This is a genomic window from Bacillus sp. es.036 (genome assembly GCF_002563635.1).
Taxonomy (GTDB): domain Bacteria; phylum Bacillota; class Bacilli; order Bacillales; family Guptibacillaceae; genus Guptibacillus.
Genome location: NZ_PDIZ01000003.1, coordinates 55,766 through 113,436, shown reverse-complemented (window position 1 = coordinate 113,436; position 57,671 = coordinate 55,766). Strand labels below are relative to the sequence as shown.

At 41.4% G+C, this 57,671-nt stretch carries 55 protein-coding genes, 10 tRNA genes and 3 rRNA genes (1 of these 68 cut by a window edge); 11 read left to right on the top strand and 57 right to left on the bottom strand.

The annotated features are described in order from the left end of the window. Window positions 1–131: the final stretch of a rhomboid family intramembrane serine protease gene (locus ATG70_RS19305; protein ID WP_098446057.1), read on the top strand. The gene continues 631 nt to the left of window position 1, outside the view; 131 of the gene's 762 nt are visible here — the last part of the coding sequence; its start codon lies beyond the left edge, outside the window; it ends in the stop codon at window positions 129–131. Window positions 132–175: 44 nt separating this feature from the next. Here ATG70_RS19305 and ATG70_RS19300 read toward each other — a convergent pair whose 3' ends face one another. The 7 genes from ATG70_RS19300 to ATG70_RS19270 form a co-directional block, all read right to left on the bottom strand. Then, on the bottom strand, window positions 176–946 hold the full coding sequence (locus ATG70_RS19300; protein WP_098446055.1) for an STAS domain-containing protein: 771 nt from the start codon (window positions 944–946) through the stop codon (window positions 176–178). Next, entirely contained in the window at window positions 930–1,589 is a 660-nt protein-coding gene (locus ATG70_RS19295; RefSeq protein WP_257147812.1) for a cobalamin B12-binding domain-containing protein, read from the bottom strand. The genes ATG70_RS19300 and ATG70_RS19295 overlap by 17 nt, the downstream gene beginning before the upstream one ends. Window positions 1,590–1,593: 4 nt before the next feature. After that, entirely contained in the window at window positions 1,594–1,971 is a 378-nt protein-coding gene (locus ATG70_RS19290; RefSeq protein WP_098446054.1) for a hypothetical protein, read from the bottom strand. Next, window positions 1,968–2,273 carry an antibiotic biosynthesis monooxygenase family protein gene (locus tag ATG70_RS19285; RefSeq protein ID WP_098446053.1) on the bottom strand — a complete coding sequence of 102 codons (306 nt, stop codon included), beginning with the start codon at window positions 2,271–2,273 and terminating at the stop codon, window positions 1,968–1,970. Before ATG70_RS19285 ends, ATG70_RS19290 begins: the two co-directional genes overlap by 4 nt. A 22-nt stretch (window positions 2,274–2,295) precedes the next feature. Beyond that, complete coding sequence (locus tag ATG70_RS19280; RefSeq protein WP_179886350.1) at window positions 2,296–3,738, bottom strand: PH domain-containing protein; 1,443 nt, start codon at window positions 3,736–3,738, stop codon at window positions 2,296–2,298. Further along, on the bottom strand, window positions 3,731–4,213 hold the full coding sequence (locus tag ATG70_RS19275) for a PH domain-containing protein (RefSeq protein ID WP_098446051.1): 483 nt from the start codon (window positions 4,211–4,213) through the stop codon (window positions 3,731–3,733). Before ATG70_RS19275 ends, ATG70_RS19280 begins: the two co-directional genes overlap by 8 nt. Before the next feature lie 160 nt (window positions 4,214–4,373). Beyond that, the gene (locus tag ATG70_RS19270) at window positions 4,374–5,270 is read right to left on the bottom strand and encodes a hypothetical protein (RefSeq protein WP_098446050.1); all 897 of its coding nucleotides are present in this window, start codon (window positions 5,268–5,270) and stop codon (window positions 4,374–4,376) included. Window positions 5,271–5,625: 355 nt separating this feature from the next. Between ATG70_RS19270 and ATG70_RS19265 the strand changes: the two genes are divergently transcribed. After that, window positions 5,626–6,264, top strand: coding sequence for an O-methyltransferase (locus ATG70_RS19265; protein ID WP_237438742.1), 639 nt, complete (start codon window positions 5,626–5,628; stop codon window positions 6,262–6,264). A 45-nt stretch (window positions 6,265–6,309) separates the two neighbouring features. On the opposite strand, the gene ATG70_RS19260 is transcribed toward ATG70_RS19265, so the two are convergent. Continuing rightward, entirely contained in the window at window positions 6,310–7,299 is a 990-nt protein-coding gene (locus ATG70_RS19260) for an NADPH:quinone oxidoreductase family protein (RefSeq protein WP_098446049.1), read from the bottom strand. Between the two features lie 128 nt (window positions 7,300–7,427). Between ATG70_RS19260 and ATG70_RS19255 the strand changes: the two genes are divergently transcribed. After that, window positions 7,428–8,012 (top strand): TetR/AcrR family transcriptional regulator, encoded by a 585-nt coding sequence (locus ATG70_RS19255; RefSeq protein WP_098446048.1) that lies wholly within the window; start codon window positions 7,428–7,430, stop codon window positions 8,010–8,012. Between the two features lie 275 nt (window positions 8,013–8,287). Here ATG70_RS19255 and uvsE read toward each other — a convergent pair whose 3' ends face one another. Beyond that, on the bottom strand, window positions 8,288–9,295 hold the full coding sequence (uvsE, locus tag ATG70_RS19250; RefSeq protein ID WP_098446604.1) for a UV DNA damage repair endonuclease UvsE: 1,008 nt from the start codon (window positions 9,293–9,295) through the stop codon (window positions 8,288–8,290). Window positions 9,296–9,401: 106 nt separating this feature from the next. Between uvsE and ATG70_RS19245 the strand changes: the two genes are divergently transcribed. Together ATG70_RS19245 and ATG70_RS19240 are read left to right on the top strand one after the other, a co-directional pair. Next, the gene (locus ATG70_RS19245; RefSeq protein WP_098446047.1) at window positions 9,402–10,259 is read left to right on the top strand and encodes a DegV family protein; all 858 of its coding nucleotides are present in this window, start codon (window positions 9,402–9,404) and stop codon (window positions 10,257–10,259) included. A 153-nt stretch (window positions 10,260–10,412) separates the two neighbouring features. Further along, on the top strand, window positions 10,413–12,356 hold the full coding sequence (locus ATG70_RS19240) for an oxidoreductase (RefSeq protein WP_098446046.1): 1,944 nt from the start codon (window positions 10,413–10,415) through the stop codon (window positions 12,354–12,356). 54 nt (window positions 12,357–12,410) lie between these two features. Here the strand turns inward: ATG70_RS19240 and ATG70_RS19235 are convergent, their stop codons facing one another. From ATG70_RS19235 to mscL, 5 genes are all read right to left on the bottom strand, one after another. Further along, the gene (locus ATG70_RS19235; RefSeq protein WP_098446045.1) at window positions 12,411–13,166 is read right to left on the bottom strand and encodes a nucleotidyltransferase domain-containing protein; all 756 of its coding nucleotides are present in this window, start codon (window positions 13,164–13,166) and stop codon (window positions 12,411–12,413) included. Window positions 13,167–13,255: 89 nt separating this feature from the next. Continuing rightward, a complete protein-coding gene (locus ATG70_RS19230) occupies window positions 13,256–13,585 on the bottom strand; it encodes a tRNA-binding protein (RefSeq protein WP_098446043.1) in 330 nt (109 codons plus the stop codon). A 45-nt stretch (window positions 13,586–13,630) separates the two neighbouring features. Next, entirely contained in the window at window positions 13,631–14,305 is a 675-nt protein-coding gene (locus ATG70_RS19225) for a nucleotidyltransferase domain-containing protein (protein WP_098446042.1), read from the bottom strand. Between the two features lie 74 nt (window positions 14,306–14,379). Next, window positions 14,380–15,084: an alpha/beta hydrolase gene (locus ATG70_RS19220; RefSeq protein ID WP_098446041.1), complete on the bottom strand. Its 705-nt coding sequence runs from the start codon at window positions 15,082–15,084 to the stop codon at window positions 14,380–14,382. Between the two features lie 95 nt (window positions 15,085–15,179). Next, window positions 15,180–15,683, bottom strand: a complete 504-nt coding sequence (mscL, locus tag ATG70_RS19215; RefSeq protein ID WP_098446039.1) for a large conductance mechanosensitive channel protein MscL — start codon at window positions 15,681–15,683, stop codon at window positions 15,180–15,182. 174 nt (window positions 15,684–15,857) lie between these two features. On the opposite strand from mscL, the gene ATG70_RS19210 reads away from it, so the two are divergent. Beyond that, the gene (locus ATG70_RS19210) at window positions 15,858–17,072 is read left to right on the top strand and encodes a DUF819 family protein (protein ID WP_098446038.1); all 1,215 of its coding nucleotides are present in this window, start codon (window positions 15,858–15,860) and stop codon (window positions 17,070–17,072) included. A 56-nt stretch (window positions 17,073–17,128) separates the two neighbouring features. On the opposite strand, the gene ATG70_RS19205 is transcribed toward ATG70_RS19210, so the two are convergent. From ATG70_RS19205 to ATG70_RS22625, 6 genes are all read right to left on the bottom strand, one after another. Continuing rightward, a complete protein-coding gene (locus ATG70_RS19205) occupies window positions 17,129–17,878 on the bottom strand; it encodes an SDR family oxidoreductase (protein WP_179886349.1) in 750 nt (249 codons plus the stop codon). Window positions 17,879–17,988: 110 nt separating this feature from the next. Continuing rightward, on the bottom strand, window positions 17,989–18,453 hold the full coding sequence (locus ATG70_RS19200) for a thioredoxin family protein (RefSeq protein WP_098446036.1): 465 nt from the start codon (window positions 18,451–18,453) through the stop codon (window positions 17,989–17,991). After that, on the bottom strand, window positions 18,450–18,887 hold the full coding sequence (locus tag ATG70_RS19195; RefSeq protein WP_098446035.1) for a disulfide oxidoreductase: 438 nt from the start codon (window positions 18,885–18,887) through the stop codon (window positions 18,450–18,452). Before ATG70_RS19195 ends, ATG70_RS19200 begins: the two co-directional genes overlap by 4 nt. Window positions 18,888–19,021: 134 nt before the next feature. Then, entirely contained in the window at window positions 19,022–20,122 is a 1,101-nt protein-coding gene (locus ATG70_RS19190; RefSeq protein WP_098446034.1) for a M24 family metallopeptidase, read from the bottom strand. A 127-nt stretch (window positions 20,123–20,249) separates the two neighbouring features. Next, complete coding sequence (locus ATG70_RS19185) at window positions 20,250–20,789, bottom strand: hypothetical protein (protein WP_098446033.1); 540 nt, start codon at window positions 20,787–20,789, stop codon at window positions 20,250–20,252. A gap of 298 nt (window positions 20,790–21,087) precedes the next feature. After that, window positions 21,088–21,255 (bottom strand): hypothetical protein, encoded by a 168-nt coding sequence (locus ATG70_RS22625; RefSeq protein WP_179886348.1) that lies wholly within the window; start codon window positions 21,253–21,255, stop codon window positions 21,088–21,090. Window positions 21,256–21,423: 168 nt separating this feature from the next. Here ATG70_RS22625 and ATG70_RS19180 point away from each other — a divergent pair, with 168 nt between their 5' ends. Continuing rightward, window positions 21,424–22,326, top strand: coding sequence for an aldo/keto reductase (locus tag ATG70_RS19180; protein ID WP_098446031.1), 903 nt, complete (start codon window positions 21,424–21,426; stop codon window positions 22,324–22,326). A gap of 111 nt (window positions 22,327–22,437) precedes the next feature. Here ATG70_RS19180 and ATG70_RS19175 read toward each other — a convergent pair whose 3' ends face one another. From ATG70_RS19175 to ATG70_RS19165, 3 genes are all read right to left on the bottom strand, one after another. After that, the gene (locus ATG70_RS19175) at window positions 22,438–22,833 is read right to left on the bottom strand and encodes a DoxX family protein (protein ID WP_098446029.1); all 396 of its coding nucleotides are present in this window, start codon (window positions 22,831–22,833) and stop codon (window positions 22,438–22,440) included. A gap of 58 nt (window positions 22,834–22,891) precedes the next feature. Then, entirely contained in the window at window positions 22,892–23,461 is a 570-nt protein-coding gene (locus tag ATG70_RS19170; protein WP_179886347.1) for a biotin transporter BioY, read from the bottom strand. A 73-nt stretch (window positions 23,462–23,534) separates the two neighbouring features. After that, complete coding sequence (locus tag ATG70_RS19165; RefSeq protein ID WP_373560794.1) at window positions 23,535–24,299, bottom strand: divergent polysaccharide deacetylase family protein; 765 nt, start codon at window positions 24,297–24,299, stop codon at window positions 23,535–23,537. Between the two features lie 124 nt (window positions 24,300–24,423). Here ATG70_RS19165 and ATG70_RS19160 point away from each other — a divergent pair, with 124 nt between their 5' ends. Continuing rightward, complete coding sequence (locus tag ATG70_RS19160; RefSeq protein WP_098446028.1) at window positions 24,424–25,158, top strand: arylamine N-acetyltransferase family protein; 735 nt, start codon at window positions 24,424–24,426, stop codon at window positions 25,156–25,158. A gap of 99 nt (window positions 25,159–25,257) precedes the next feature. After that, window positions 25,258–25,770 (top strand): acyl-CoA thioesterase, encoded by a 513-nt coding sequence (locus tag ATG70_RS19155; RefSeq protein ID WP_098446027.1) that lies wholly within the window; start codon window positions 25,258–25,260, stop codon window positions 25,768–25,770. 200 nt (window positions 25,771–25,970) lie between these two features. Here ATG70_RS19155 and ATG70_RS19150 read toward each other — a convergent pair whose 3' ends face one another. From ATG70_RS19150 to ATG70_RS19100, 11 genes are all read right to left on the bottom strand, one after another. Further along, window positions 25,971–26,300, bottom strand: coding sequence for a DUF1516 family protein (locus tag ATG70_RS19150; protein WP_098446026.1), 330 nt, complete (start codon window positions 26,298–26,300; stop codon window positions 25,971–25,973). A gap of 157 nt (window positions 26,301–26,457) precedes the next feature. Beyond that, window positions 26,458–27,609, bottom strand: coding sequence for a mannitol-1-phosphate 5-dehydrogenase (locus ATG70_RS19145; RefSeq protein WP_098446025.1), 1,152 nt, complete (start codon window positions 27,607–27,609; stop codon window positions 26,458–26,460). Window positions 27,610–27,611: 2 nt separating this feature from the next. Then, the gene (locus tag ATG70_RS19140; RefSeq protein WP_098446024.1) at window positions 27,612–28,049 is read right to left on the bottom strand and encodes a PTS sugar transporter subunit IIA; all 438 of its coding nucleotides are present in this window, start codon (window positions 28,047–28,049) and stop codon (window positions 27,612–27,614) included. A gap of 1 nt (window position 28,050) precedes the next feature. After that, entirely contained in the window at window positions 28,051–30,174 is a 2,124-nt protein-coding gene (locus tag ATG70_RS19135; RefSeq protein WP_179886346.1) for a BglG family transcription antiterminator, read from the bottom strand. A gap of 27 nt (window positions 30,175–30,201) precedes the next feature. Then, on the bottom strand, window positions 30,202–31,968 hold the full coding sequence (locus ATG70_RS19130) for a PTS mannitol-specific transporter subunit IIBC (RefSeq protein ID WP_098446022.1): 1,767 nt from the start codon (window positions 31,966–31,968) through the stop codon (window positions 30,202–30,204). A 281-nt stretch (window positions 31,969–32,249) separates the two neighbouring features. After that, window positions 32,250–34,352 (bottom strand): heavy metal translocating P-type ATPase, encoded by a 2,103-nt coding sequence (locus ATG70_RS19125; protein ID WP_098446021.1) that lies wholly within the window; start codon window positions 34,350–34,352, stop codon window positions 32,250–32,252. Between the two features lie 102 nt (window positions 34,353–34,454). Beyond that, window positions 34,455–35,168 (bottom strand): ZIP family metal transporter, encoded by a 714-nt coding sequence (locus ATG70_RS19120; RefSeq protein ID WP_098446020.1) that lies wholly within the window; start codon window positions 35,166–35,168, stop codon window positions 34,455–34,457. 144 nt (window positions 35,169–35,312) lie between these two features. Then, window positions 35,313–35,519: a copper chaperone CopZ gene (gene copZ, locus ATG70_RS19115; protein WP_098446019.1), complete on the bottom strand. Its 207-nt coding sequence runs from the start codon at window positions 35,517–35,519 to the stop codon at window positions 35,313–35,315. Between the two features lie 20 nt (window positions 35,520–35,539). Further along, on the bottom strand, window positions 35,540–37,945 hold the full coding sequence (locus ATG70_RS19110; protein ID WP_098446018.1) for a heavy metal translocating P-type ATPase: 2,406 nt from the start codon (window positions 37,943–37,945) through the stop codon (window positions 35,540–35,542). A gap of 13 nt (window positions 37,946–37,958) precedes the next feature. Beyond that, complete coding sequence (locus ATG70_RS19105; RefSeq protein WP_098446017.1) at window positions 37,959–38,276, bottom strand: metal-sensing transcriptional repressor; 318 nt, start codon at window positions 38,274–38,276, stop codon at window positions 37,959–37,961. 104 nt (window positions 38,277–38,380) lie between these two features. Next, a complete protein-coding gene (locus tag ATG70_RS19100) occupies window positions 38,381–39,322 on the bottom strand; it encodes an arginine deiminase family protein (protein ID WP_098446600.1) in 942 nt (313 codons plus the stop codon). Window positions 39,323–39,448: 126 nt separating this feature from the next. Between ATG70_RS19100 and ATG70_RS19095 the strand changes: the two genes are divergently transcribed. Then, window positions 39,449–40,759, top strand: a complete 1,311-nt coding sequence (locus ATG70_RS19095) for an amino acid permease (RefSeq protein ID WP_098446016.1) — start codon at window positions 39,449–39,451, stop codon at window positions 40,757–40,759. On the opposite strand, the gene ATG70_RS19090 is transcribed toward ATG70_RS19095, so the two are convergent. From ATG70_RS19090 to sigW, 8 genes are all read right to left on the bottom strand, one after another. Then, window positions 40,756–41,514, bottom strand: coding sequence for a YqcI/YcgG family protein (locus ATG70_RS19090; protein ID WP_257147810.1), 759 nt, complete (start codon window positions 41,512–41,514; stop codon window positions 40,756–40,758). The two genes, ATG70_RS19095 and ATG70_RS19090, sit on opposite strands and share 4 nt — an antisense overlap. A 63-nt stretch (window positions 41,515–41,577) precedes the next feature. Beyond that, window positions 41,578–42,207 (bottom strand): LysE family transporter, encoded by a 630-nt coding sequence (locus ATG70_RS19085; protein ID WP_098446015.1) that lies wholly within the window; start codon window positions 42,205–42,207, stop codon window positions 41,578–41,580. A 147-nt stretch (window positions 42,208–42,354) separates the two neighbouring features. Further along, on the bottom strand, window positions 42,355–44,160 hold the full coding sequence (glmS, locus tag ATG70_RS19080) for a glutamine--fructose-6-phosphate transaminase (isomerizing) (protein WP_098446014.1): 1,806 nt from the start codon (window positions 44,158–44,160) through the stop codon (window positions 42,355–42,357). A gap of 480 nt (window positions 44,161–44,640) precedes the next feature. Beyond that, a complete protein-coding gene (glmM, locus tag ATG70_RS19075; RefSeq protein WP_098446013.1) occupies window positions 44,641–45,984 on the bottom strand; it encodes a phosphoglucosamine mutase in 1,344 nt (447 codons plus the stop codon). A 39-nt stretch (window positions 45,985–46,023) separates the two neighbouring features. Then, window positions 46,024–47,262 (bottom strand): CdaR family protein, encoded by a 1,239-nt coding sequence (locus ATG70_RS19070; RefSeq protein ID WP_098446012.1) that lies wholly within the window; start codon window positions 47,260–47,262, stop codon window positions 46,024–46,026. Further along, window positions 47,262–48,080: a diadenylate cyclase CdaA gene (cdaA, locus tag ATG70_RS19065; RefSeq protein WP_098446598.1), complete on the bottom strand. Its 819-nt coding sequence runs from the start codon at window positions 48,078–48,080 to the stop codon at window positions 47,262–47,264. Before cdaA ends, ATG70_RS19070 begins: the two co-directional genes overlap by 1 nt. 214 nt (window positions 48,081–48,294) lie before the next feature. Beyond that, window positions 48,295–48,927, bottom strand: coding sequence for an anti-sigma factor family protein (locus ATG70_RS19060; RefSeq protein WP_098446011.1), 633 nt, complete (start codon window positions 48,925–48,927; stop codon window positions 48,295–48,297). Between the two features lie 16 nt (window positions 48,928–48,943). Then, a complete protein-coding gene (gene sigW / locus ATG70_RS19055) occupies window positions 48,944–49,507 on the bottom strand; it encodes an RNA polymerase sigma factor SigW (RefSeq protein ID WP_098446010.1) in 564 nt (187 codons plus the stop codon). Window positions 49,508–49,725: 218 nt separating this feature from the next. On the opposite strand from sigW, the gene ATG70_RS19050 reads away from it, so the two are divergent. Next, the gene (locus ATG70_RS19050; protein ID WP_098446009.1) at window positions 49,726–49,935 is read left to right on the top strand and encodes an aspartyl-phosphate phosphatase Spo0E family protein; all 210 of its coding nucleotides are present in this window, start codon (window positions 49,726–49,728) and stop codon (window positions 49,933–49,935) included. Between the two features lie 24 nt (window positions 49,936–49,959). Here the strand turns inward: ATG70_RS19050 and rocF are convergent, their stop codons facing one another. From rocF to ATG70_RS18975, 15 genes are all read right to left on the bottom strand, one after another. Further along, the gene (gene rocF, locus ATG70_RS19045) at window positions 49,960–50,862 is read right to left on the bottom strand and encodes an arginase (protein WP_098446008.1); all 903 of its coding nucleotides are present in this window, start codon (window positions 50,860–50,862) and stop codon (window positions 49,960–49,962) included. A 267-nt stretch (window positions 50,863–51,129) separates the two neighbouring features. Continuing rightward, a tRNA-Ala gene (locus tag ATG70_RS19040) sits at window positions 51,130–51,205 on the bottom strand. 3 nt (window positions 51,206–51,208) lie between these two features. Beyond that, window positions 51,209–51,282 (bottom strand) — tRNA-Gly (locus ATG70_RS19035). Window positions 51,283–51,292: 10 nt separating this feature from the next. Further along, a tRNA-Gly gene (locus tag ATG70_RS19030) sits at window positions 51,293–51,367 on the bottom strand. A 3-nt stretch (window positions 51,368–51,370) separates the two neighbouring features. Then, window positions 51,371–51,446: transfer RNA gene (locus ATG70_RS19025), tRNA-Lys, on the bottom strand. Between the two features lie 4 nt (window positions 51,447–51,450). Further along, window positions 51,451–51,535, bottom strand: a tRNA-Tyr gene (locus ATG70_RS19020). Window positions 51,536–51,551: 16 nt separating this feature from the next. Next, window positions 51,552–51,627 (bottom strand) — tRNA-Thr (locus ATG70_RS19015). 93 nt (window positions 51,628–51,720) lie between these two features. After that, window positions 51,721–51,796 (bottom strand) — tRNA-Val (locus ATG70_RS19010). Between the two features lie 19 nt (window positions 51,797–51,815). Then, window positions 51,816–51,890: transfer RNA gene (locus ATG70_RS19005), tRNA-Glu, on the bottom strand. 6 nt (window positions 51,891–51,896) lie between these two features. Beyond that, a tRNA-Thr gene (locus ATG70_RS19000) sits at window positions 51,897–51,972 on the bottom strand. A 4-nt stretch (window positions 51,973–51,976) separates the two neighbouring features. Further along, window positions 51,977–52,051, bottom strand: a tRNA-Asn gene (locus ATG70_RS18995). 10 nt (window positions 52,052–52,061) lie between these two features. Next, window positions 52,062–52,178 (bottom strand): 5S ribosomal RNA (gene rrf, locus ATG70_RS18990). 169 nt (window positions 52,179–52,347) lie between these two features. Then, window positions 52,348–55,277, bottom strand: a 23S ribosomal RNA gene (locus ATG70_RS18985). 302 nt (window positions 55,278–55,579) lie between these two features. Continuing rightward, window positions 55,580–57,132 (bottom strand): 16S ribosomal RNA (locus ATG70_RS18980). The 16S, 23S and 5S rRNA genes sit together here with 10 tRNA genes alongside, the layout of an rRNA operon. 246 nt (window positions 57,133–57,378) lie before the next feature. Continuing rightward, entirely contained in the window at window positions 57,379–57,603 is a 225-nt protein-coding gene (locus ATG70_RS18975) for a hypothetical protein (RefSeq protein WP_098446007.1), read from the bottom strand. Between the last annotated feature and the right edge of the window lie 68 nt (window positions 57,604–57,671).

Sequence of the window (57,671 nt, the reverse complement as noted above, 5' to 3'; positions counted from 1 at the left end):
GAGAAATTCGCTTTAAGCCAAATCGATGGCAGCGAAGAAAAATCCGAACTGGACCTTCTGGTGGTGGGAAAATTATCTGGGGGATTTTTATCGGTCTTGTTATACTTGGTTTTATAGCAAGATATTTATAATGAAAATGATATTATTAAAGCCCAGTGATCTCATCACTGGGCTTTTACATCAAAGACTCATTTAAATAGTAGCTAACGGCGTTTTTTAAATTTCCTGTTATATCAAAATGTTGGTGTAACGCAAAATCATGATTCGCTAGATGTCGGGCATGATTGGGTTTAATCCCACATAAAATCGGAGAAACCCCCACCACTTCGAGCATACTACAAAACGAAATCAACGCAAGCACACCACTGGCGTGTACCTCACCAATCCCACTAAAATCTAGAATTACACGTTCATAATCGCCATTCTGAAGCGTTTGTAACAGCTGATGCTCATTAACTCGAAACAGGTTTTCCTCAAGCTCGCCAAACAATGGAATAATACCGAGTGCCGTTGAAATGGGGAGGAAAGGGCTAGAAAGCTTTTTCACTTTCACTAAAGCTGCTTCAAGTTCTTCTTTCTTATCCAACAAATCAAAGTTTGTATCCGCAAGTCTTTCCTGCTGTTTTTGAAGCGCCTTTGATAGTTTCTCCAATCGTTCATCTTGCCTTACACACACAAGCTGTCCTCCACCACTTATGGACCACTTTGCATAAACATGAAACAGGGAATAAGGAGACTGGGCAGTACCCATAACTAATTCAACCTCTGTTTCTTTCAAAAGCGGGTTCAGCATTTTTACAGCTTTCGTTCGACTATCGATATCAACTAGCTCTAAAAAAGAAGAACGAGGAGAAAAAGCTTCCGTTGCAAGTTTTGATTGTGAAAGAATGTTTAGTTCCTCATCAACTAAAAAAGCAGGGAGTGGATGATCATTTATATCGAACATTATTCATACTCCCTTTCCGCTCTTCCAGCCATTCACGAACACGATGTAAATCAGGAACCAACGTTGTATGTTCAGAGCAATATTTAGACAAGTTGTACTGTGAGGTAAGCCTCCCTCCAACTAAGACTTCAGGAGGATTTTCCAACGCTTCAAGCTCCGTGACATAACGATTTAATCGCTCAGCATGATACAAGATTGCAACCGAAATACCAACAACTGACGCTCCCCATTTCGCCGTTTTTTCTAAGGCATATTCAAGAGGTAAATTGGCTCCAAAAAGCTTTGTTTGCCAGCCATATTCTTGAAAGAGTAACGATATCATTTTCAAGCCTAAATAATGCTGTTCTTGCTCAATACAAAGAAAAAGGGCTTTCGGGCCACCTTCGTTCTTACTCGTAATTTTCCTAAAATGGGCATATCGTGAAAGAACATAATCACACGTAGTTGTAGCTAAGTGCTCGTCCGCAACTGATATTTCATTTTCTTCCCATAGCTTACCAATGCGCTGCATGGCTTTCGTAAAAGCTTCAAAAGTTAAATGGCTATTTGCCATCAATTCGGACTGCTCTGTTATTCTTTCCCACGCTTGATCTTGATCACCTTCAAGAAAGTCATCTGTTAACCCTTTTATATCTATCGGCACATGCTCACCTCTTTGTATGAGAACTATCAACTGTTAGTTCTTCCAGCTCTGTAAGACCTATTTTCAACGTTCTAAGATAATCTTCCTTCTCCTCGAACGACTCAGATGCACGCAATTCATTTTCCAGACGCTGAAAATTATCAATTAAGTGCTCGGTTTTCATCCCTCTAGCCGTTAGAATGTTGTTCAGCCATAAAGCATAATCAACAAAAAAATCATTCGAATCCAGGTTGCGCGCTGAATTCAAGTGTTTGATGTGATGATAATTATCTTCACGACACTTCACACGCCCCTGCTCTCCGAACTTCTCTAATAGTTCTGGCATATCATGGTAGATACCCTGAACAACCCGGTCAATAATCGCGTCGATTTGACTCATCATTCCGCTACAACCTTAAAGCGAGATACTTTTGGTTTTATTGCCGCAAGTTCCTGATCAGGATATTTCTTTTCAAGGTCATGTATTTCTTTATAAGAAGGGCTTTTAATCCATGTTAAAAAAGATTCTTTCGTTTTCCACTTCATTTGAACGGTGAGTTCTGATGGTTTACTCTCATTTTGGAGAAGTCGAAAAGATTCAAACCCCTCAAACTCATCCACTCGCCGCGAACGTGACTGATAAATGCCAATCACTTCATCTACTTTTTCTTCTGGTACATTAATCACCGAATTAACAATGTACATATATACCCTCCTTACAGAAATGTTATACCTCTTCTTTTCTATTTTTTTTGGCACAGTAAGAATACCAATTTAAAAGATCTTCACCATTTGTATGTTCAATATCTTTCACCCTAAATTGTTTTCCAGCAAAGCTTGATAAAATTGATACTTTGAAGGTCGTTAATTGTTTGGGCTCTTGAAGAAATGTTGCCTCCATCTCCATTGCTTGAATGTTTTTTCTTGCTACGTATACTCTCGTTTTTGAAATTTGTCTAAATTGCAGAAGAGCGACGTCTTTTTTGATGCCCCAACCTGCATCGCGGTAATGCAAATACCCAATGAAAAAGCAAATTGGCAATAACAAAAGTGAGAAAGCTCCGTATGGAACAAAGTAAGTTATTAATCCTACTGGTAATACGGCAGGGAGTAGGGTTCGAATGAAATAACGTCTTTTTGCTCTTAAAGGCAAGGACGAACATTCTTCATGGATGGCCATCTCAGGTAGGATTTCCCCCAATAATGTTTTCACTCTTTTTCGTTTAACGAGTGGAAATAAAACGGTTGAAAACTGTTCCTCTTTTCCTCCACCGCCGCCACTTTCTACGTAAAGTACCGAATAACCAAATGGTTGGCGAAGGAGCCCTTCCACAATTCGAATCGCCTGAATGCGATGAACAGGAATGGTTAACTGACGCTTTTCAAGAATTCCTCTATTAATAATTAACTCATCCTCATGTCGCTTGAGAACAAAACCACCGTATTTTAGCACTGTGCCAACGACTGAGAAAAACCATGATATCAAGAGGAGAAAGGCGACTGCAAGTAATAGAAATGGAAGTGTAGCATCCATCACCCGCTCTGTGATACTTTCATAGAACTGATCAGGAATGAAATCATCTACTTGTGAGGCAATTGCCGCTACGAAGGAAAGAACAACCCCTATACCACCTGAAGTTGAAGCTGTAATCAGTAATTCTTTCCATGAAAGTTTATAAAGCAGCGGAGGTTTCTCCTCCACTTCTTCCATCACTTCATCAGTGACCGCATTTCTTTTCTGATAAAGATTGCTTTTTAACAATTCCGCATCAGTCCGTCTTAACGCTGACATGACCACTTCCGGTTCCCCGCCACCCCCGGCGGTCTCAATTTGCACTTTAACGAGTCCAAATGCACGCTGTATTAACCCTTGAGAAAAATCAATCGATTGAATTCTCTCCCTAGGAATGAATCGCTTTTTACGAAAAATAAATCCCTGATGGATGCGTAGCTCATTGTTTTCAATGTGATATGTATAAAAAAACCATCCGAGCACTCCATTTCCTACGGTGAATAGAAGAAGTGCTCCAATCATTAGAAAGTGCCACCACTCGTAGCCATTTCCTCCTCCAACAAAAACAAAGAAAATCAGCGGGATGGCCGCTTCTTTAGCGTACTTTATAAAAGATAACAACATGGCTACTGGATGCAGGCGTTTTTTCTCAGACATCATCTTCCGCCACCCTTGCAAGAATCGAGATACGATTCCTTAGCTCATCAGCAATTTCGTTTGAAAGAGCTGGTATTTCATGCGTCGTAGCTGCAGTTGAAATCGTTACCGATGACAGACGATAAGCTCGTAACAGCGGTCCCTGTCTCGTATCAACATGTTGAACCCGAACCATCGGAATGAGAGTTCGTTTCACAATAATGACGCCATGTTTCAGTTCAATCTCGTGTTCAGTGACTTCATATCTCCATTTTTTCCAGCGAAGTTTTGGTAGCAACCATGTCTGGAGAATGACAAATAGAAGAGCAAGCACACAACCTACCGCTAAAATCCATAATGGGAGAGGTCGTACGATGACATGAACGACAAACAAACCACTTAGGAGTAAAATGGAAATAAGTGAAACCATTCCCCCTGTAATTTGCCATACTTTCAACCCTTTTGGGTCAATCCGTTTTGAAGGTTCCAGTCGCATCGGCTTCCTCACTTTCTATTGAATAGTTATCATCTCTTAAGTATGAGAATAATTATATCATTCTTAGGTTATGCCTTCTATTCCTCTGTTTCATAATAAGAAAGGTTGGATAATAACAAAAAAACTTGAGCTATTTGCAGCTCAAGTTTTTTTACTCTTATTAAAAGTGATTTGATACGTAAGGACGTTCTGATTCTCTCATACTAACGATTTCTTTTTGTTGATGGTCAAAGATCGATAATATTTTAGTATCTGCATTATAAAAAGTTAAATGCTGCTCTGAACACTGAACTAGCTCACAACTCGGTATTGGGAATTTCTCCTGTCGACCTGTTTTAGAACAAATGTAAACAAGCTGATCACTTTTACCATTTCTTCTGTTAATCCCATGGACGATTATACTCCCGTTCCAGGAATGAATCGTTCGCGGTGAAAAATCAAGTTTAAAAGTATTTTTAATTTGATACGTATCATCAAGTAAAAGAACCTGATCCTGGTAAGAAGCAGAAATCGATAGAGCAGCAACATAAACGCCCTCTTCAGCAACCATCATGTTTACCGGGGAATAGCCTGCTTCTAAGGGAATCACCTTTTTGCCAGAATCACCAAACGTTGTTAACAGGGCCTCATCCCCTTCAACATGGTACGATGATACAATAAGCTGATTTCCTCTTCTTTTTAAATCACAAAAAATACCATTCACGTGCCACTGATGTGTCATTCTTGGGTCTTCCTTCGAAAACTCATAAATCCAACCGTTCCATTCTTCTCCTTCACAAGCAATACAAATGGTTTCAGGATATTCATAAAAGCTTGGTTTACCGTTTACTTGGAACGTTCTTAGTTGAGCAAGGCTATGAACAAAGACGTAAACCTCGACATGATTAGGCGAAAGTTGCTTGGTAAACCAATAATTTTGGTTTGAATCCCTCACAACATTAGAAAAGCCTTCTTCACTTGCGATTGGTAGTTTGGGTACATTGACCCGCTCAGATGTTTGGGTAGTGTGCTTATGCCCATCAGATTTTAGTGCTTTGCTCCCTTGCTCAAACGGCATTCTAAACGCTCCCTTCGTAATCAGCTGCCTTCTTCCGTTGAGGCAAGTAGGAAAAAGGATAGATGTTTGCAACCGATCCTTGCTGTTATTACTAGTTTAACAAACAATTCGTCAAGGGGGTATTGGGAAATAACAATAACTTTAGTAGGATTATTAGCGTGAATCGTTTCCTACTTTCCCAAGTATTGTGGAAAGTTATAGGTCTTTACTCCTCAGCATTAGAATGAAGCGAGTTCTTCTACTGCTCCTTTTCCTTTCGACGCTCCTTCAAAAGTAGCACTTTAACCTTGACAGCCACCTTTGACTGCATAACAATGAGTACGAATCCACTAATACGAGGAAGGATGAGATTTGCTTGGCACGTAACCACGATGAGTATATTCAACATCTATTCGGAAATGAAGACGAAGCACTGCAATCAGTCAATGAAAGTATTCGTAAAAATGGTATGCCTGCTATCTCAGTTAAACCAGAGGTTGGGCGCTTTCTCTCTTTACTTGTCAGCATTGCTAAGCCACGAAACATTATGGAAATTGGAGCCTTAGGCGGCTATAGTGGTATTATGCTTGCCAGCGCACTTGATAAAGAAGGGTCACTTACGTCGCTCGAATTAGAGGAAGCTTATGCAAATGTCGCGAAAGACAACTTAAATAGGGCGGGTCTTGGCGATAAAGTTAAATATGTAATTGGTCCAGCTCTTCAGAACATGGATTCTCTACATAGTGCTGGTCAACAGTACGACTTTTTCTTTATTGACGCCGATAAAATCAATTACCCAAATTATTTTCAAGCCGCTTTAAAATTAGCTACACCAGGAGCAGTTATCGTAGCTGATAATACGCTCCAGGGTGACAACGTTTTTGATGAAAATGTAACCACTGCTCATGTAACCGCTATACGCGAATTCAACGAACAAGTTGCCACTGATGAGAGAGTGGAAGCAATGCTCCTCCCTCTTTGCGATGGCCTTACCATTTGCCGAGTAAAACCTTAGCAGTAATAAATGAAAGGAGGCAGAGCTTTGCTCCGCCTCCCGTTTTTAAAATGCGACGATTGTTCTGCCACGAACTTTTCCATTTAAAATGTTGCGTAATACATCTGGTAGTTCATCAAGAGTAATTTCATTTTGAATAGCTTCAAGATGCTCAGAAGGCTTGTATTCATCAGCAGCTTTTTTCCAAATCTCTTTCCGCTTTTCCATCGGACAGTACACAGAATCAATTCCTAGTAAATTAACGCCTCTTAGAATAAAAGGAAATACTGTCGTAGGAACTTTGGGTCCGCCTGTAAGACCACTAACCGCAACAGCACCGCCATACATCGTGTTACTTAGTACAGCTGCGAGCGTTTCTCCACCAACTGGATCCACTACGCCAGCCCACTTTTGCTTACCAATTGGCTTAAACCCTTCTGGAGCTACTTCTTCCCTGCCAACAACCGTAGTTGCGCCTAACTTTTTTAAATAGCTATGCTCAGATTCTTTCCCTGTGCTGGCTACAACTTCATATCCCTTTTTGGCAAGAATCGCAACGGCCATACTCCCAACTCCACCGGTAGCGCCCGTTACAAGGATAGGACCTTTGTCTGGCTTAATTCCTGCTTGTTCAATTTGGTAAACAGATAGCGCGGCCGTAAAGCCAGCTGTTCCATAAACCATTGCTTCTTTAAGAGATAAACCATCGGGGAGCGGGACAATCCAGTCAGATTTTACTCTTGCGTATTCACTAAAGCCGCCATAATGAGATACGCCTAATTCATAGCTCGTAACGATGACGCGGTCTCCTTCTTTCCAATCTGGATGATCCGATTCAGCCACAACTCCTGCAAGATCAATCCCTGGCACATGAGGGTAGTTTCTTACGATATTACCTTTTGGATGCGCTGCTAATCCATCTTTGTAATTCACGCTTGAATAATGGACTTTGATCAACACATCACCTTCAGGTAGGTCTTCCTTCGTGAATTCCTGAATCGCTATATTTGTATCATCCTCAACTTTATTAACAACTAATGCTTTAAATTGATCCATTTTTATTCCTCCTTGATCTTTCATTCGGTATAAGCTTAACAGAAATTATTCTGACTGGTCAATTAAACTGAATTCTTTAATCCTTATTTGAATTCCTGTATAATAAGCTCTGTAAGGAGAGGACTAAAATGAACCGTAAAGCAGAGTTAAAACGGCAACAAATCATTAAAGCAGCTTATCAAGCCGTTTCTGATAAAGGTTACGAAGCCGTGACACTACAAGATATTGCGGATTATGCCAATGTAAGTAAAGGCGTTCCGAATTATTATTTTCAAAACAAAGAAGATGTCCTTGCACATCTCCTCGCTCAAATTACGGAGCGAATTTATGAGAAAGAAAAAGAAGCGGTTGCAAAAGAAACATCTGCAGAAAGCATGCTTCAAGCTTATATAAATACTGTGTTTGTTAGTGCTGAAGAGAATGAGAAATTCTACCGTGTTTATTTAGATTTTCTAGCACAGGCTACAAAAAACAACCGGTATCGTGAAATTAACGAACGCTTTTACCAAAATTGTGCTTCAATCTCTAAGGAGATTTTAATGCAGGGAGCGAAGGAAAAGACCTTTGTCGTCAACGATTTCGAAACGGCTGGTCGAGCCATACGGACTATGATTGACGGATATATGATTCAATGGATGATGACCGGCGATCATTCACAACACCGGGCTTACAAACAGGCGTGTTATCAAGCCATTACCTCATACTTAAGCTAATGCGGCTCATCGTTGGCAGTCGCATTTTTCAATCCATTCCATTTCTTCTCCATTTAAAAGAATTACGTTTAAGAAGTGACACTTGCAATGGATAAAACTCGCCGGCTCGGACACGCTAACTTCATGTAAGGAGGAGATTTTATGGCAAAAGAAAAAAAACGTGGTATGAAGAAAGAACTTTCTCAGGCTGTTGACCACGCCAATGAAACAAAACCCTCAACAAAACAAAGAAGCAAACGAATCACAGAGTAAAACCGGGCAAAGTATGCCCGGTTTTACTTTATTCTAAATGTAGACGCATCAATGAGTTCGATATCATCTCGCTTCTTAATTTTCTCCATTAATTGAAATAATGCCGCATCCTTTTGCTTCGCTTCAATCATGCAATCAATTTGTTCGGTACTCCCTTTTACTTTGTTCAAGAATGAAAAGAACCAATCAACGTCTACATAATCAGCATGACTACGAAATTCTTGCTCATTTTTGGGTGAGGAAATATGCATTTTCACAGGGAGTGGCGAGTTCTTCCAAGTATCAACCACTCTCCCCCAATCCTTCTCCCACTCTTTGGTTTCATGACAGGCCATATGGTGGTGATAGTCAAAAACCATTGGAACATTTAACTTCTCACATAAATAGAGCGTATCCAAAAGTGTGAAGGTTGTATCATCGTTCTCTAAAATAATGGTTTCTTGTATTTTCTTTGGGGTATACATCCAATTATGGATAAAGCGTTCAAGCGACAGCTCTTTGTCGTCATAACCACCGCCCACATGCAAGACACATCGATGGGTCGAATCGATGCCCATCCCCTCAAGAAGACGAACGTGCAAAGTGAGCATTTGAACAGAAGCTTGTAAGATTTCTTTTTTAGGAGAATTAAGCAGCACAAAATGATCTGGGTGAAAACCGATTCTCATTTTTTCTTTTTTTGCATAATCACCCAATTCTTTTAACTCATTTTTTAACGGGGTTAAATAATCCCATCCTTCCAGGGCCTCATGGTTTGCAAGAGGAATTAAGCGAGAACTTAACCGAAAGAAGTGAATGTCATTCCCTTTATTATGTTTTAAAAGTCTGAGACAATTTTCTAAGTTTGATTTAGCGATCCGCTCAAGCTTTCGAATAGCGGCTTCTGTGTTTTTGATTTTCTGAAATTGCGCGTAAGTCATCGTCTGAGACGGAGAGCTGTTTACAAGTTCTGTACTCATAGCGACATAGCCAAGTTGAATGATTGTCAATTCGTTCTCACCTCTCAAAAATCTTTCTATTAGGCTGTCCATTTCACTCTTCATCCATGAGCAATAACTTCCCCTCGATTAGGAGTGGAAGCGTGGTACAATAGACGTAATACCTGGATGCGGGTAATAATAAAAAAGGGGTAATTGTATGGCAACTCGAATCATTACTGACAGCAGTGTTGACTTCCCTGAAGAACTGCTCAATGAATTGAACGTAACGGTCGTTCCACTCAACCTTCTCTTTGGTGACGAAGAATACAAAGCTGGAGTAGATCTTGATACACCGACGTTCTATCAGAAACTAAAAAAATCAAAAGAACTTCCTAAGTCTTCTGCCCCATCACCCCAGGACTTTCTTACAAAATTTGAAGAAACTAGTCCGGAAGACGATATTCTTGTAGTAGCGCTTTCTGAAGCACTTAGTAGTACGTATGACAACGCTGTTCTAGCGAAAAAAATGTTTCATGAGGAACATCCTGATCGAAACATTGAAGTGATCAACTCTAAAACAGCTTCATCAGGTCTTGGGATTATTGTTTATCATGCGGCGGAGATGGCACGCGATGGTCATAGCTTTAATGACATTGTTGAACAAGCACATGAGTATACAGAAGATACGCTTACGATGTTTTTACTAGATACACTTGAGAACGTTATCAAGGGAGGACGCCTTGATCGAGTGAGGGGAACCATTGCTTCTGCCCTTAATATTAAGCTCCTTATGAAAGCAAGTGATGACGATGGCTCGCTTGAAGTCCTTGATAAAATTCGTGGGAATAAACGAGCTGTTCGTCAATTTATCCAGAAAATAGGAGACTATGGACATAATCTTGAAGATAAAGTGATTGCGGTCGCTCATAGTAACTGCGAAGACAAAGCGAAAGCTTTGATCGAACAAATTCAAGAACGCTATCCGTTTAAACAAGTCATTCTCTCTACAATGGGTCCGCTCATTGGAACATACGCTGGAGAAGGAGGGCTTCTAGTCGCCTTTAAAAAGAACTAGGTAGCAACACCAGATAGAGCGCAATGGCGCTCTCTTTTTTTATTTTCTCAACTAATTCAAGAAAAAAATAAATAAAAAAGCGCTCTCTTTACAGGAAATGAATGACCATTCATCGAAATGTGTTCAAAACGAAGAAGTGTGGTGAATGGTAAAATGAAGTGGGAAAAATTATTTGAACCTATTCAATTAAGAAGACTGACCTTGCCGAACAGAGTGATGATGGGGTCGATGCACCTTGGAATGGAAGGAAGTAAGGATCAGGAGGATGCACTCATTTCCTTCTATACTGAACGGTCAGGTGATAACGGTCCAGGACTGATTGTTACTGGTGGCATTTCCGTTTCTCCCGAAGGAGATGGGGGACATCATTTTCTAGGATTCTACAGGGAAGATGATCTTAGAGTGATGAAACGACTAACAGATAGCGTCCATGAGGCAAACGGACGCATTGCTGCGCAACTTTTTCACGCTGGTCGATATGCCTATTCACAAATGAATGGCGTGCCATCCGTCGCCCCCTCTCCTATAAAATCGCCTATACACAGAGAGGTTCCAGAAGAATTAACTGAAATCGATATCCTTAATTTGCTTGAATCCTATGCAGAAGCAGGGAGAAAAGCGAAAGCTGTTGGCTTTGATGCCGTAGAAATTATGGGTTCTGAAGGGTATTTAATTAATCAATTCCTGTCACCGAGGACGAATAAGCGATCAGATAAGTGGGGAGGTAATTTTGAGAATCGCACCCGGTTTGCGATCGAAGTACTGAAATCTGTTCGAAACGCTGTTGGAGACGATTATCCTATTATTTTTCGAATGTCCGGTCTCGATCTTGTGCCTGATTCTTCAACGCCTGAAGAAACGATCCAACTTGCAAAGAAGTTAGAAGAGCATGAGGCTGATATTTTAAATATTGGTATTGGTTGGCACGAATCTACCATTCCGACAATTTCAATGATGGTGCCACGCGCTGGCTTCATTGAACCTGCTCTCAAAATCAAAGAATCCGTTAACATCCCGGTCATTGGTAGCAATCGGATTAATGATCCACTTCTAGCAGAAGAACTGCTTTATAAACTCGATATGATTTCGATGGCGAGACCATTCCTTGCTGATGCTAATTTACTAGCAAAAGCAAAAGGACAAGCTCTTGATCAAATCAATACTTGTATTGCTTGTAATCAGGCGTGTCTTGATCATGCCTTTGAAGGAAAAGCCGTCTCCTGCCTTGTTAACCCTCGTGCTGGAAGAGAACATAAATGGACGATAAAAAAAGCGGACAAAACAAAAACAGTTGTTGTGATCGGTGGCGGGGTCGCCGGAATGGAGGCAGCGAGAGCCCATGCTGAACTAGGCCATACGGTTACGCTTTACGAAGCGAACGAATCCATTGGCGGGCAGTTTAATCTTGCGAGAAAAATTCCAATAAAAAAAGAATTCGATGAGACCATTCGTTACTACACAACAGAGCTAAACCGATTAGGCGTTCAAATTAACGTTAATCATAAACCGAATGCCGACGACTTGATAGCCCACTCCCCTGATCTCGTCGTTCTTGCGACAGGTGTTGTTCCAAGGCTGCCTGTCATCAATGGGGTTAAACACGCCATTCCATATCCTGAAATTCTTTCTGGGAACCGCGAAGTTGGAAAAAAAGTCATTATTATTGGTGCAGGTGGAATTGGATGTGATGTCTCACACTTTCTGATTGAAAAAGGAATTCACGACATTCTTCTTCTGAGACGAAACGGAAAAATGGGAGAAGGGCTTGGAAAGACGACAAAATGGGCGATGCTGCAAGACTTGAAGCAAAATGGGGTTACGTTCAGAACCAACCTTTCATACGAAGAAATCACACCTGAAGGGTTAAAGATTACAAACAGCGAGACAGGTGAGCAGGAATTCCTAGAAGCTGACACCATCATCCTGGCTGCTGGCCAGGAGTCAAATATACCTGAGGAATATGAAGATCTATCACAAAGAGGGATCGATATAGCTGTGATTGGTGGTGCACGACTTGCTGGAGAGCTTGATGCTAAGCGAGCGATCTATGAAGGAGCAAAAATTGCTTTTGAACCTGAGACAATTTCTGTTCAGTAATTTTCATAACAAAAAAGGTGCTTAGAGCGCCTTTTTTGTTATTTCTATTTTCAATTAATTTAATTCAATCATCCGTTTAAGAAATGCACTACTGTACGTTTTTCCTTGAAGCTGATTTTGTATCCAGTCCTCTTCTTCTTTGAGCCAATTTCTTATCAATCGTACTGCTTTTTCATGCTCGTGTGTCGTCATATGCTGAAAAATTTCATTCGTTTTTTCAAGATTCACTTCTTCAAGTGTTTTGTGGAGCGCTTTTAATCCAAGCTGCGCTCTCTCAGGATGGTAATGGTGGAGAACGACTCGTGAATAGTGAACCATGACTTGATTCAACAAGTGAACCGACCAAATGTCATTCCCTCTTCTTCTGGACTTTTCATATTGAAATAAGAAGAATGCCGTATCATCAACATGATCAATAAACTCTTGTTTCGATAAGGTTAACTGTTCGTTAAAATGACTTAGACATCGATGTGGATCGTAAAGTACTCTGCAAAAATCTTTTTCAATTAACGTTTCAGCAGTTACTGTAAACAAATCAAGGTGCAACAAATTATCAAACACGGCAATCACTTGTGGCGCAATAATAAAGATTTCATCATAGAAAAGAAGACTCCTATAGGCTTCTAAATAGCTTTTTCGTTTCTTTAGGAAAGCCTCCACATCTCCCTCATCAACGAGGCAATAAAGATCAATATCTGAATTCTCATCATGCTCGTCCCGTCCCATTGATCCTTTAAGAAACACCGCTTTTACGAGTGGTTCCTCTTTAAGATGATCTGTTATGACTCTTACTGCTTCTTCCTGTTTCAATTCTCCAACTCCAATCCTTCATCAAAATCGATCATTACCTAGCGAAAAAAGGCTGATGAACAACAAAAAAGAGTGCTAAAGCACACTCCTTATCCTAGCTTATCGCCATTCTTTACTTTTTGATCAGGCTGTATCAAAACAACACCTTTTTCCCCATATATACCAAGAACCAGTATTTCTGACATAAAATCAGCAATTTGCCGTGGAGGAAAGTTTACGACCGCCATCACTTGTTTACCAATTAAATCTTCAACCTCATAAAGATCCTTGATTTGTGCACTGGACTTCTTTATACCAATTTCCTCACCAAGATCAACTTTTAGTTGATAAGCTGGCTTTTTCGCCTTTTTAAAATCGTTGACTTCAATAATCTCGCCTACTCGAATATCAAGCTTCATAAAATCATCAAACGTTGCCATTCTGTTCACCCAGCCTTTTACTTCTTCAGGAGCATTTATCTACTCTTAATCAGATTCTCGTTCCATGAGCGTATTCCTGCTTAAGCGTTTCTGAACAAATTGCTGCACAGCAAATCTGATTTCTTCTTCCGTTCGTTGCTGATGATTATGACCAAATAAAAAGGCCGAATAAAGCTCAACAAGGAAGCGATCGCTCGCCTCTATTTGCATCGAATAGAGTTCTGAAAGTGTTAATGGATATTGAGAAGTGGCGAAAAAACGTTCAATGCGAAGTATGTACATAAGATCGTTTAGTAATTCATAAGAGTTGATTGGAGAAACAAACTGTTTTATTCGACTGTCAATAGAGAGCAATAATGTCATTAGACCACTCTTTATCTCATTTCTTGAAGGTAGGACAAATGGTGTCTCTCCGTAAATCTTCAATTGCTCAAAACACGGTGCTACATATTCTTTCGAACCATTAGCTACATCTCTAAAATCTTTCAAACATACTTCTCTCATATCTAGAGAAATACCCATTAATTCTGGCAAAGAAGGTGATTTTATCAGTGGTTCGTTATAAAAGCACCAAATATCCAAATCGGAATATGGACCCGCTTCTCCTCGTGCAAAGCTTCCAGTAATCACAACGCCCTTTAACAATGGATTTTTCAATCGATCAACAAGACGTTTTGCATATTTTTCAATCATTAGTGGAGTGATTAGTACATGTCGCATCTCATTTTCTCCTTTTCACCGAGACCCTTAGAAAAAGCTTGCAAGGACGAAGCCGGTCCGTCGTTCTTTTCTACTTATTTATTTTCATTAAATTCACTTGTTAAAAATCGATAAACGGAATCAATTACCTCATTACGATCTGCCCCATGACAGATAAGATGCTTTGAATTCTCCATCACCCTAACCTGTTTCTCTTCTGAACCGATGAGGTTGTATATCGCATCTGCCGTTTTATAAGGAACGAGACCATCCAGTTTTCCTTGAAGAATCATCGTAGGAGTGAAAACAGATTCAAACGAAGGCTTAAGATGTTGCACCAGCTTACGAAATTCTAGCGAAGCAACAAATGGTGTACTTCTCACCTTTCGACTATAACGAATAAACAATTCGTTTTTGAATAGTTGTCCTCTACATAGGTCCGTTACCATCCCTCCAATGTCTTTAACCATTTGAATGGGATGAATATATTGAAGCGCTGCGCTTAATAAAACTAACTTATTCACTTGATACTTTGTCGCCAAATAACCAGCTAGAACGCCGCCCATAGAAAAACCTATAACGTATACGGTATCGCATTGCTCTAGTAAGTGTTGGAGATGATATTCAGCCGTATCAATCCATTGCTGGAAAGTAATACCGCGAAGCGAATCTTGTTCACCATGCCCTGGAAGCGTTGGAGATGAAACGACCCAATTTGTATGACTTCGAAAATATTCTGCCAGCGGCTCCACTTCATAAGGTGCACCAGTAAATCCATGTATGAGCAAACAACCGACCATATTCGTTCCCTCACCTTTCCTCCTAAAGTTTACTTTTTATAATACCACCAGGAGAAAAAAGTTAACCGGTTATTGTGCTCTTATCCAATCCGTTTTTAACGCTTTGAAGCTTTTGATCCTTTGCCATAGTGAATTGCTAAAGAAGCTTTTCTTTCTTCTTGAAGCGATGTTGAGCAATTGGGGCAAATCACCGCTTTAGAAGGGATGGGTGTACAACAGTACGGACATTCCTTTCGAGTCATTGAATTTATTGGGTCCTGTCCAGGTTTGCGCCATCTATTTAGTTGTCGAACAACTAGAAAGACAGAGAAAAAAATGATTAAAAAGCGGATGGAGGTCGTTAAAAACACACCATAATTAATTGTTGCGGCTCCCGCTTCTTTCGCATCGGAGAGGGAAGGATAGTAATGTCCATTCAAACTAATATACAAATCTGCAAAATTGATTTGTGCTAAAACCAGACCGACTGGCGGAAGAATAATATCCGAAACGAGTGAATCGATAAAACTGCTAAATGCTGCACCGAGAACAATACCTATCCCCATATCAGCTGCATTTCCTCTAATAGCAAAATGGCGGAATTCATTTAATAGACCGATGGGAATTCACTCCTTTAACCTCACTCTACACAATATGTATGCGTCATTCATACAAGCTATGAATTTTTTTAATGGTTGTAATTTTTCTATAATTTTTTATAAAAGCGTCACAAGCCTGATAGATGATATAATGTTTCTTTGCGACTATAGTCTAACATCAAGGAGTGAACAATCATGACATTTGCCCTAGCCTGGTCAAAGGCTAATCCCTTAATTGAGGATCCGATGGCTGTATTTGTCTATCTAACGGTTGTCGTTGGATTTATCTTTATGCTTGGAGAGTCAAAAAACGCCGTTATGCAAAAGATTTTCCATTACGCACCTCCGTTAATTTGGACATACTTTATTCCAATGCTCTCAACGACCTTTGCTATTATTCCGCAAGAGTCAAGTTTATATGGATTTGTATCAACGTATATCCTTCCTGTCGGATTATTGCTGTTACTGTTATCAGCTAATGTTCCAGCTACACTTCGATTAGGACCAAAAGCACTACTCATGTTCCTTGCTGGTACGATTGGTGTCATTATCGGTGGGCCGATTGCTCTTGCCATTTTCCAACCATGGTTGCCAGAGAATGCTTGGACAGGTGTTGCTGCTCTAGCAGGAAGCTGGATTGGTGGCTCAGCGAACATGGCAGCAATGATCGAAGCAGTCGGAACACCAAAAGAAATATTATCCCCCATTATCGTTGTCGATACGGTTGTTGGTTATAGCTGGATGGGAATTATGATTTTCCTTGCAGGATTCCAAGATAAATTTAATAAATGGAACAAAGCAGATGACTCAGTTATTCAAAGCGTGAATAAAGAAATGAATGATATTCAACGTAAGAATGAACGTCCTATTCAAGTTCCCCAGCTATTAGGCTTACTTGGACTTGCCTTTGGTGTCTCTTACATCGTATTGAAAATTTCTGAGAACCTTCCACAAACGGCCGTTCTTTCTACAACTACATGGACCGTTATGATTATTTCAGCTATCGGTATTCTGTTCTCTTTCACCCCTGTTAAAAAGTTAGAGGGATATGGAGCTAGTAAAGTCGGCTATACTGCCATATACCTTTTGCTCGCAACAATTGGGGCTAGAGCCGATCTTGCATATGTAGTCGATTCTCCCCAATATGTACTGATGGGTATCGTATGGCTTAGTATTCATATTCTTGTTATTTTTATTGCAGCACGATTACTGCGTGCGCCACTTTTCTTTGTAGCCGTTGGATCACAAGGAAATATAGGTGGAACAAGCTCAGCTCCAATCGTCGCTTCCGTCTTTCAACCCTCACTTGCTCCGGTTGGGCTATTGATGGGAATTGTAGGTAACGTTGTTGGTAGCTATGCAGCTGTTCTCTGTGCTCAATTGGCTAAGATGGTCGCCACAATGTTTTAGCTTCTTTTACAAAGAAAAATCCGTCCTCCTCTAGGGGGACGGATTTTTCTATATCTTTATCCTTGTGAAGTAGGGCGAACAAGGACTTCGTTAATGGAAACACTGTCAGGTTGTCCAACAGCGTAATAAATTGCATCTGCAATCGCTTGGGGATCGAGTGGATCGAGACCATTTGGACCACGATTGTTTAACTTCTCTTGTACATCTTCATCAGTAATTGTATTCGTTAATTCTGTTGCAACTGCCCCTGGTGAAATGATTGTCGCTCGGATATTTGTAGAAGGAGACATTTCTTTTCGTAGTCCTTCTGTAATGGCTCTTACTGCAAATTTCGTACCGCAATACACTGCACCGGCTGGCATAATTTCGTGACCGGCGACAGAAGAAACATTAATGATATGGCCTGATTTTCTTTCTTCCATATGAGGAAGAACGCCAGCAATACCGTAAAGTACGCCCTTTATGTTAACATCGACCATTTTATCCCATTCATCAATCTTAAGTTTATTTAAGAAGGATAAAGGCATCAATCCAGCATTATTGATAATAACGTCGATTTGCCCATACTGTTCAATTGTTTTATCAGCTAGAGCCTGCATTTGCTCTCTCGAAGTAACATCCGTTTTTTGGATAATCGCTTCTCCGCCGCTATTTGTAATTTCTTTCTTCAGTTCTTCAAGCCGATCCTCACGTCGAGCTGCAAGGACTACCTTCGCTCCGTCGCCTGCAAGTTTTTTTGCTGTTGCTTCGCCGATTCCGCTACTTGCTCCAGTAATAATAACGACTTTCCCAATAATATGACTCATGATAATCCACCTTTCATGTTATCTACACCACTCTAGTTCCCGATTGAAACACCTATAAACATTCGGATGTGCCCAAACAAAAAAGCACCTGATCCAGGTGCTTTCGCTTGTTACTTATTTTGTTCAATCCATTGTTTGAACGTTTCTTCTGTTTGAGTGCCAACAATGCGATCGACTTCTTTCCCATCTTTAAATCGGACAAGGGTTGGCGTTGATTCAATTTGATAGTCATTCCAACCTTGTTCAAATTCGAGAACATTGTACTTCTTTAGGTCAATATCCATATCTTCTGCGAGTGGCACAAGTATCGGAGAGGTGTTTTTACAATGAATGCAAGTTGGGCTATAGAAATAGACAAATGCATCATCTTCGTTAGAAAGTTTTTTTTCGAGCTCATCAGGAAGAATTTGATTTTGGTAAAGCGGATCATCGAGCTGATCGATCGTTGCAGGATCTAGTGAGTCTTTCCCGTAAGGATTTCCCTCTGCTTTTTCGCTATTGCTTAAATTTGTAACAAATGCGAGTGCTCCAAATAATACGATAATGATACCAAGAAAAATAATGGCTTTCTTCATACGTTTTTCTCCTTTTTTGTCTGCTTATTTAACAACAACATGATCATCGTAATCGAAAGAAAAGCAATGAGTGCTAGAAACGGAATCGTGATAAACCCGGCGTAATTAATATACTCTCCGGTACACGGAACTCTCCCACAAGCGGGCGCTGAATCTGCAAAAAAAGATGTTTTTTGAATCAAATAATGATAAAGAGAAACACATACACCAATGAACGATAACGGCAAGACATATAACCATTGTGACGCATCTTTTCTTATCATAGCAATTCCAAGGAAAATGACTAAAGGATACATAAGAATTCGTTGATACCAGCATAGCTCACATGGTTCATATTTCATTACTTCAGAAAAATACAAACTTCCAGCAAGGGCAAGGACTGAAGTAGCCCAGGCGCCAAATAACAGATACTCACTTTTTTGCTCAGGTTTCACAGCTGTACCTCTCTTCTTTTCACACCAAAATGTAGTTCCATTATACACCACAGCAATCGACTTTTAAAAAGATGAAACGTGACAATACGATTACAAAGCCGACTCCTTATCAGAGTCGGCCCTGGCTTTTTCACTTATTCAATAATTTGTAATTCCTTCGGGTACTTCGTTAACGTCTCATATCCATTCTCCGTAACAAGCACATCATCTTCAATCCTTACCCCACCAACGTCTGGCAAGTAGATGCCCGGCTCAATCGTGTAAGTCATGCCTTCTTGTAGCAAGCTATCGTTTTTTTCACTCATCGATGGAAACTCGTGTACTTCAATCCCGATGCCATGACCGATTCGATGTGGGAAATAATCACCATAGCCTGCATTAGAAATCACATTTCGTGCTGCAAGATCAATATCGCCAAGTCTAGTTCCCGGCTTAGAGATATGAAGTGATTCCATTTGGGCACGTAATACCGTATTATAGATTTCTTCTTGCTTCTCATTCACTTCACCGAATGCTACTGTCCGGGTAATATCAGAGCAATAACCGTTAAGGACAACACCAAGATCAAATAAAACGAGGTCACCTTTTTTCAATTGACGATCCCCAGGGTTACCATGTGGTTGACCTGATTTCTCTCCAAACAAAACCATCGTTGAAAAAGACATCTCTCGAATACCTTTCTTTTTCAACTCAAATTCTATCGTAGCGAGTACTTCCATTTCAGTAACGCCTTCGCGTAAAGCCTTAACCCCGGTCTCTACACCGAAATCAGCAAGCGCTGCTGCTTCGCGCAATACTTCAATTTCCTCCTCATCTTTAATAAGACGAAATTGATTCAGACCAAGCTCTGCTGAATGATACTGAAGTTTCGGATAGCGAGTTTGCAATTCTTCAGCGCGTTCATAGGCAAGCGTTCCTTTCTCAATTGAAGCACTAGTTGGTTGATGCACACCACGTTCTTTCAATGCCTCATGAATAAAGTCAAAAGGATCTTCTGAATCGCTATAGCCGATGATCTCATATTCCCATCCTGCGTCTCGCGCCTGGGAAACTTCCATCCCTGGAACTACAAGGAATGGTTCTTGGTTAGGAACGATAAAAAGACCAAGTAACCGTTCATGTGGTTCGCATTGAAAACTAGATAGGTAAAAGACATTCGAAGATGAATGAATATAAGCAAAGTCTTGATTTTGTTCAATAAGCCAATCTGTCATTTTTGATAAACGTGTGTTCATAGTGACACTTCCTTTATATAAATTAAGCTTTTTTCTACTTTCCCTCTCCTAGCTTATCATAAGTGAATTCTGTTCACTTTATTTACACACAAAAAACCCCCGCAATAAATGCAGGGGCCTGTCATATCTATTGTAACTCTTTCACAAAACTTGGCTTAATAAGACCAGTATCTTCAAAAACCTTACCCATTTTATCTTCAAACTTCGTAAATTGCTCTAACGCCTTCTCCTGTACAGAAGGATCAGCAATGTCCGCTTGTTCTGCGCGAATGGTATATGCTTGTGTTAAATCGTCAAATGCACTCTCAATTTCCTCTTTAGAGTCGTCTAGTTCAGCTGGAACAGATAGACCTTTGATACCTTCTACTGTTGCTTTACTAGCTTCAATAGCACTTCCTTTTAACTCTTCAAGCTCTTCTGTTGAAGGCTTGTCTGCTTCAGGTGTTTCACTGTCATGAAAAGCAGATTTTGCTGATTCATAAGCGACGATTGCGTCATTATGTTTCTTAAGAACACTCACCACTTCTGATTGAAAATCTAGTAGAACACTTTTCGTATCTGCTTGCTCTGTTTCTCCACTTGTTTCACTTTCACTGTTTGTATTTGAACCGCACGCTGCTACGATTAGAAGCATGGATAAACTTAAAACAGATAATAACTTCTTCATATGTCATACCCCCTATTGATGTTTACTTCCAAAAAATAGTTTAGCACTAAATCCAAATTTGTAAATGAGAATAAATGGATAAAAATTTCTTTTGAAGCCTGATATAATAAGGGCTTTGTATAATTATAAAATTGTGCAAATAAAAATAGCTGCCGGCGTTGGCAGCTACGATCATCAAACAATTGGAGAAGGGGGAACTTCTTTGGCTTTGTTTGAATGCTATAGAACAATTTGTGTCGGGGAACACCATGTCTATTCTCTTCTATGATGATAATGATAATCTTTATCAATTACAAAGTCAATAACTTTTCTTAAATGAAATCGAAGGTGTTGATTCAAATGCGCTTGATTTTTTATCACGTCCATATCCACTTTTAACCGCCTCTGCTCTCAAAACTAGCGCAAATGCTGTGAAAGACAAGAGCAAAATGAACAAAAACATGGATATCTGTAACGTTTCAACCATTTTATCCACCTCTTATTTTGAATGTTTTTATCATTATAGCACGGCTTAATGATAATGAGAAGCATTATCATTAACATCAAGCACATTTCATAGAAGACTCAATAGTTGTGCAAGCGGTTTAATTCCTCTATTATAAGAAAAGCACATAAAAAAATAGGGGGACTATCCATGCAACGTGTTCATTTAACAGAAGATTTATCTTTTTCTCGTATTATTCATGGTCTTTGGCGACTGGCAGATTGGAATCAAACGAGTGAAGAAACCCTTTCACTCATTGAACATAACCTTGAGCGTGGCATTACTACCTTCGATCATGCCGATCTTTATGGAAGTTACGAATGTGAAGAGCTTTTCGGAAAAGCTCTCGCTCTGAAACCTTCCTTACGTGACCAAATGGAAATCGTTACAAAATGCGGAATTGTGATTGAATCACCAAACAGACCAGCTCACCAATCACATCATTACAATACAAGTAAGGAGCACATTATCACTTCTGCTGAACAATCGCTCACCTCACTTGGTATTGATCATATTGATGTTCTTCTCATCCACCGTCCGGATCCATTTATGGACCCAGAACAAGTGGCTGAAGCCTTTTCTACATTAAAACAAGAAGGAAAAGTTCGTTATTTTGGCGTTTCTAACTTTAAACACCACCAATTTAACATGCTTCAATCGTATGTCGAGCAGCCTCTCATTACAAACCAGCTTGAGCTTTCTGCTTATAACCTTGAGAACTTTGAGGATGGTACCCTTAATCTCTGTCAAGAAAAACGAATGAAGCCAATGGCTTGGTCTCCTCTTGCAGGTGGGGATGTATTCACTTCGAATGACGAAAAAGCCGTACGTCTTCGCGAAACGGTTAAGAAAGTCGCTTCTGAAATCGGTGCTGAAGGAATGGATCAGGTTCTATATGCTTGGCTCCTCAACCATCCGGCAAACATTATGCCAATCGTGGGATCAGGTAAGCCTGAGCGCATCGATAGTGCAGTTGATGCACTCTCGTACTCATTAACTCGTGATCAGTGGTTCGAGATCCTTACAAGTTCAATGGGGCATGATATTCCATAAATAGTAGTGATTTTCGAGATCTATTCCTTTTTTCTTAAATAGACTAAAACGCCCTCTCATTTGAGAAGGCGTTTTTTGAATTAATAAAATTAAACAAACGTTTATTTAACGCTATTGAGTTACTCTACTTTTCTTCGTGATAACTTCAGATATCGCAAATTTTCGACTACCAGTAAAAGCTAAAATCACTGATATACCAAGAAGAGAAAGTGGGAACTCATAACCTCCAATAAGCCCCATTTGAAGCTTTGCCAGAACAATAGCACCAATCATCGTTAATCCAAGTAGGATCGCTGATGGTATGACAAAGATTCCAGTAATCAGGAATGCTCCCCCAATTGCTTCAATAATCGCTGCTGCATATGCAAGTACTGCAGCTTGACCAATCTTATCAAACATCGCAATCGTATTCTCCATCGCACCTAGTTTTTGTATACCATGAGCTAACATAATTATTCCAAGTATCATTCGACCACATAATAAGCCCCATTCTATTCGTTCTTTCACGGTGGACACCTCACTTTTGTTTCCTAGCTAACGAATGAGGTATCCTTATGGATCATTTTTACGATTGAATTGTTCCCATTGTACGTTGTAAAAGTCTTGCTTGAATAAGACGTCTACGAATTGTAATTCCTAACCAACTTGCAAGAAATGCTTTAATCAAACCAACAATAATGAAAGGATAAACTCCTGAAATCATCGCTTCCTTCCAGCTTAAATCTACAATGAATTTCAATTGAATTGTCCCGAGCAACAAGATAATAATCATTGCTACAGTGTTCGCGATCATCGCATACATTAATGTAAATGATGTCTTCTCAAGAATAAGACCGGTTACATATGCTGCAACAATGAAAGCAAAAATATACCCACCAGTCGGTCCCAATAATACGCCTAATCCACCTTTTGCTTGTGCAAATACTGGAACACCCATTGACCCAATCGCTGCATAGCCAATCATAGTAATCGCCCCATACTTACGACCAAGAATCGTTGCGGTTAAGCCAACAGCCAATGTTTGCCCACTGATTGGAACAAGTGGTAATGGAATTTCCATTTGAGCAAGAATAGCTGTAATTGCTACAAAAAAGGCACATATAATCGTCATTCGAAGCTTTTTTTGTTTTATCATCGTTCTCCCCCTCTTAAATGTTAACTAAACTAATATTTATGTTAACATTTAAAAACAAGTTTAGGAAGAATAATTAAGGCATACTCTCATCAATCATTTCGAACCCTGGGATCATTTGAGATAGTGGTACAATCACCGCTTCATTCTTATACATAGGAATAAACTCGTTTAAAACCGCAACCATTTTTTCACCGGCAATCCCCACATGTCCGATCGCAATATGTGCCTGATCATCTTTAAGCTTTACCGCAAGCTCTTGAGCCTTTTTACTCATATGCTGAATTGTATAGACGTCATCAAAAAAAAGTTCATTTTCAAGATAAGGAACACCGATTTCTTCTGCAAGATCGGGAATGACACTTTTCCCTGTCGTTTTGCTATCTAAATAATAAAGACCTTTTTCTCGACACGCTTCAAGAACGATTTTCATCACTCGTTCATCAGCTGTCGCTTTTGACCCCATATGATGATTCATACCAACTGCATGAGGCACAGCGTCAATTGCAGCAATGACCCGCTTCTCAATTTCATCATCAGATAAGTCCGTTGTAATCGCTCCTGGTCCAAGCCAGCTCTTCTTTCCTTTCAATGGCTCCATTGGAATATGCACAATCACTTCATGTCCAAACTTATGCGCTTCTTCCGCATCTTTTTCAGTCGTTTCAAGAAATGGCATAATCGCAACGGTTAATGTTACAGGAAGTCGTAGCATTTCTTCCGTACCACCCATGTCATTTCCAAAATCATCAATAACGATAGCCAGCTCACGATTCTCTTCTGCACCTATCTGCGCTGGGAGGTACATAACCAATAACATAAATAAAACCCACTTCTTCACACTTTCACACCCTTTTTCACTTTATTATTCCCTAAGGAAAATGCTTCATGACTACATAGGTAAATTCATTGCGTTATGAGCCGCTCTGCACGAAAATAGAAAATGAAGAGAAAGGAGTTTTTGTATGAATATTGAGAAGTACCTTAAGCGAATTAACATCAAGCAGATGCAGGTTAATTTTCATTCTCTTCAATCACTTCAGAGAAATCACATGCACCAAATTCCTTTTGAAAACCTCGATATTTTAAAAAAAAGATGGATTGAGTTGGATCTGGAGAAAATGTATGCAAAAATTATTGAAAACAAGCGCGGAGGACTGTGCTTTGAACTAAATCCTCTCTTTAACTGGCTTCTTACTCAAATTGGATTTACAACAGTTATGGTTACTGGTACTGTCGCGATTGATGAAAAGAATTGGGGGAAAGAAAATACACACTTAACTAACCTCGTCGAATTCGAAGGAAAGACTTACTTAACCGATGTAGGCTTTGGAAACTCGAGTCAAACGCCGATCCCTCTCTCGGGTGAAATTGTTGATGATGGGTTTCATCGATATAGAATTGCTCATCGTTCAAACGATATGTATGATCTTCAACAAGCAGTTGGCAACGACACATGGAAAACTCAAATACGCTTCTCAACCGCGCCTCGAACGTTGGCTGAATATGAACCATTGAGCTCATTTGTTCAAACTCATCCAAATTCACCATTTACGAATCATACAATAGTGACGATTGCGACAAACCATGGACGGATTACCCTTACAGATGATTCACTTGTCATCACTCAACATCATCATAAAAATGTCTTTGACGTAAACGACGATGAATGGAATCATCTATATAACAGCTATTTTTGATACCCTCTTCGCTTCTTCGAAAGACAGAGGTTTTTCACCTCTCAATCAAGGGCATAGTAAAGATAGACTACAAGAAAAGCATACTAAGGAGAGACAACTATGGAAACTAAATATATTCGTGAATCACGTGTAGTAAAAACAAGCCACGTATTCCCAGAAGCAACCAACAACCACAACACCTTATTTGGCGGCCAACTGATGAGAGACATTGATGATATAGCATCAATTGCAGCAATGCGCCACTGTCGTAGTGAAGTTGTAACAGCCTCAACAGACTCTGTTGACTTCTTACACCCAATTACACCAGACGATTCCGTTTGCCTCGAAGCATACGTGACATTCACCGGAAAGTCTTCTATGGAAGTATTTGTGAAAGTCATTGCTGAGCATCTCTTATCAGGCGAGCGACATATCGGAGCAACAGCATTTCTTACTTTTGTCTCATTGGATGAAAATAAAAAACCACTTCCCGTCCCAAAAGTAATTCCAGAATCAGAAGAAGAAAAAAATCTACACGAAACAGCACCAGCACGAGCAGAAAAGCGAAGAGAACACAGACAAGCCAGTAAAGAACTAGCCGGCCTCCTAACCACAGAAAAACCCTGGGAATAACAAAAGCGAAAGTGACCGTTTAGCCTCGACAAGCGCTGGAACCATATGAAAAGAACACGCCCTTTGTGTTCATTTCATATGGTGAAGCGATCGAGGGACTGGGGTCCTGTAGCTAGATGAAACAAAAGCGGAGGGGCCCGATTAGCCTCGACAAGGATAGAAAAAGCGACGTCCCGTAAACGGAACGTCGCTTTTTGGTATTAAATCCAGTTGTACCCGATTGAAATAATCACTAAAATTAGAACAATACACGCAATCCAAAGCATCTTTGTTGATTCGCCACGCTTCTTTCTTCCTACAATCATTTCCATAACACCGATTAACACAATCGCCAGAATTCCTTTAAGTACATAGATCAGTGGAAAACCAAGAATAAAGAGCATTCCGATACCTGTACCAAGCATAATCAGATAAAATAAGCGTTGAATCATCAGCGAGATCTTTTGCTTAGGTGCAAAATAACTAATCACTAAAAGCAAAACAAGAATCGCCCATGAACCTGAGTGAGACTGTAATAAAATATTAAACATTCGTGTTCCCCTTCCCATTAAAAAATGGATATGACTCATGTCATACTCTAATAGTAGAATTGTATTGAGTTTGGCACAAGTCCTAATGCAAAATCGTAACAAAAATATACGAAATATACCAAAAAAAGAGAAGCCCTATATGAGCTTCTCCATTCTATTAGCTGATTGACATTTCTTTATAGTACTTGCTAATTAAATCAAACAAAATCTCGCCCTCGTTTACTCCTGTAAAAGCAGTAATCGCACTTGAAATACCCTCATTCTTGATTTTGCTCTGAATCTTAACTGCATCTTCATCTTCTAAGGGATCAAATCGTAAAGCTGCTGCGATTCCTTTTGCAAGGTAGTTTGGTTCTTTATTTAATTCCGCAAGCTGACGTGCTGGGCCAACAAGACGGTCGTCGGGTCCAATTTTACGAATTGGAGCTCTTCCAACGCGAGTTACTTCATCCACTAGATGTGGATTTAGAAAACGACCAAGAATTTTCGTAATGTAAGCCGCATGCGCCTCTTTTTCAAAACCATGCTTATGCTGAAGTAATTCACCAGACTCTTCAAGAGCTTTCTTAACATCATGATAGATAGCTTCTGTGTCTAGTGCTTCTTTAATTGTTTCATATCCTGCCTGATAACCAAGGTAAGCTGTCACGGCATGTCCTGTATTCACTGTGAACAATTTCCGCTCAATGTAAGGAGCAAGATCCTGAACGTACGTAAGACCAGCGATATCAGGAACCTCTCCAGCCATCATCGTTTGATCGATGACCCATTCATAGAAAGGTTCAACTGCAACCATTAACGGATCATCATTAGTTTGATTCGGAACAATGCGATCAACTGCAGCATCTGGGAAACCAGCGTACTGATCAAGTACTTTACGATCCGCTTCATTCATCTTTTCTTCAACAGCATTTCGAAGCATTGTACTGCCACCGATCATATTCTCACATGCAATAATATTTACTGGAGCTTTTCCATCTGCAATACGTTTTGAAATGCCTTCTGCAATAACTGAAGAAATCAATTTCAATACGGTTGGACCAACTGCGGTCGTAACAAGGTCAGCTTGATAGATTGCATCGACCACTGCTTTAGGATCTTGTTGGCTGTTAATACCTCTAACGCCTTCAACAACAATCTGTTCCTTATCCTGACCTAATATTTCAACCGTGTAACTCTTTCGTTCATTAAGCTCATTAATCACAGTCTCATTGATATCTACGAAGCATACTTCATACCCTGATTGAGAAAGAAGCTTTCCAATAAAGCCTCTTCCAATATTTCCAGCACCAAAATGAACGGCAAGCATGATTAATTCACCTCGTTAAACATGGAGATTAACGTTTCTTTAGAATCCGCTTGAATCAACTCTTCTACATTTTCTTCTTCAGAACAAACAATCGCAATTTGAGAAAGGATTTCTAAGTGTTCATTATCCTTACCAGCAATACCAATGATAATCTTTGCAATATTCCCGCCTCCAAAATCAACGCCCTCACGTAGCTGGATGATTGATAGCCCTGAATGCTTTACTGCTTTCTTAGCGTCCTCTGTACCGTGAGGAATAGCAACAGAGTTGCCCATGTATGTCGTTGTAATTTTTTCACGTTCTTGCATTTGCTCAAGGTAGCTTTCATCAACATAACCGTTGTCGACAAGGATTTGACCGGCCATACGAATAGCCTCTTCTTTTGTTGCAGCTGTTTCGTTTAGTAATACATTCTCAGTTGATAGAATTTCTTTTGCCATTTCAATCGTCTCCTTTAAATCCTAATAATTTTTCTACATAACTTTTCATTTTATTTGCAAGGTATAACCCTATAGACTCTTGATTGCTCTCCGAGAAAAGCGCGATGCTTTCATTTGATTCAATAATTAGAGAACTGATGTAGCTCATGATCTCGATACTTTCCACAGGTGAATCCTCTGGTGCGAGTTGTAAAAGAACAGTATCTATTTCAATGAGTGAACCATCCATTGCCTTTCGCTGAATCGGTGCCATCAAACGACCAATTGTAAATACTGGTTTTTTAACTTCAGGTGTCCGCGTATGAAACAATGCAAGTGAAGTCTCAGGAATACCCACTCCACTTATGGCTTCACGCTTCAGAAGCTCCTCTTTAACTTCTAGTGAATGGCTGATCGCATTAAGTTTTTCTAGACGCATACACTCTTCTTCTAAGAGTTTCTCGACCTCTTTGTGTTCAGATTGATTTACTCGAAATAATTCTATTACCGAAGATACAGTCGTGCTATATATTCCAGCTTTACGAAACCAGATGTTTGCTTCATCTTTTGAAATAAATAAAGATTCTTTGTCCTTCTTAGGTTTCTCTACCGTGCTTCTTTTTTTCATCATCGACTTCTTTTGTAGTGTCGAGCGAATGCGCGTTGCCTCTTCCTCCGTTAAAAAAGGATTCACCCTAATATACTCGCCTTCATAATCTGGAAGAGGAATAGTTGAAACAATTAGGTCATAGCTTTCGCGATCTTCATCTTGCAATTCAAATAATGAAGCACTTTTGATAGTATGAATTTCTGGCAACTCCTGTTTTAACCGAGTAGCCAGCATTTTGGATGTCCCGATACCACTTGAGCATACGGCAAGAATATTCACTTCGTTATGTTGAAAGCGACCTTCAAGGGCTGAACCAAAGTGGAGAACGAGAAAACCAACTTCTTCATCAGGAATGGGTATCCCCGGAAAAGTTTCTTTTAACGCTTCTTCAAGCAGTTGGAATAAGTCAGCATAATCTGCTTTTATTTTTGTAAGTAAAGGATTATGGATATTCATGTTCTGCCTAACGCGATGGGTAGCAGGACCGAGGTGTGTCACTAATCCTTCTAAAAGTGATTCATTCGTTGCTAAACCCGCATTGAGGTGGTGATCTACATAGCGGATTAACTCCTTTGTTTTAACGAGAATCGGATAATTCGTTTCTTCCAAATAGTAATCTCCGGTATTTCTCAATTTCGCTCCGCGTAAATGCATGGTGATATAACCAATTTCAGCTTCAGGTATCAAGACATTAAAAGATTCTTCAAGTTTTGTACCGATTATTCTAGCAAAACCAAACTCTTTCGTATTCACTAGGGTACTTAAATATTCTTCATCTATCTCGATTTTTTCACCCTTTTGAATACGCTCAACAGCGAGGGTCAGATGGACGATCAAACCAATATATGCGCTGTCAGCGATCATATAGGGTAGCTCATTGTTAACATCATCAACGATTGTCTCAACCTTCAAAAGCTTAGTTCGATCAACTAAACCTAGCAATCGTTCGGAAGCAGATTGGAGAACACTCTCTTGAGATTTATTTTGGATCGACTTCTTTAACAATGTAAAAAAGTCTGAATCATTAAACTCAAGCGCAAGCAAAGAGCTCATGGCGTGTCTCTTCAAGGCTTCCGCCCCTTCAACTTGCACACCATATCCCCGCCTTCTTATTAATGAAAGCTGCATTCTTTCAAGCCATTCTTCCGCTTTGTCTAAATCATGACTAACAGTAGCAACTGTTACTTTCAAGTCATTCGCTAGACCAACTAACTTAATAGGGTCAGCTGATTCCAATAGCTTGCATAGAATCAACGTCTCCCTTTCCTGTTGCGTATATTCTGTAATGGTTAGATCAACTAGATAGCTTTTTAACTCAGCTCGGCTAGATTCGTGACCATCAAGTTGAACGCCTACTCCAGCTTTCTTTTGTAAGGTTAAATTATATTGAGTGAGAATATCCTCTACGCCGACTAAGTCACGGTGAACCGTTCGTTCGCTTACCTCAAGCTCTTGAGCAATCCCTTTGACCGTATAATAGTCATCACTATCTAATAGAAGCTGAAGAATACTTCGTTCCCTTGCTGAAATAAACACGTGGTTCACCTCGAATTCTGGCTATAACTATTTTTTTAGTCTATCAACAAGCTCTTCGTATTTCGGGCTATTCATAAAGTTTGCAACTGAGATATGCTCAGCATCAGGGCGTTTCGCTTTTGCTCGATCAGTTAAGTCCTGGTGAGTGATGATTAAATCGGCATCATCTGGTAAGTTACTAATAGCCGTATTTGTCACATCAATATCTTTAAGTCCTGCTTTCTTGAACTTATTACGTAGAACCGATGCGCCCATTGCACTTGATCCCATTCCAGCATCACATGCAAAGACTACTTTATTAATTTCTTTCTGCTCTGCTTGTTCTGGTTTTGTCTCTTCTTTTACTGGCGTTTCTCCTGTGGAAGTTAACTCAGCAACAAGCTCATCGTATTTTGGACTATTCATAAAGTTTTTAACCGAGATATGATTCGCTTCTGGAAGCTTATCCTTCGCACGATCCGTTAAATCCTGGTGCGTGACGACTAGGTCAGCATCATTCGGCAGGTTGCTAATCGATGTATTCGTTACTTCAATGTCTGTTAACCCAGCTTTTTTGAATTTGTTACGAAGTACGGATGCGCCCATTGCACTTGATCCCATTCCAGCATCACATGCAAAGACTACTTTAGCGATGTTACCATAAGAAGATGCTTCTACTTTTGGCTCTTCCGCATTCGTTTTTAGATTAGACGATACGCTACTCTTCTTCCCTTTCATTGCTTCCATTTTTTCAGTTGCTTCTGAAATATCTTCTCCGCTATCTTTTGAGCGTTTTAGAATGACGAATGAGACTAAGAAAGAAATAGCTGTTGCTACAAGAACACCTGCAATAACGCTTAGATAGCCGCCTCGTGGTGACATAATCATAAGAGAGACGATACTACCTGGTGAAGCCGCTGCTAACAGTCCTGCATCTAGAAGTGTAAATGTGAATACACCACCCATTCCACCAAGAATGGCAGCAAGTACAAGTGCTGGCTTCATCAAAATGTAAGGGAAGTAAATTTCATGAATACCCCCAACGAAATGAATCAGTGCAGCTCCTGGTGCTGATTGTTTTGCTGACCCTTTACCCACAATCGAGTAGGCAAGGAGAATCCCTAAACCTGGACCAGGATTGGATTCAACCAAAAAGAGAACCGATTTACCTGTATTCGCTACCTGTTCAAGTCCAAGTGGGGTGAAAATCCCGTGGTTAATCGCATTATTTAAAAAGAGTACTTTACCTGGTTCAATTAGAATACTTACTAGAGGGAGTAGACCTGCAGCGATAATCGCTTCTACACCAGCAGCAAGTGCTTTGTTTAGTCCCAATACAACTGGTCCAATTGCTATTGAAGCAATAATTGTTAACGCTCCACCGATAATTCCTGCTGAAAAATTATTAACAAGCATTTCAAAACCTGATTTAATCTTGCCATGAATGGCCTCGTCAAATTTCTTAATTAAATATCCTCCAAGGGGTCCCATTGCCATAGCTCCAAGGAACATCGGAATGTCCGCGCCTACAATAACACCGATCGTAGCTGTTGCACCGACCACTCCACCACGACCGCCGTAGACAATTTTACCTCCAGTATATCCAATCAGTAGTGGCAATAGGTAGTAAAGCATTGGTTCTACTAATTCTGCTAGACTTGCGTTTGGTAAATAACCATCTGGTATGAATAGAGCAGTGATTAACCCCCAAGCAATAAACGCACCAATATTCGGCATGATCATACTGCTTAAGTAACTTCCGAACCGCTGAACTTTTACTTTGAATCCAGATTTCTCTGTGTTCTGTTCACTCATCGTATTTCCTCCTTTTCATGCGCACGTTAAAAGCGTTTTCATTTTGTTTGTACGTTTCTTATTTGAATCAGTTAATATGAACGCTTATATAGGATCCTTATCCCAGTGCGACTTTCTGTAGTTCTTATCATACGAGCGTTTTGAGTCATATACAATGAAATCCAAACGCGAATTCGGCGCAGCACTTGTTGACATGATTAAATAAACACTTTTAACTTTCTATAATTTAGGCGAATTTCCCAAAATACTCATAAAGAAAAACCTCTGGACAACCAGAGGTTTTACGAATGCTGGGGTTCAGCTCCCTTCTTTATCGTTGGCTTTTCTTTTTCTTTCCGCTCCCATAAAATCGTTAAACTAATCAAGGTTACAAGAATCGTTGCACCCATATCCGACAATATTGCAATCCATAGCGTCAATAGTCCAGGAATAGTAAGGAGTAAGGCAATGAGTTTCAAACCAAGGGCTAGTGCAATATTGACTCGGATCGTTCGATTCACGCGCTTGGCAATCGAGACCGCTTCTGGCAGCTTACCGAGATGATCCTGCATCAATACAATATCGGCTGTTTCAATCGCGCTATCCGTCCCTTTCCCCATTGCAATTCCAAGATCAGCTGAAGCAAGAGCCGGTGCATCGTTAATTCCGTCACCAATCATGGCTACTTTGCCTTTCGCTGTTAATTCTTTCACTTTAGCGACTTTGTCTTCAGGTAAAAGACCACCGAAATAAGAACGAACACCAACACGGTTTGCTACTTTCTCAGCTGTTTTCTCATGATCTCCTGTTAACATCACCGTATTCTTAATACCTGCTTGATGCAAATCCCGTATAACAGACTGGCTTTCTTCGCGAATTTCATCCGCAATACCAAACATACCAAGTATCTTTGTTTCATCGGCTACAATGACAAGCGTTAGCCCATCTCGTTTCATCGCATCAATTGATGACTGCACATTCTCAGGTATGGAAACATGACATACGCTTTTTTCATTTCCCACCCAATGTCTCTTTCCATTAACCTCTGCAATGATGCCTTGCCCTGAAACCGTTTCGACATTGGTTGCTTCGAATTCTCTATAAGGAAAATCAGCTACTTTCTTCATAATTGCTTTGGCTAGTGGATGAGAAGAATGCTTCTCGACCGCTGCTGCTACAGATAAAAACTTCTCATCGCTATAGCTTTCATATGTCTCAACATAAGGGAATCCTTTTGTAAGTGTCCCAGTCTTATCAAAAGCTAGCGTATCGATTTTACCCAGTTGCTCAAGATAAACCGATCCTTTTACAAGAATGCCGTTACGCGCATTCCTTGTAATACCGGAGATGTTCGCAATAGGTGATGACAGTATAAGAGCACAAGGACAACCTACAATCAATACAGCAAGTCCTTGATAAAACCAGTCACCCCAAATCCCACCAAACAATAACGGAGGAACAAGCATAACCAGGGCTGAGATGACCATGATAATTGGTGTATAGAATCTTGAAAAACGATTAATAAATAACTCTGTTGGTGTCTTCGTTTCTTGAGCTTCTTCAACTAAATGCAAAATTTTTGCGAGCGAAGAATCCTCATAGGCCTTTGAGATTTTCACGTGCAGAATGCCCTCATTATTAATGCTTCCGCCAAAAACAGATTCACCAACACCTTTTTCAACCGGCATAGCTTCTCCTGTGATCGCAGCTTCATTCACTGAGCTATATCCAGCTGATACAATCCCATCTGAAGGAATTTTAGCGCCAGATTGAACGAGAACAAGATCGTCTACTTTAAGGTCGTTAATTGAGACAACTTCTTCTTTTCCATCTCGGATAAGAAGCGCTTCTTTCGGTGCGATTTGAAGAAGAGATTCCATCGACTTCCTGGCCTTCTCCATGCCAAGTCCTTCTAAGTATTCATTCAATCCAAACAAAATCGCAACAAGCGTTCCTTCTTTCCACTCTCCAATGGAAACAGCCCCGATTAACGCAATCGTCATTAAGGTTTCAATATTAAATGTTAACTTCGTTAAATTTCGAAGACCTTTCATAAACGTTTGATAACCGCTTAAGATAATCGCAGTAAGATAAAACGGAACAGCTGGAACAGCTGTGACGAAATCCAATAGCAGAGCGAATAGAAAGATACCAGTTGAAATGCCTAGGAGCCACTTCATACTAGCGTGAGCGTGTGTATGTCCTTCTTCTTCCTTCATTATAGAAGCATGATCGGAATCAAGGATTTTCTCGACCTGTTCAATGTTAACTCTTTTATCTACTTTTAGTTTACCTGAATTGTACTGAATTTGAGCTGATTCGCCGTACTCAAGTTTTTGAATCTGTTGCTCCATGCCAGCAGCACAGTTAGGACAAGATAAGCCCTTAAGACGATATTCTTCCATCGGGTTTTACTCCTTTCTTCGTTCATTTATCTATTGTATTCAATATATGAGCATGTGTTCATATTAATCTATGTACAATTTTACTGAATCTTTTGCACGTTGTCAAAAGATTTCGTGAGCCACCTGTAGGTAGAGTGATAACAAAAGTATTCCCAAACACGTATACAAGTACAACTCTCTTTTTAAAACTTTCCCGACAACTTGGCCGATCATTTCATGAAGCGCTACATAGCCTAAAGAGCCGATTGCAATGCCCAAAAACACGCCGTTGATAAGAATAGATTGACTCGAAACCATCCCAAACCACGCTGCCACTGTTAAAACAATCGTTACGAAGCTCCCACCGATGATAACAAAAATGCGTTTAACCCCATTCATTCTCATTAAAATATAGAGGGCAACTCCTTCTGGTAAATGATGAATAAATAGAGCAATAAGCAACGATATGCCGATACCTTCACCTAATGTCATTCCTAGCGCGATTCCTACAGGGATATTATGAAAAGTAATGGCTAGTACGAAAGCGAACACAGGAAGATAGCTTTTATCACGAAACATCCCGTGTATAGCGTGATCCGTAAACACACACACAAAGACCGACAACGATGCTCCTGCCATAAGGGCCCAAAACGGATATGTGCGTATGCTTTCGGGTATTAATTCAAGCATAATGACACCAATGAGCATTCCTCCGCAAATAAGGTAAAGAGCTTCTAGACGATGTTGATAATATGTAAATGCCATTCTCCCTGCGAACGAGCCGATCATAAGTCCTCCAAAGCCAATCATAAAAAGAGTTAACAATGACGTCACCATGACTGCATTCCCTCCTAAATGAATTGAAGAAGCTTTCTCTTCTACCCACTTGTCCTATTAGCGCATTTTATTAGTGGAGAGGTGAACTTATGTATCATAAAAAAGGCCGAAGAAAGGATTCCGTCCTTTCTTCAGCCTTTTTAGTTAGACAATATCATATCCCTGTTCTTCAACCGCTTCATTCATTTCTGAAACAGAAACACTTCTAGAGTCGTAAGAAACTTTTGCCGTGCCTTCTTTTACATTCACATCTACTTCTGCTACACCATCAAGCTCTGTTAATGCATTAGTTACTGCTGCTTTACAATGATCACATGTCATACCTTCGATTTTTAACGTTGTTTGTTCCATTTTCATTCTCCTTTCATTTCTTAAAGTTTGACTCGCTTCAAACGGAGGGAGTTTGCTACGACAGATACGGAGCTAAATGCCATAGCCGCTCCAGCAACCCATGGAGCTAGTAGACCGAGCGCAGCAATTGGAATACCAATTGAATTATAGAATAGCGCCCAGAATAAATTCTGGCGAATATTCTGCATCGTTTTCTGACTTAAATGAATCGCCTTTGGAATGTTTTGAAGATCGCCACCAACGAGAGTAACATCCGCTGTTTCAATAGCTACATCTGTTCCTGTTCCAATAGCCATTCCAATATCAGCTGTCGCAAGAGCTGGGGCATCATTAATTCCATCTCCTACCATCGCAACTCGTTTGCCTTCTTGCTGTAACTCTTTCACCTTACTAGCCTTTTCCTCAGGGAGCACCTCAGCAAACACGCCATTTAGATTTACTTGTTTTCCAATTGCCTCAGCTGTGCGTTGGTTGTCACCTGTGATCATATACACATCAATGCCAAGCGCACGCATTTCTTCGATCGCTTTCTGAGACGTTTCTTTCACAGTATCAGCGACAGCAATAATCCCTTGCACACTGTTATCAAATGCAATAAACATAGCCGTCTTCCCGTCTAATTCGTACGTAGTCATTTGCTCTTCATATGCAGAAACGGAAATATGTTCCCGCTCCATCAGCTTGCGCGTTCCAACAAGGATTTGCTTTTCTTGCACAGTTGCCACAATCCCATGTCCTGGAATAGCTTGAAACTGCTCTGCTTCAACTACTTCAATCTTCTGGTTCAAACCGTACTCTACAATGGACTTGGCTAGAGGATGCTCAGAAGCTTTCTCAGCAGCTACCAATTTTTCCAGCACGCTCTCCTCATTACTTTGAAAAGCAACAAAATCTGTTACTTCTGGCTTTCCTTTTGTAATAGTCCCTGTTTTATCAAGTAAGATCGCATCAATTTTGTGAGTGGCCTCTAGAAATTCGCCACCTTTATAAAGAATACCTTGCTCAGCCCCTTTACCTGTCCCAACCATAATTGATGTTGGTGTAGCTAAACCTAATGCACAAGGGCATGCAATAACAAGAACGGCTATTCCAACCTCAAGCGCCTGTGGTAAATTGTATGGATCAACAAGAAAATACCAAATGAAAAACGTAACGGCGGCAATAGCGACTACTATCGGTACAAAAACACCTGAAATGACATCGGCTAACCGCTGTATTGGTGCTTTAGACCCCTGGGCATCTTCTACAATTTTAATGATTCCGGCAAGTGCTGTGTCTTTTCCGACCTTTTCAGCGCGAATGGTTAACGTACCGTTTTCATTAATTGTAGAACCAATTACACTCTCTCCTACTTCTTTTTCTATTGGGATGGATTCCCCTGTGATCATAGACTCATCAACGGATGAATTGCCTTTTTCTACGATACCGTCTACAGGTATTTTCTCACCAGGACGAACAATGATATGATTTCCTACCTGTACTTGATCAACAGGTACTTTTACTTCTTCCCCATCCCGAATGACACTTGCTTCTTTCGCCTGGAGGTTAAGCAATTTTGTAATCGCCTGCGTTGTTCTGCCTTTCGCAAGATCTTCAAATAGCTTTCCGACTAAAATAAGCGTTATCAGAATAGCACTTGTTTCAAAATAAAGAGACGGATTGTAGCCTTCCGTTAGATAACTTCTAATGCCCTCTATCACACTGTAAAAATAAGCCGCGGATGTCCCAAGCGCAACAAGGACATCCATATTTGCACTCTTATTAACCAGTGCTCGATAAGCGCCAGAATAAAATGGTGCGCCAATGACAAACTGAACGGGTGTAGCTAGAAGAAATTGAAGCCAGGGCTCCATGAGAAGATGGGGCACCGGAAGTGCTAATCCGACAGGTAGATGACCTAGCATTGTTAAGAGTAGCGGTAACGAAAGAAGCGCTGAGATAAGCAAGCGACGTTTTTTCTTTTTAACTTCTTCATCTTTATAAGACTTCTGATCTTGTCGGTCTTTTTTAACAACAGCTTCATACCCGAGCTTTTTCACCTTTTGAAGAATATCATCTAATGTCACTTCTCCTGGCTGATATTCAACAACGCCAGATTCTGTTGTTAAATTCACAGAAGCAAGCTCAACGCCCTTAGTGCGATTTAAACCTTTTTCGATTCTCGTTGAGCAGGCTGCACACGTCATCCCATGAATATCAAGCTCTACCTTTTCCTTTCGAACTCCGTAACCAAGCTTTTCAATCTTCTCTACAATCTCTTCCGTTTTCACTTTGTCTTGATCAAAACTTACGCTTGCTTTTTCCATCGACAAATTAACATTCGCATCGACGCCATCCATTTTGTTTAATACTTTTTCGATTCTTGTGGAACAAGATGCACACGTCATCCCTGTAACTTGAAGGGAGATCTGCTTCTTAGAATCCATTTGGTTCACCTCCTTATTTGGAGAACTGCTGAATCACTTTCATTAGCTCCTCTATCTGCTCATCACCCGTACCTTCTTTAATTGAATTAGCTACGCACGTTTTCGTATGGCGTTCAAGAAGCGTATAACCAACTTTTTTTAATGCTGCCTGAATCGCAGAAAGCTGAATGAGAATGTCTACACAATAGCGGTCTTCTCCGACCATTTTTTGAATACCACGGATCTGGCCTTCAATGCGTTTTAAGCGGTTTTGAAGCTGCTGCTTTTCTTCTTCGGTTCGCGGTTCAGTGGGCTTCTTCTCCGGCTGTAGGGGAATGTTCAAGTCATCCATTCGAATCAACTCCTCTATATTTTCTTAAGTTCAATATACCCCCCTCAGGTATGTGTGTCAACTTAATCGTATCATAAAAAAAACCTACATCATGTAGGTTTTTTTCAGTCTCTTTCCAAAGGCAACGTCATACACCGTATACCTCCGCCCCCTTTTTCTAATTCGTCTACTTCGATTTCAATCAGCTTTTTCTTTTTAAGAATAGAATCGTTTTTAAAGATTGATTTATTAGCTTTTGTACTGATTAACAGCGTCTCTGGATTAAGATTTAAAAAATTGATATCTGCCACGGTATGTTTAATGGCAGAAGTCCACTCCGTTACAAACCCATGTCGCTTTAAAAACACTTCTGGCATTTCATAAGTAAACCCTTTTGCTGTTATAACTTGAATCGGTAAATAGTTCATGTAGCTTTTCCCAATAAAAAGTTTTCCCCCAACCACATTACAATTCATATCGAGGTGCATTGTGTCTGGGCGACGGGGTAAATCAATGACACCAATTTCTGAGAAACCAGCCTTGAACAAATCGCCCTGCAAAGCTTCTACACTTTCAATGCTTGTCCGAATGCCTGCATTTATCAAAATGGCATCTTTATTCAGGATCATCACATCTCCATATTCGAGCGCCTTCAAATTATTATTTTCTTCCAAACGAAACGTCTTGTTATCAAACCATTGTTGAAATAACGTGTGACTTTGAAAATATTCAGGTCTCCTCATAGACGTCCCAGCTGCCCCGGGAAGAATAATTTGTCCAAACACACATGCAAGATCGCGGACGAAAATGCGATTAATTAATTTTTCATTTAATAAAAGTTCCTCTCGTGATAAATGAACGGAGTAATCAATCACATTTACTCCTTCTTCCTCCATCGCTTCAATCATTATTTGATGATTTTCTCTCGCCTTTTTTTGTCTCACTGCCTTTTCCCATTGCACATCTGTAGCTGTCTGTTGATCAGGTACATCTGAAATCGACGGAGAACAAACGATAACCGATTTTAATTGTCCGTATTCATTCCAACAATTTGGTTGGATGTTCATCTCACTAAACCCCTTTATATCCATGGTCTTCTTACTTTCTCCTCAACTAAAAAAATGATTCTACAATTTTATAAACACATAAACCTTGTCTTCGATCCTCAAACTAGGCTGGAGGAGGGTGGTAGAATGGGTAAACCGACAGCTCAAGGAAAAAAATTAAGCTGGTGGCAAATGTCATGCGTTGGTGTTGGCTGCATCATAGGAACAGGCTATTTTCTTGGTTCAAGCATCGTCATTGAAAAAGCAGGCTATCTCATTTTAGTAGCATATTCTTTAGCTGCGATTGGAACCTGGATCGTTTATGAGGCTCTTTCAAACCTAACAGCTAAGCATCCAACAAAAGGATCATTTCGAACATATGCGAAACAAGCTTTCGGAGCATGGGCTGGATTTAGCAATGGTTGGGTCTACTGGTCTTCTGAAATGCTTATCATGGGAAGCCAGTTAACGGCACTTGCGCTATTCGCTCAATTCTGGTTTCCAAGTACTCCTCTTTGGCTCAATGCCTCCGTATTTGCTTCGCTTGGGCTACTCATCATCTTTATAGGGGTCCAGCTCGTAGAAAAAATGGAGAACGTGTTTGGGATAATGAAAATTGCTGCCATCGTCATGTTTCTCGCAATCGGTGCCGCTGCCTTACTTGGATGGCTTGATCCTAAACAAGATCACGTGGCCGTTCAAGTGACGTCAAATGACTTCTTTTCAGGTCATCCAATGGGACTCTGGGTTGCTCTTGTATATGCTTTCTATGCATTTGGTGGGATTGAAGTAATGGGACTGATGGCAAATGAGCTTGAAGATCCAAAAAACGCTCCTAAAGCTGGAAAAGTGATGCTGATCGTCTTAACCATTCTATATATTCTTTCGTTCATTGTTGTATTAAAGCTTATTCCTATCAAAAGCATTACCCCGAATGAAAGCCCGTTTTTAACAGCACTCACTCAATTTCATCTCCCATGGATCCCTCACGTATTTAATGCGATTTTAATTATCGCTGGATTTTCAACAATGGTCGCTTCTCTCTATGCCGTTACAACCATGCTTGTAACACTCGCTGAAGAAAATGACGCGCCTGCGATTTTCGCAAAAAAAAGCAGGAAGATTTCCCTTCCCGCCTTTGGTCTTACAACCCTAATTGTCATACTTTCAATTGGTGTTGCTCTCTTATTACCTGAAAACATCTTTGAGTATTTAACAACTGCCGCTGGTTTAATGCTGTTATACAATTGGATGTTTATCCTTTTTTCTTATCGAAAATTAACTCAGACCACGTTCAAAGATAAGATAAATCTCGTCATTGGTATTCTTCTAATAAGTACAGCTGTTTCAGGAACGTTATTTGATCGCATTAGTAGAGCAGGTTTTTTTGTCAGTCTATGCTTTCTTCTACTCATTGCTTCGGCTACCTTTTTTAAAATGAAAAGGAAACAGCACTAGGAACGGATGCTCTTCCATTTCTGTTTCATCGCCATGAAAGGACATTTAGAAAGCGAAGAGTCATCATCTGATAAAAAATATTGTTCCCACTCATAGTTATCTTGCTGACCGTACCACTTCAAAGCGGGATGGGCTGGAATCCCATCGTAAGAAACCAAACGCTGCCGAATGGCTTTCTTAAGCTTTTGGCCAAAAGTGGTTTCCGAATTGATTTCATCAAAAACCCATCTTGGTTGAAACGCGATTAGAAAACACGGAAAGTGACGACTTTGTCGAACAACATGAGCTGGGGTTGCACAGAAGGCAAAATACGGTTCTCCATTGAAGCAAAATTCCCATTTAGGATCATGAGGATCTTTAGGAATATGCTCCGGCCACGCTTCCTTATCCAGTTCATGTACTCGGTTTAATAGCGACCAAAAGAGTGATTGATACTGCTCGACCTCAGCATTTTGTTGCTGTAACCTCCTTGAGTCAAAAAAAACAACAAGAGAGGCATATTTACCTGTGCCCCTGGCTACTTCTCCGTAATTTTCTAACAAAGTAGCTAACTGAGTACATGCGCTATCTGTTGTTGGATCATCTGCAAACCCGTAACGCAAATTATCTTGATAAAACCCCTGTTTTCCAGGAATACAAGGATAAGGTTTTTCACGGTCTCCTAACATTGCCTCCAAGTGAGTAAACGCAGTGTGCTTCCAACCTTCCATTTTTTCTTCGTGTTCATCAATCCATGATTTCGTATATAGTTCCAAATGGAATCCCTCCTTAACACGACACGCGTTATTTTATTAGGAGGGACAGAAAGTGGTGCCAGTCTATCCAATGAACAACTTGATCGCTTGTATTCCAAAATAAAAACCAAAACCAATTAATGTTATTCCAGATAGGATCGATATTCGTTTCAACATACTTGGATTCACCCATGCACGCGCACTTGCTGCTGCACTGGCCATGGTGAGATCCCATAAGGTGATGCCTAGAAAAATGCCTGTACTATAAAGCAACAGCTGCTTGCCATCAACCATGCTAGATGTTTGAGCTAGAATGGAGCCATAGATCCCAAGCCAGAATAAAATATTTAGCGGATTTGATATCGCAATAAAAAAACCTGTTTGAAAAGATTTACGGTTTGAACCATTTCGGTTACTCGTTTCCTTGGATCCAATGGAATTAGCCTTAGCGATATTTTCGATACCGGTATACGTTAAAACAAAAAAACCAAACAACCATAAAAAAGTTTTCATAAATGGCGTATCAATAACTTGAGCGAGCCCAAAGTAAATCAGCATCATGAAGACACCATCTGCTACCATCGCACCAAACCCTACCAACCAAGCATTCATAAATCCAAATCGTATTCCCCTGTCGAGCTGCGCCGCATTAATCGGCCCCATTGGAGCTGAAAGTGATAGTCCTAAAAAGATGTAGCTAATAAAGATACTCATACGCCTCCACCCTTCGTCGTATTCGTATCATTATATTCGGACATGCTTGTAAGTAGTCGAAGGAAAGTCCCAGCCCTCTATCTACCATTGTCATTACGAAAAAACGGCCTTCTCCAATTGGAAAAGGCCGTTCTTATCGATCAATGTTTATTCAACCGTTACTGATTTAGCAAGGTTTCTTGGCTTATCTACATCACATTCTCTGTGTAGCGCTGCATAGTAAGCAAGCAGCTGAAGCGGCACAACTGAAGCGAGTGGAGTAAGGTGCTCATGTACTTCATCAAGGACAATAGTGTCGCCTTCCTCTTCAAGTCCTGCAAGGGAGATGATACAAGGGGATGCACCACGAGAAACCACTTCCTGTACGTTGGAACGGATGCTTCCATTCACATGCTTCTGAGTTGCAAGTGCAATAACAGGCGTGCCTTTCTCAATAAGAGCAATCGTACCGTGCTTCAACTCACCGCCAGCAAATCCTTCTGCTTGGATGTATGAGATCTCCTTAAGCTTAAGAGCTCCTTCAAGGCATACGTAGTAATCTACGCCGCGGCCAATAAAGAACGCATTACGCGTTACTGAAAGGAAGTTACGAGCAACTGTTTCAATCATTTCTTTTTGATCAATCATGGATTCCATTGCTGTAGCAACGATACCAAGTTCTTGAATTGGGTTGAAATCAAGCTTCATGCCTTTTGCCTGCGCTGTATCAACAGCAAGCAATGTTAGCACAGCCATTTGTGCCGTATAGGCTTTTGTTGAAGCAACCGCAATTTCTGGGCCTGCATGCGTGTGCAGTGTATAATCCGCTTCGCGAGACAGTGTGGATCCAGGAACGTTGGTGATTGTAAGAGACTTAAACCCTTTTTTCTTCACATTCACAAGGACGCCACGGCTATCTGCCGTTTCACCACTTTGTGAAATAAAGATAAAGAGAGGTTTCTCTGAAACAAGCGGCATATTGTATAAGAACTCACTTGCGATGTGCACTTCAACCGGCACTTCTGCAATGTTCTCAATTAATTGTTTACCAACAAGACCCGCGTTGTAGCTTGTGCCACATGCAATAATATAAATCCGATCTGTTTCTCTCATCGCGTCACGGATATCTTCATCTAGTTTGATATTATCGTTGTCATCTTTGTACTTCGTAATAATGTTACGGATTGCAAGCGGCTGCTCGTCAATTTCTTTTAGCATGTAGTGAGGATAAGTTCCCTTTTCGATATCACTAGCGTCAATTTCAGCTGTGAAAGGCTCGCGCTCCATTACATTTCCATTCATATCCTTGATTGTGATCGAATCACGTTTCACAATCACTACCTCTTCATCCATAAGCTCGATGAATTTACTCGTTACTTGAAGCATAGCCATTGAGTCACTTGCTACTACGTTGAAATCATCGCCGATTCCTACTAGAAGCGGACTCTTATTCTTCGCTACGTATAGCGTTTCTGGATTATGATTGTCAATAAGTGCAAGTGCATAAGAGCCATGAAGTTCATTCAATGTTTGATGAAAAGCATCTTCGACAGACATGTTATTGTCTTCAACAAGACTCGCGATTAGTTGAACTACCACTTCCGTGTCTGTTGCACTTACAAAATCAACTTCGGATAAGAAGTCACGTTTGATTTGTTGATAGTTTTCAATTACTCCGTTATGAACAAGAGTGAAACGTTCAGTTGTGCTCTGATGTGGGTGAGCATTCACCTGACTTGGTTCACCGTGTGTTGCCCAACGTGTATGGCCGATGCCCGCTGTTGCTTCCACACTAGTATCCACCTTTTTTCTTAGATCGGCAATGCGACCTTTCTCTTTAAAAAGGTGAAGACCACCGTCGTTAAGAAGCGCAATACCCGCTGAGTCATACCCTCGGTATTCAAGCTTCTCCAGACCTCGTAATAGAATTTCTTTAGCGTCTTGATTTCCAATATATCCAACAATACCGCACATGTAAAAGTCCTCCTTCAATTGAAGGAGCAGGCGTACATCGGGGCAGACCTGCCCCTTCTTTTCCGATTAATTTCTATTATGTCACCATAGTTTTGCTTTTGTTCAGAAAGTCACCTCTCTGTTTTTCACAAAACCATTCGATTGTGGTGAAGCAATCGAGAGGTATCCGCCGATGATCGATAAACCTCTTCCTCGTCAACTGTTTTCTTCCGTTCGAAAAACAGTCCAGGCGCTTTTTTTCAAAGTAACCTAACTTCCCTCTCTTTCCCTTCTTGAATAAAAACCAAACATACTTCTATATTATATCAACTGTAAAAAGATGGTCAATTCTTTTTTTCTTAGAATAAGTCGCTCTTATTCTCGATAGCTCTATTTTGCCTCATTTTAGCAGAAAAAAATCTCTATATAAAAAAGTATGCACATGCAGCTATTTTGTGCTGCACATGCATACCATTCGTACAAAATCTTTATTTTTGTCAATTACGCGCCAAGTTCTTCTTTCACCATGGAGACAACGCGATTAACGTACTCATCACAAAGCTCTTTCGTAGGAGCTTCTGCCATTACTCGTACAAGCGGCTCTGTTCCAGATGGACGAACTAGAATACGACCCTCACCGTTCATATCGCTTTCTACTTGTTGTATGGTTTCTTGAATGCGATCATTCGAATCCACTTTGTTTTTATCTGTCACCTTTACGTTCACAAGAGATTGAGGATATTTTTTCATTTCCCCAGCAAGCTCCGACAATGGTTTGTTTGTTACTTGCATAATGTTAGCAAGCTGAAGCGCTGACAGCATACCATCACCTGTCGTAATATGATCAAGGAAAATAATGTGCCCAGACTGCTCTCCCCCAAGGTTGTAGCCTTCTTTACGCATTTCTTCCATTACATAACGATCTCCTACTTTTGTTTGCAGCGACGTAACGCCCGATTCTTCCATCCCTTTATGGAAACCAAGATTACTCATGACAGTTGAAACAACCGTATCATGACGCAAGCGCTTTTGATCTTTCATAAATTTAGCACAAATGAACATAATCTGGTCGCCATCAACAATGTCACCATTTTCATCAACAGCGATAAGACGATCACCATCACCATCAAAAGCAAAGCCTACGTTAGCATTCTTTTCTTTCACAAATTCAGCGAGCGTTTCTGGGTGGGTCGATCCGACACCGTCATTAATGTTCGTACCTGTTGGGTTCGTACCGATCGTAGAAATGTCTGCTTCAAGATCAGCGAATAAGTGTGCTGCAAGAGATGATGTAGCACCGTGTGCACAGTCAAGCGCAATATGAAGACCCGAAAAATCTTCGTCCACTGTTTGCTTCAAATATTGAAGGTATTTCTGGCAACCTTCGAAATAATCACTTACAATACCGAGGTCAGCACCAGTAGGACGTGGAACATGATCTTCGTCACTATCAATAAGGGATTCGATTTCGGCTTCCTGTGCATCCAATAACTTAAATCCATCCGGCCCAAAAAATTTAATCCCATTGTCACCAACTGGATTATGAGAAGCAGAGATCATCACACCTGCTTGTGCGCTAAGTGCTTTCGTTAAATGAGCAACACCAGGTGTTGAAATTACACCAAGACGCATGACTTCTGCTCCAATCGAAAGAAGACCAGCAACTAAAGCTCCTTCAAGCATGTATCCTGAAATACGCGTATCGCGTCCAATTAGAATTTTAGGTTTTTCCGCATCTTTCGTTAAAACATGACCACCAAAACGGCCTAATTTAAATGCAAGCTCTGGGGTAAGCTCAGTATTCGCTATCCCTCTTACACCGTCAGTACCAAAATATTTACCCATCGTTTTACTCTCTCCTTTATTATGACGCAGTTCCATTATTTAGGACGAACTATTCTCTATTTTCAGCTTAATCTTTTTATCTGAACCTGACCAGCGTACATAAGATGGTCCGTTCCATTGTAATTCAAGTTCATGCTCTCCTTCAGAAAGGCCGCTTGCATCAATATAAGCTTGAAAATCCCCATTCTGAATCGTATCAAGCACACTCGATACACCGTAAAGTGTCATATTCGTTGAACCTTGCTCCGGTTCTGAGATATTCGCCGCTAAGCCTTCAGATATTCCGGTAACTTTAATCGGTACATCTTCAAATGCTTTTTCGTCCTCTTTACCGACTGTAATCTTTGCTTTTACTGTCTCAGGATCTACTTTCTTCATTCCTTCGGGCACCGGCACATCAAGTTCAATGGTTGTATCCTTCGTAATTTCTGATAAATCTAGCGGAATACCATCAAGAAATTCTAACTTTCCAAGTTCCTCTTCTGGACCAAATACAGATACCTCTTTTGGCTCAAGTTCAATCGACGAGATGCTGGTGCCTTCAGGAAGCTTGCCTGTTTGATCAAGCTTAATTGGCACCTTCTTAAAAGGGGCTGTAACTGGTACCTTTACATCCACTACGGCAGGGTCAATCGATAGTCCCTGTATTTCTTCCATATTCGCATCGTACACATTTAGTGTAATTCTTTCGTTTACTTCTTCTTTTGCGTCGCTAACATTCACGTATCCTCTAACGAAGGCAACTTGTTCAAGCTTGGAACTAGCACCTGTCACGGTAACGGTTTTTGGAGAAACAATTGGTTCTTCTGTTGAATAGCCTTCAGGTAGCTCTTCTGCTTTCAATAAATTGATTCCAGCTTGGAACGTGTTTGATTTTTTCTCTTCGATCGTGACAGACACCCGAACAGGATCAATCGTCACATCCACGTTTTCTGGGAAATCTCTATGCTTTACTGTCACAAGATGCTGACCAGGAGTGAGATTTCGTAAATCCACATAAATTTCTTTGTTTGTTAGCTTTGATAGCATTAAGCCATCTGTCCGACCTTCAACCAGAACATCTACAGTTTCAGGTAAATCAGATACGACCACGTTCTCCTCATCATAAAGTACTTCGAGCTCCATATTTGGAATACGTTCTGATTCAGACTGTGGCTGAAGAACGTCGTTCGTGTTTGACGTTGAGGCATCAGGCATGGCAACAATCGTATAAAGCATAAGAGCGAGAAGAAAAGAGATGATTTTGACAAACCAGTTACTCGTCAATAATTTATCCATTACTTTTTCCCCCTCCAATTACTGAAACGGTTGGAAGACTCGGTTTTTGATACGGACGGGTTTAATTCTGCATTCAGCAGATCACGCAAAGCCTCTTCTGATAAATTTCGATGTAGCTCTCCATTCTTTGTCAGGGAGATACTACCCGTTTCTTCAGAAACAACAAGTGTTAAGCTATCTGTAACTTCACTTATACCTAGTGCTGCCCTATGCCTAGTTCCAAGCTCCTTAGAAATAAAAGGGCTTTCTGATAAGGGCAAATAGCAGGCGGCAGCTAGAATTTCATCTTTTTTCAAAATCACTGCACCATCATGAAGAGGGGTATTAGGAATAAAAATGTTAATTAAAAGCTCCGAAGTCAGTTTAGCATTCATAGGAATTCCTGTCTCTACATAATCGTTCAGTCCAGTTTCACGCTCAATTGAGAGCAAAGCACCGATTCTTCGCTTCGCCATGTAGGATGAGGACTTAATGATCGCTTCAACCATTTTATTTGTTTCTTCCTCTTCTACTGCCGAACGAGCAAACAGCCGACCACGTCCTAATTGTTCAAGTGCCCTTCGAAGCTCTGGTTGGAAAATAATAATAATGGCAAGAAGTCCATAGAGCACGACTCGCTCCAAAATCCAATGCAAAGTATTTAGTTCGAAAAAGCTACTTAAAAACCAGGCTGCAATAATGACGGTTATTCCCTTTAGAAGCTGAACGGCCTTCGTGCCGCGAATAAGCATAATAATTTTATATATCACATACGTAACGAGTAAAATATCAATAATCTCAGTTATGTAATCAAGTACATTTACATTTCCGACAGGCAGCACGGCTCTTCCTCCAAACATATTGTATTTAGCCTGAAGTTCACTTCAAATGCATCGCTAAAATACATTTGTAACTTTTTAATTATATCATATTTTTGACAACTTCAAAAAAGCAACTACCTACTCACTAAATCGCTCTCCTCGTTCAATAAGGATGCCATATACGTTTGAAAGAATTACCTCCATAAAAAAAGTAAATCGCCTATTAGACGATTTACTTTTTTTCTTCTTCACTAGAAAAAAGATTACCCACATCTTGTAAAAGGTTTTTAATTTGATACCAAGTCCAGTCTAGAATATGGTCTACTTCTTCAATCTCACCGGTTACCTGTCCTGCAGAGGCCATGTACTGTTCTCCGTTAATGACAAGCACATCCCCTTTAACTTGACCTTCTATTTCAAGGTTGCGATTTTTTACTGTTAAATCGCCCTCAACCACTTCACCTTCAGGCACAATAACTGTATTTGTATCCTGCTCAAATCTTAAATTCCCAGAAAGAGCAGACAATTGATCCTCACTCGTCCACGATGAATAAACGGATCCTGCCATCAAAACAAGGAATAGGACAGCAGCAGTTACAAATGGATGTGATTTCATCCAGCGTTTCATCCAAACAGTACGCTTTTCCTGAGGTAGCTGCTCCATTACCTTTGATGTAAAACCATCGGGCGCCTTCATAGAAGGCGAGCTGAGGAGAAACGATTCCGTTTTTTTCAATTCTTCATAATGCTCTTTGCAATCATCACATGTTTGCAAGTGATCAAATAGCTCGCGACGCTGTTCATTCGTAGCTTCTTCATCAAGTACTTCATGCATGAGCACAATTATTTCTGCAGGGCATTTCATAGCTTCTCCCCCTTTCTCACTGCTCCCGAAGTTTCTTCCTAAGTGTTTCTCTCCCACGATGAATACGGGTTTTGACTGTACCTACTGGCAAATCGAGAATTTCACTAATCTCCTTGAGCGATAGTTCTTGGATATACTTTAACGTTATAGCACTTCGATATTTAGCTGGCAAGCTTAAAATTGCCTGATGGATCCCTTCTTGCGCCTCCAAAGACACCACTTCTTCTTCAGGTAATGGCTCATCTGTCGAAATTTGAGAATACATCGTTAACCCTTCTGTACCTGATACTTCAGCATCAAGGTAATAATCCGGTTTCTTTTTACGCATTCGATCAATCGATAAGTTTGTGGCGATCCGGTATAACCAGGTAGAAAATTTCCGGTCGATCTGATAGCGATCGATATTCGTATATGCACGAATAAACGCCTCCTGAGCCACATCCTCAGCCTCCTGCCTGTTTCCTAGCATTCGATAGGTGAGAGCAAAGACTCGATCTTTATAGAGCTCTACCAGCTCCCCAAATGCATTATGATCCCCTTTTCTTACTTTTAGTACGATTCGCTTTACTATCGCGTCCATATTTTCTCAACCCCCGCTGATTCCTGCGGCTATTATAGTTACGTATCAGGAAAAACAAAGTTTCATTATTTCAAAAAAAAATCATATTATCCTTTCTTATTCTATCACGTTTGAATTGGTCTTTATAACGGAAATACATAATTTTCTAGCAAAAACGGTTTATCTTTTATGCAATTTGGGTAATAAGGGTATAAATTATTGAAAGGGTGGTTCGACTCATGGAAAGGGTGAATCGAAAGATAAGCTTTCAAATCGGATCGGAAAAAGACCTTTTATTAAAAGAAATTGAAGCTTCACGTAATAAAATGAATTTGTTAGCACGAAACAAGCCACTTAGCTCTAATGAAATTATAGAAATTAGCACTTATCTTGATTATCTTTTAAACGAATACGATCAGCGTCGAAATAAAAAAACCGCTGCTTTCTAATGAAGAAAGCAGCGGTTTTCTATGTTATTTTAATTTTTCTCCGAATAAAGACCCCATTAATGCAACAGCCACTGTAGCCGTTTTATTTTTTTCATCCAAAATAGGGTTCACTTCAACAAATTCTGCTGATGTTAGAATATTGGCTTCTGCAAGCATTTCCATCGCAAGGTGGCTCTCACGATAGCTGATTCCTCCAAGCACTGGCGTTCCTACTCCAGGTGCATCGTGTGGATCAAGTCCATCGAGATCAAGACTTAAATGCACACCATCTGCATCCTTCGATACATACTCAATCGCTTCTTCCATTACTTTTGTCATACCCATTCGATCAATTTCATGCATTGTATAAACTTTAATGCCCTTTTCTTTAATAAGTTCTCGCTCTCCTTCATCAAGTGAACGAGCGCCGATAATCACAATATTCTCAGGCTTAATCTTAGGAGAGTATCCTGAAATTCCAGTTAAAGAATCATCGCCAATTCCTAGACTTACAGCAAGTGGCATACCGTGTATATTTCCAGATGGTGACGTTTCTGAGTTGTTTAAATCTCCATGGGCGTCATACCAGATAACCCCTAAATTATCGTAATTACGCGCAACTCCCGCAAGAGTTCCGATTGCAATACTATGATCTCCTCCAAACACTAACGGAAAACGCTTTCGATTTACGACATCATTAACAACGTTAGAAAGCTTCTCACTAGCATCAGCCACTTCTTTTAAGTTCTTCAGCTGATGATCTTGATCCTCAGGTCGCTTTTCTGGTCTACCAATTTCAATATCTCCAAGATCTTCAATATCATAATTCAATTTTGTTAACCGTTCGACTATTCCTGCATATCGAATGGCACTTGGTCCCATATCGACACCGCGTCTCATTTGCCCAAGATCCATTGGTACACCGATAATTGAAAGTTCATGATTCATTATGTAGTCCTCCTCGTATCCTAGTCTAGCTCTATTTTACCCAGATCTCGACAAATGACTCAACCTGACATAAAATACGAATAAATATTCATACAATTACGTAAATTGGACCTTTTTACGGATAAATATAAGTGGAAGAATAAATAACTGTAAGGAGATCATGTAAAAGTTAAACTTGAAGGTAACAGGAAAACTTGGAATAGAACGAAATGGAGGATGTGAAGCATTTTAAACATAAAAAAAACCCTAAACATGGTTTAAGGAAATTGGTGGAGCCTAGCGGGATCGAACCGCTGACCTCCTGCGTGCAAGGCAGGCGCTCTCCCAGCTGAGCTAAGGCCCCATTTGGAGCGGGTGATGGGGATCGAACCCACGACATCAGCTTGGAAGGCTGAGGTTTTACCACTAAACTACACCCGCATATAAAGTTTGGAGCGGAAGACGGGATTCGAACCCGCGACCCCCACCTTGGCAAGGTGATGTTCTACCACTGAACTACTTCCGCATATGGTGAGCCATGAAGGACTCGAACCTTCGACCCTCTGATTAAAAGTCAGATGCTCTACCAACTGAGCTAATGGCTCTTACTGGTGGAGGGGGACGGATTCGAACCGCCGAACCCTGAGGGAGCGGATTTACAGTCCGCCGCGTTTAGCCACTTCGCTACCCCTCCACAAGTGAGAAAAAAATGGTGCCGGCCAGAGGACTTGAACCCCCAACCTACTGATTACAAGTCAGTTGCTCTACCAATTGAGCTAGGCCGGCGAAGAATTTTGAGAAAATCAATCTAACTTACAAATAAAAAACAGTGCACTCGATTGAGTACTCCTGAAAGTAAGTTAATTATTATTAGAAAAATGGTGGAGGATGACGGGCTCGAACCGCCGACCCTCTGCTTGTAAGGCAGATGCTCTCCCAGCTGAGCTAATCCTCCACAGAGCAAAAATTAATATTGGTGACCCGTACGGGATTCGAACCCGTGTTACCGCCGTGAAAGGGCGGTGTCTTAACCGCTTGACCAACGGGCCATGTCCTGGAGCTTCCAACCGGATTCGAACCGATGACCCCTTCCTTACCATGGAAGTGCTCTACCTGCTGAGCTATGGAAGCATAATGGCTCCACAGGTAGGATTCGAACCTACGACCGATCGGTTAACAGCCGATTGCTCTACCACTGAGCTACTGTGGAATATTGGTCAGCCTGGCAAAGTCCTACTCTTGCAGGGGGAGATCCCCCAACTACCATCGGCGCTGAAGAGCTTAACTTCCGTGTTCGGCATGGGAACGGGTGTGACCTCTTCGCCATCATTACCAGACTAATCAATGGTTGATCCACTAGAAAGTGTTTAACCAAGGACAAGATATATCTTACTATATTTCTTTGTAAAGATCAAGAAAAATATTATTCCCTGAAAACTAGATAGCACGCACAACGTATTCCAATAATATCAAGTTTAGTGAGACATGCTCACATCACTTTTGTTTTAGGTTAAGCCCTCGATCGATTAGTATTCGTCAGCTCCACGTGTTGCCACGCTTCCACCCCGAACCTATCTACCTCATCATCTCTAAGGGATCTTACCAGCTTAATGCTGTGGGAAATCTCATCTCGAGGGGGGCTTCATGCTTAGATGCTTTCAGCACTTATCCCTTCCACACGTAGCTACCCAGCTATGCTCCTGGCGGAACAACTGGTACACCAGCGGTGTGTCCATCCCGGTCCTCTCGTACTAAGGACAGCTCCTCTCAAATTTCCTGCGCCCGCGACGGATAGGGACCGAACTGTCTCACGACGTTCTGAACCCAGCTCGCGTACCGCTTTAATGGGCGAACAGCCCAACCCTTGGGACCTACTTCAGCCCCAGGATGCGATGAGCCGACATCGAGGTGCCAAACCTCCCCGTCGATGTGGACTCTTGGGGGAGATAAGCCTGTTATCCCCAGGGTAGCTTTTATCCGTTGAGCGATGGCCCTTCCATGCGGAACCACCGGATCACTAAGCCCGACTTTCGTCCCTGCTCGACTTGTAGGTCTCGCAGTCAAGCTCCCTTGTGCCTTTACACTCTGCGAATGATTTCCAACCATTCTGAGGGAACCTTTGGGCGCCTCCGTTACACTTTAGGAGGCGACCGCCCCAGTCAAACTGCCCACCTGACACTGTCTCCGCACCGGATCACGGTGCTGGGTTAGAATGTCAGTACAGCCAGGGTAGTATCCCACCGACGCCTCCATCGAACCTGGCGGTCCGACTTCTATGGCTCCTACCTATCCTGTACAAGCTGTACCAAAATCCAATATCAGGCTACAGTAAAGCTCCATGGGGTCTTTCCGTCCTGTCGCGGGTAACCTGCATCTTCACAGGTACTATAATTTCACCGGGTCTCTCGTTGAGACAGTATCCAAGTCGTTGCACCTTTCGTGCGGGTCGGAACTTACCCGACAAGGAATTTCGCTACCTTAGGACCGTTATAGTTACGGCCGCCGTTTACTGGGGCTTCGATTCAGAGCTTCTCCCGTAAGGGATAACCCCTCCTCTTAACCTTCCAGCACCGGGCAGGTGTCAGCCCCTATACTTCGCCTTACGGCTTTGCAGAGACCTGTGTTTTTGCTAAACAGTCGCTTGGATCTTTTCACTGCGGCTCCCCTGGGCTATTAACCCGAGGAAGCACCCCTTCTCCCGAAGTTACGGGGTCATTTTGCCGAGTTCCTTAACGAGAGTTCTCCCGATCGTCTTAGGATTCTCTCCTCGCCTACCTGTGTCGGTTTGCGGTACGGGCACCTCTTTCCTCACTAGAGGCTTTTCTTGGCAGCGTAGAATCAAGGACTTCGGTACTAAATTTCCCTCGCCATCACGACTCAGCCTTCACGGTGAACGGATTTACCTATTCACCAGCCTAATCGCTTGGACGCGCATTTCCAGCAGCGCGCTCTCCCTATCTTTCTGCGTCCCCCCGTCGTTCAAACGGAAAGGAGGTGGTACAGGAATATCAACCTGTTATCCATCGCCTACGCCTTTCGGCCTCGGCTTAGGTCCCGACTAACCCTGAGCGGACGAGCCTTCCTCAGGAAACCTTGGGCTTTCGACGGACAAGATTCTCACTTGTCTTTCGCTACTCATACCGGCATTCTCACTTCTAAGCGCTCCACCAGTCCTTTCGGTCTGACTTCACAGCCCTTAGAACGCTCTCCTACCATTGTCGTAAGACAATCCACAGCTTCGGTGATACGTTTAGCCCCGGTACATTTTCGGCGCAGCGTCACTCGACCAGTGAGCTATTACGCACTCTTTAAATGATGGCTGCTTCTAAGCCAACATCCTGGTTGTCTAAGCAACGCCACATCCTTTTCCACTTAACGTATACTTTGGGACCTTAGCTGGTGGTCTGGGCTGTTTCCCTCTCGACTACGGATCTTATCACTCGCAGTCTGACTCCCGCGGATAAATCGTTGGCATTCGGAGTTTGACTGGATTCGGTAATCCGGTAAGGACCCCTAGTCCAATCAGTGCTCTACCTCCAAGATTCTTGCCGCGAGGCTAGCCCTAAAGCTATTTCGGAGAGAACCAGCTATCTCCAGGTTCGATTGGCATTTCACCGCTACCCACACCTCATCCCCGCATTTTTCAACATGCGTGGGTTCGGGCCTCCATTCAGTGTTACCTGAACTTCACCCTGGACATGGGTAGATCACCTGGTTTCGGGTCTACGACCACGTACTATTTCGCCCTATTCAGACTCGCTTTCGCTGCGGCTCCGCCTTATCAGCTTAACCTTGCACGGGATCGTAACTCGCCGGTTCATTCTACAAAAGGCACGCTGTCACCCATTAACGGGCTCCAACTAGTTGTAGGCACACGGTTTCAGGTTCTCTTTCACTCCCCTTCCGGGGTGCTTTTCACCTTTCCCTCACGGTACTGGTTCACTATCGGTCACTAGAGAGTATTTAGCCTTGGGAGATGGTCCTCCCAGATTCCGACGGGGTTTCACGTGTCCCGCCGTACTCAGGATCCGTCTCGGAGGGCAGCGGATTTTGACTACAGGATTGTTACCTTCTGTGATGGACCTTTCCAGGTCGCTTCGTCTATCCGTGCCTTTGTAACTCCAAAGAGACGTCCTACAACCCCAGAGGGCAAGCCCTCTGGTTTGGGCTGATTCCGTTTCGCTCGCCGCTACTCAGGAAATCGCATTTGCTTTCTCTTCCTCCGGGTAATGAGATGTTTCAGTTCCCCGGGTCTGCCTTCCATTCCCTATGTATTCAGAAATGGATACCATCCTATTAAAGATGGTGGGTTCCCCCATTCGGAAATCTCCGGATCAAAGCGTACTTACAGCTCCCCGAAGCATATCGGTGTTCGTCCCGTCCTTCTTAGGCTTCTAGTGCCAAGGCATCCACCGTGCGCCCTTAGTAGCTTAACCTTCGATTTGTTAGGCATTACTGCCATAACGCATCAGTTATTACTAAGTTATTGCATAAAAAATAATTATTGGATGTCGTTGTTTATGCTATCTAGTTTTCAAGGAACAAGGCTACTACTTGAATCCACTTCTATGCTGCCTTGCACCGAGGAAGCCAACATCGTTAGCGTTACTCGAAGACGCAGGTGCACATCTGTTTCATCATATAAGCCACGTTTTGAAAGAAGTAATCATTCTTTCAAAACTAAACGAAACGCTCATGTAAGGTTGGTAACGTAAGTTACCTTCGTAATTCTCCATAGAAAGGAGGTGATCCAGCCGCACCTTCCGATACGGCTACCTTGTTACGACTTCACCCCAATCATTTGTCCCACCTTCGGCGGCTGGCTCCATAAAGGTTACCCCACCGACTTCGGGTGTTACAAACTCTCGTGGTGTGACGGGCGGTGTGTACAAGGCCCGGGAACGTATTCACCGCGGCATGCTGATCCGCGATTACTAGCAATTCCGGCTTCATGCAGGCGAGTTGCAGCCTGCAATCCGAACTGAGAACGGCTTTATGGGATTTGCTTCACCTCGCGGTGTTGCTGCCCTTTGTACCGTCCATTGTAGCACGTGTGTAGCCCAGGTCATAAGGGGCATGATGATTTGACGTCATCCCCACCTTCCTCCGGTTTGTCACCGGCAGTCACCTTAGAGTGCCCAACTAAATGCTGGCAACTAAGATCAAGGGTTGCGCTCGTTGCGGGACTTAACCCAACATCTCACGACACGAGCTGACGACAACCATGCACCACCTGTCACTCTGTCCCCCGAAGGGGAACGTCCTGTCTCCAGGATTGTCAGAGGATGTCAAGACCTGGTAAGGTTCTTCGCGTTGCTTCGAATTAAACCACATGCTCCACTGCTTGTGCGGGCCCCCGTCAATTCCTTTGAGTTTCAACCTTGCGGTCGTACTCCCCAGGCGGAGTGCTTAATGTGTTAACTTCAGCACTGAGGGTGGAACCCCCCAACACCTAGCACTCATCGTTTACGGCGTGGACTACCAGGGTATCTAATCCTGTTTGCTCCCCACGCTTTCGCGCCTCAGCGTCAGTTACAGACCAGAGAGCCGCCTTCGCCACTGGTGTTCCTCCACATATCTACGCATTTCACCGCTACACGTGGAATTCCACTCTCCTCTTCTGCACTCAAGTCCTCCAGTTTCCAATGACCCTCCACGGTTGAGCCGTGGGCTTTCACATCAGACTTAAAAGACCGCCTGCGCGCGCTTTACGCCCAATAATTCCGGACAACGCTTGCCACCTACGTATTACCGCGGCTGCTGGCACGTAGTTAGCCGTGGCTTTCTGGTTAGGTACCGTCAAGGTACCGCCCTATTCGAACGGTACTTGTTCTTCCCTAACAACAGAGCTTTACGACCCGAAGGCCTTCGTCACTCACGCGGCGTTGCTCCGTCAGACTTTCGTCCATTGCGGAAGATTCCCTACTGCTGCCTCCCGTAGGAGTCTGGGCCGTGTCTCAGTCCCAGTGTGGCCGATCACCCTCTCAGGTCGGCTACGCATCGTCGCCTTGGTAAGCCATTACCTTACCAACTAGCTAATGCGCCGCGGGCCCATCCTGCAGTGTTAGCTCAGAAAGCCAACTTTCAACATTGCACCATGCGGTGCGATGTATTACCCGGTATTAGCTCCGGTTTCCCGGAGTTATCCCAGTCTGCAGGGCAGGTTGCCCACGTGTTACTCACCCGTCCGCCGCTAAGATCAGGGAGCAAGCTCCCATCTCTTCGCTCGACTTGCATGTATTAGGCACGCCGCCAGCGTTCGTCCTGAGCCAGGATCAAACTCTCCGATAGAAAGCTTAATCTAGCTTTTAAAACAATTTGTTTCCGTAGAAACAACTACTTACATGGCGTTTCGTTCAGTTTTCAAAGAGCAATTCGTTTCTTTCAATGTCGTTTTCAGCGACTTTATTAATGTAACACATTAACTAAGTTGGCGTCAACAACTTTTTGAAATTGTTTTTTTGTGTCAACCGTGTTGTTGCGGCGACCTATATAAATATACAGGTAGTTTTTCAATTTGACAAGAGATAATTTAAATTAATTTGAACTTTTTTTCAAAATGCGCACGTACTTTGCTATTTCAGCTTGTGTAGCGGTTCTTTTATAGATACCTAATAGAAGCTGATAACGTTCTTCCATCGCTCTTTTAATTAAACCATCAATCCGACTGTTATCCAAATCTAACAGTAGCTCTTCCATTTCTCGCTTTAGCAAATACTCTATTTCTTTCATTTCTTTAAAGCTAACTAAAAAGCCCATCATCTAAAACCACTCCTTCCTCACACCAGTATGACCAGGTAATTTGTGATTTATGTGTATCCTAAACAGTT

What these genes read in the sequence shown, in the direction of transcription:
- ATG70_RS19270 (WP_098446050.1), bottom strand. Translation starts at nt 5,270, where the DNA reads ATGCCGTTTGAGCAAGGGAGCAAAGCACTAAAATCTGATGGGCATAAG.
- ATG70_RS19290 (WP_098446054.1), bottom strand. Translation starts at nt 1,971, where the DNA reads ATGATGAGTCAAATCGACGCGATTATTGACCGGGTTGTTCAGGGTATC.
- ATG70_RS19105 (WP_098446017.1), bottom strand. Translation starts at nt 38,276, where the DNA reads ATGGATGACTTGAACATTCCCCTACAGCCGGAGAAGAAGCCCACTGAA.
- ATG70_RS19050 (WP_098446009.1), top strand. Translation starts at nt 49,726, where the DNA reads ATGGAAAGGGTGAATCGAAAGATAAGCTTTCAAATCGGATCGGAAAAA.
- ATG70_RS19255 (WP_098446048.1), top strand. Translation starts at nt 7,428, where the DNA reads ATGAACCGTAAAGCAGAGTTAAAACGGCAACAAATCATTAAAGCAGCT.
- glmM (WP_098446013.1), bottom strand. Translation starts at nt 45,984, where the DNA reads ATGGGTAAATATTTTGGTACTGACGGTGTAAGAGGGATAGCGAATACT.
- ATG70_RS19300 (WP_098446055.1), bottom strand. Translation starts at nt 946, where the DNA reads ATGTTCGATATAAATGATCATCCACTCCCTGCTTTTTTAGTTGATGAG.
- ATG70_RS19280 (WP_179886350.1), bottom strand. Translation starts at nt 3,738, where the DNA reads ATGTCTGAGAAAAAACGCCTGCATCCAGTAGCCATGTTGTTATCTTTT.
- ATG70_RS19140 (WP_098446024.1), bottom strand. Translation starts at nt 28,049, where the DNA reads ATGGCAAAAGAAATTCTATCAACTGAGAATGTATTACTAAACGAAACA.
- ATG70_RS19205 (WP_179886349.1), bottom strand. Translation starts at nt 17,878, where the DNA reads ATGAGTCATATTATTGGGAAAGTCGTTATTATTACTGGAGCAAGTAGC.
- ATG70_RS19095 (WP_098446016.1), top strand. Translation starts at nt 39,449, where the DNA reads ATGGGTAAACCGACAGCTCAAGGAAAAAAATTAAGCTGGTGGCAAATG.
- ATG70_RS19180 (WP_098446031.1), top strand. Translation starts at nt 21,424, where the DNA reads ATGCAACGTGTTCATTTAACAGAAGATTTATCTTTTTCTCGTATTATT.
- ATG70_RS19130 (WP_098446022.1), bottom strand. Translation starts at nt 31,968, where the DNA reads ATGAGTGAACAGAACACAGAGAAATCTGGATTCAAAGTAAAAGTTCAG.
- ATG70_RS19160 (WP_098446028.1), top strand. Translation starts at nt 24,424, where the DNA reads ATGAATATTGAGAAGTACCTTAAGCGAATTAACATCAAGCAGATGCAG.
- ATG70_RS19060 (WP_098446011.1), bottom strand. Translation starts at nt 48,927, where the DNA reads ATGAAATGCCCTGCAGAAATAATTGTGCTCATGCATGAAGTACTTGAT.
- uvsE (WP_098446604.1), bottom strand. Translation starts at nt 9,295, where the DNA reads ATGGACAGCCTAATAGAAAGATTTTTGAGAGGTGAGAACGAATTGACA.
- ATG70_RS19070 (WP_098446012.1), bottom strand. Translation starts at nt 47,262, where the DNA reads ATGGATAAATTATTGACGAGTAACTGGTTTGTCAAAATCATCTCTTTT.
- ATG70_RS19190 (WP_098446034.1), bottom strand. Translation starts at nt 20,122, where the DNA reads ATGAACACACGTTTATCAAAAATGACAGATTGGCTTATTGAACAAAAT.
- ATG70_RS19110 (WP_098446018.1), bottom strand. Translation starts at nt 37,945, where the DNA reads ATGGATTCTAAGAAGCAGATCTCCCTTCAAGTTACAGGGATGACGTGT.
- ATG70_RS19220 (WP_098446041.1), bottom strand. Translation starts at nt 15,084, where the DNA reads ATGGTCGGTTGTTTGCTCATACATGGATTTACTGGTGCACCTTATGAA.
- sigW (WP_098446010.1), bottom strand. Translation starts at nt 49,507, where the DNA reads ATGGACGCGATAGTAAAGCGAATCGTACTAAAAGTAAGAAAAGGGGAT.
- ATG70_RS19150 (WP_098446026.1), bottom strand. Translation starts at nt 26,300, where the DNA reads ATGTTTAATATTTTATTACAGTCTCACTCAGGTTCATGGGCGATTCTT.
- ATG70_RS19185 (WP_098446033.1), bottom strand. Translation starts at nt 20,789, where the DNA reads ATGAAGAAGTTATTATCTGTTTTAAGTTTATCCATGCTTCTAATCGTA.
- ATG70_RS19145 (WP_098446025.1), bottom strand. Translation starts at nt 27,609, where the DNA reads ATGCTTGCCGTTCATTTTGGTGCTGGAAATATTGGAAGAGGCTTTATT.
- ATG70_RS19230 (WP_098446043.1), bottom strand. Translation starts at nt 13,585, where the DNA reads ATGGCAACGTTTGATGATTTTATGAAGCTTGATATTCGAGTAGGCGAG.
- rocF (WP_098446008.1), bottom strand. Translation starts at nt 50,862, where the DNA reads ATGAATCATGAACTTTCAATTATCGGTGTACCAATGGATCTTGGGCAA.
- ATG70_RS19100 (WP_098446600.1), bottom strand. Translation starts at nt 39,322, where the DNA reads ATGAACATCCAACCAAATTGTTGGAATGAATACGGACAATTAAAATCG.
- ATG70_RS19225 (WP_098446042.1), bottom strand. Translation starts at nt 14,305, where the DNA reads ATGCGACATGTACTAATCACTCCACTAATGATTGAAAAATATGCAAAA.
- ATG70_RS19200 (WP_098446036.1), bottom strand. Translation starts at nt 18,453, where the DNA reads ATGAAGAAAGCCATTATTTTTCTTGGTATCATTATCGTATTATTTGGA.
- ATG70_RS19120 (WP_098446020.1), bottom strand. Translation starts at nt 35,168, where the DNA reads ATGGTGACGTCATTGTTAACTCTTTTTATGATTGGCTTTGGAGGACTT.
- ATG70_RS19245 (WP_098446047.1), top strand. Translation starts at nt 9,402, where the DNA reads ATGGCAACTCGAATCATTACTGACAGCAGTGTTGACTTCCCTGAAGAA.
- glmS (WP_098446014.1), bottom strand. Translation starts at nt 44,160, where the DNA reads ATGTGCGGTATTGTTGGATATATTGGAAATCAAGACGCTAAAGAAATT.
- ATG70_RS22625 (WP_179886348.1), bottom strand. Translation starts at nt 21,255, where the DNA reads ATGGTTGAAACGTTACAGATATCCATGTTTTTGTTCATTTTGCTCTTG.
- ATG70_RS19210 (WP_098446038.1), top strand. Translation starts at nt 15,858, where the DNA reads ATGACATTTGCCCTAGCCTGGTCAAAGGCTAATCCCTTAATTGAGGAT.
- ATG70_RS19260 (WP_098446049.1), bottom strand. Translation starts at nt 7,299, where the DNA reads ATGGATCAATTTAAAGCATTAGTTGTTAATAAAGTTGAGGATGATACA.
- ATG70_RS19285 (WP_098446053.1), bottom strand. Translation starts at nt 2,273, where the DNA reads ATGTACATTGTTAATTCGGTGATTAATGTACCAGAAGAAAAAGTAGAT.
- ATG70_RS19155 (WP_098446027.1), top strand. Translation starts at nt 25,258, where the DNA reads ATGGAAACTAAATATATTCGTGAATCACGTGTAGTAAAAACAAGCCAC.
- copZ (WP_098446019.1), bottom strand. Translation starts at nt 35,519, where the DNA reads ATGGAACAAACAACGTTAAAAATCGAAGGTATGACATGTGATCATTGT.
- ATG70_RS18975 (WP_098446007.1), bottom strand. Translation starts at nt 57,603, where the DNA reads ATGATGGGCTTTTTAGTTAGCTTTAAAGAAATGAAAGAAATAGAGTAT.
- ATG70_RS19085 (WP_098446015.1), bottom strand. Translation starts at nt 42,207, where the DNA reads ATGAGTATCTTTATTAGCTACATCTTTTTAGGACTATCACTTTCAGCT.
- ATG70_RS19125 (WP_098446021.1), bottom strand. Translation starts at nt 34,352, where the DNA reads ATGGAAGAATATCGTCTTAAGGGCTTATCTTGTCCTAACTGTGCTGCT.
- ATG70_RS19240 (WP_098446046.1), top strand. Translation starts at nt 10,413, where the DNA reads ATGAAGTGGGAAAAATTATTTGAACCTATTCAATTAAGAAGACTGACC.
- ATG70_RS19170 (WP_179886347.1), bottom strand. Translation starts at nt 23,461, where the DNA reads ATGATAAAACAAAAAAAGCTTCGAATGACGATTATATGTGCCTTTTTT.
- ATG70_RS19275 (WP_098446051.1), bottom strand. Translation starts at nt 4,213, where the DNA reads ATGCGACTGGAACCTTCAAAACGGATTGACCCAAAAGGGTTGAAAGTA.